Source organism: Rhodoferax lacus (assembly GCF_003415675.1).
Taxonomy (GTDB): domain Bacteria; phylum Pseudomonadota; class Gammaproteobacteria; order Burkholderiales; family Burkholderiaceae_C; genus Allorhodoferax; species Allorhodoferax lacus.
In genome coordinates this window covers 1-57,671 of sequence record NZ_QFZK01000007.1, presented here as the reverse complement: position 1 = coordinate 57,671, position 57,671 = coordinate 1, and the positions used below count along the sequence as shown (strand labels likewise).

Annotated in this window: 47 protein-coding genes (1 of these 47 running past the window's edge); 19 read left to right on the top strand and 28 right to left on the bottom strand. The window is 62.4% G+C overall.

Annotated elements, in window-relative coordinates:
• On the top strand, positions 1-723 hold the 3' end of the coding sequence (locus DIC66_RS12575) for an ATP-binding protein (RefSeq protein ID WP_158558906.1). Its footprint begins 756 nt before the window's first position; 723 of the gene's 1,479 nt are visible here — the last part of the coding sequence; its start codon lies off the left edge, out of view; its stop codon occupies positions 721-723.
• 31 nt (positions 724-754) lie between these two features.
• Here the strand turns inward: DIC66_RS12575 and DIC66_RS12570 are convergent, their stop codons facing one another.
• Positions 755-7,147: an ATP-binding hybrid sensor histidine kinase/response regulator gene (locus DIC66_RS12570; protein WP_117177691.1), complete on the bottom strand. Its 6,393-nt coding sequence runs from the start codon at positions 7,145-7,147 to the stop codon at positions 755-757.
• 158 nt (positions 7,148-7,305) lie between these two features.
• Here DIC66_RS12570 and DIC66_RS12565 point away from each other — a divergent pair, with 158 nt between their 5' ends.
• Both DIC66_RS12565 and DIC66_RS12560 read left to right on the top strand, forming a co-directional pair.
• A complete protein-coding gene (locus tag DIC66_RS12565; protein WP_275405229.1) occupies positions 7,306-8,076 on the top strand; it encodes a nucleotidyltransferase family protein in 771 nt (256 codons plus the stop codon).
• 59 nt (positions 8,077-8,135) lie between these two features.
• On the top strand, positions 8,136-9,518 hold the full coding sequence (locus tag DIC66_RS12560; RefSeq protein WP_117177689.1) for an aminopeptidase P N-terminal domain-containing protein: 1,383 nt from the start codon (positions 8,136-8,138) through the stop codon (positions 9,516-9,518).
• A gap of 8 nt (positions 9,519-9,526) precedes the next feature.
• On the opposite strand, the gene DIC66_RS12555 is transcribed toward DIC66_RS12560, so the two are convergent.
• The 3 genes from DIC66_RS12555 to DIC66_RS12545 are packed head-to-tail and all read right to left on the bottom strand — an operon-like array spanning position 9,527 to position 12,350.
• Positions 9,527-10,639, bottom strand: coding sequence for a zinc-binding dehydrogenase (locus DIC66_RS12555; RefSeq protein WP_233505900.1), 1,113 nt, complete (start codon positions 10,637-10,639; stop codon positions 9,527-9,529).
• 10 nt (positions 10,640-10,649) lie between these two features.
• The gene (gorA, locus tag DIC66_RS12550) at positions 10,650-12,014 is read right to left on the bottom strand and encodes a glutathione-disulfide reductase (protein ID WP_117177687.1); all 1,365 of its coding nucleotides are present in this window, start codon (positions 12,012-12,014) and stop codon (positions 10,650-10,652) included.
• Between the two features lie 42 nt (positions 12,015-12,056).
• A complete protein-coding gene (locus tag DIC66_RS12545) occupies positions 12,057-12,350 on the bottom strand; it encodes a hypothetical protein (protein ID WP_117177685.1) in 294 nt (97 codons plus the stop codon).
• A 56-nt stretch (positions 12,351-12,406) separates the two neighbouring features.
• Between DIC66_RS12545 and DIC66_RS12540 the strand changes: the two genes are divergently transcribed.
• Entirely contained in the window at positions 12,407-13,756 is a 1,350-nt protein-coding gene (locus DIC66_RS12540; protein ID WP_199534738.1) for a glutamine synthetase family protein, read from the top strand.
• A gap of 50 nt (positions 13,757-13,806) precedes the next feature.
• On the opposite strand, the gene pip is transcribed toward DIC66_RS12540, so the two are convergent.
• Positions 13,807-14,769, bottom strand: coding sequence for a prolyl aminopeptidase (pip, locus tag DIC66_RS12535; RefSeq protein WP_117177683.1), 963 nt, complete (start codon positions 14,767-14,769; stop codon positions 13,807-13,809).
• Positions 14,770-14,991: 222 nt separating this feature from the next.
• Here pip and DIC66_RS12530 point away from each other — a divergent pair, with 222 nt between their 5' ends.
• The 3 genes from DIC66_RS12530 to DIC66_RS12520 all read left to right on the top strand — a co-directional run bounded on the left by DIC66_RS12530 (position 14,992) and on the right by DIC66_RS12520 (position 18,331).
• Positions 14,992-17,352, top strand: coding sequence for an NADP-dependent malic enzyme (locus DIC66_RS12530; RefSeq protein WP_117177681.1), 2,361 nt, complete (start codon positions 14,992-14,994; stop codon positions 17,350-17,352).
• A 192-nt stretch (positions 17,353-17,544) separates the two neighbouring features.
• Positions 17,545-17,895: a guanyl-specific ribonuclease gene (locus DIC66_RS12525; RefSeq protein ID WP_117177937.1), complete on the top strand. Its 351-nt coding sequence runs from the start codon at positions 17,545-17,547 to the stop codon at positions 17,893-17,895.
• Between the two features lie 34 nt (positions 17,896-17,929).
• Positions 17,930-18,331 (top strand): barstar family protein, encoded by a 402-nt coding sequence (locus DIC66_RS12520; RefSeq protein ID WP_117177679.1) that lies wholly within the window; start codon positions 17,930-17,932, stop codon positions 18,329-18,331.
• 252 nt (positions 18,332-18,583) lie between these two features.
• Here DIC66_RS12520 and DIC66_RS12515 read toward each other — a convergent pair whose 3' ends face one another.
• From DIC66_RS12515 to DIC66_RS12495, 5 genes are all read right to left on the bottom strand, one after another.
• Complete coding sequence (locus DIC66_RS12515) at positions 18,584-21,697, bottom strand: PAS domain S-box protein (protein WP_117177677.1); 3,114 nt, start codon at positions 21,695-21,697, stop codon at positions 18,584-18,586.
• Positions 21,698-21,711: 14 nt separating this feature from the next.
• Entirely contained in the window at positions 21,712-22,566 is an 855-nt protein-coding gene (locus DIC66_RS12510) for a phosphate/phosphite/phosphonate ABC transporter substrate-binding protein (RefSeq protein WP_117177675.1), read from the bottom strand.
• Between the two features lie 73 nt (positions 22,567-22,639).
• Positions 22,640-23,407, bottom strand: coding sequence for a 16S rRNA (adenine(1518)-N(6)/adenine(1519)-N(6))-dimethyltransferase RsmA (gene rsmA / locus DIC66_RS12505; RefSeq protein ID WP_117177673.1), 768 nt, complete (start codon positions 23,405-23,407; stop codon positions 22,640-22,642).
• Between the two features lie 3 nt (positions 23,408-23,410).
• On the bottom strand, positions 23,411-24,718 hold the full coding sequence (locus DIC66_RS12500; protein WP_117177935.1) for a peptidylprolyl isomerase: 1,308 nt from the start codon (positions 24,716-24,718) through the stop codon (positions 23,411-23,413).
• 6 nt (positions 24,719-24,724) lie between these two features.
• The gene (locus DIC66_RS12495; RefSeq protein WP_117177671.1) at positions 24,725-27,109 is read right to left on the bottom strand and encodes an LPS-assembly protein LptD; all 2,385 of its coding nucleotides are present in this window, start codon (positions 27,107-27,109) and stop codon (positions 24,725-24,727) included.
• 86 nt (positions 27,110-27,195) lie between these two features.
• Here DIC66_RS12495 and DIC66_RS12490 point away from each other — a divergent pair, with 86 nt between their 5' ends.
• Positions 27,196-28,290 carry an aminoglycoside phosphotransferase family protein gene (locus DIC66_RS12490; protein ID WP_117177669.1) on the top strand — a complete coding sequence of 365 codons (1,095 nt, stop codon included), beginning with the start codon at positions 27,196-27,198 and terminating at the stop codon, positions 28,288-28,290.
• A gap of 2 nt (positions 28,291-28,292) precedes the next feature.
• Positions 28,293-29,036 carry a 16S rRNA (uracil(1498)-N(3))-methyltransferase gene (locus DIC66_RS12485; protein ID WP_117177667.1) on the top strand — a complete coding sequence of 248 codons (744 nt, stop codon included), beginning with the start codon at positions 28,293-28,295 and terminating at the stop codon, positions 29,034-29,036.
• A gap of 84 nt (positions 29,037-29,120) precedes the next feature.
• Here DIC66_RS12485 and DIC66_RS12480 read toward each other — a convergent pair whose 3' ends face one another.
• The 3 genes from DIC66_RS12480 to metX form a co-directional block, all read right to left on the bottom strand.
• Positions 29,121-30,581, bottom strand: a complete 1,461-nt coding sequence (locus DIC66_RS12480) for a M20/M25/M40 family metallo-hydrolase (RefSeq protein WP_117177665.1) — start codon at positions 30,579-30,581, stop codon at positions 29,121-29,123.
• Between the two features lie 62 nt (positions 30,582-30,643).
• Positions 30,644-31,225 carry a methionine biosynthesis protein MetW gene (gene metW, locus DIC66_RS12475; RefSeq protein ID WP_117177663.1) on the bottom strand — a complete coding sequence of 194 codons (582 nt, stop codon included), beginning with the start codon at positions 31,223-31,225 and terminating at the stop codon, positions 30,644-30,646.
• Positions 31,222-32,403 (bottom strand): homoserine O-succinyltransferase MetX, encoded by a 1,182-nt coding sequence (gene metX / locus DIC66_RS12470; protein ID WP_420820493.1) that lies wholly within the window; start codon positions 32,401-32,403, stop codon positions 31,222-31,224. Before metX ends, metW begins: the two co-directional genes overlap by 4 nt.
• Positions 32,404-32,682: 279 nt before the next feature.
• Between metX and DIC66_RS12465 the strand changes: the two genes are divergently transcribed.
• Together DIC66_RS12465 and DIC66_RS12460 are read left to right on the top strand one after the other, a co-directional pair.
• Positions 32,683-33,885, top strand: a complete 1,203-nt coding sequence (locus DIC66_RS12465) for an ammonium transporter (protein ID WP_117177662.1) — start codon at positions 32,683-32,685, stop codon at positions 33,883-33,885.
• Positions 33,886-33,969: 84 nt separating this feature from the next.
• Positions 33,970-34,539, top strand: a complete 570-nt coding sequence (locus DIC66_RS12460; protein WP_117177660.1) for a glutathione peroxidase — start codon at positions 33,970-33,972, stop codon at positions 34,537-34,539.
• Positions 34,540-34,569: 30 nt separating this feature from the next.
• Here DIC66_RS12460 and DIC66_RS12455 read toward each other — a convergent pair whose 3' ends face one another.
• Genes DIC66_RS12455 through DIC66_RS12440 form a run of 4 tightly spaced genes read right to left on the bottom strand, consistent with a single transcriptional unit; the run spans position 34,570 to position 36,859 of the window.
• Complete coding sequence (locus tag DIC66_RS12455; RefSeq protein ID WP_233505899.1) at positions 34,570-34,794, bottom strand: DoxX family membrane protein; 225 nt, start codon at positions 34,792-34,794, stop codon at positions 34,570-34,572.
• Positions 34,745-35,644, bottom strand: a complete 900-nt coding sequence (locus DIC66_RS12450) for an HvfC/BufC N-terminal domain-containing protein (RefSeq protein WP_158558905.1) — start codon at positions 35,642-35,644, stop codon at positions 34,745-34,747. The genes DIC66_RS12455 and DIC66_RS12450 overlap by 50 nt, the downstream gene beginning before the upstream one ends.
• Positions 35,641-36,555: an MNIO family bufferin maturase gene (gene bufB, locus DIC66_RS12445; RefSeq protein WP_117177656.1), complete on the bottom strand. Its 915-nt coding sequence runs from the start codon at positions 36,553-36,555 to the stop codon at positions 35,641-35,643. The genes DIC66_RS12450 and bufB overlap by 4 nt, the downstream gene beginning before the upstream one ends.
• A 34-nt stretch (positions 36,556-36,589) precedes the next feature.
• Entirely contained in the window at positions 36,590-36,859 is a 270-nt protein-coding gene (locus DIC66_RS12440) for a BufA1 family periplasmic bufferin-type metallophore (protein WP_117177654.1), read from the bottom strand.
• 199 nt (positions 36,860-37,058) lie between these two features.
• On the opposite strand from DIC66_RS12440, the gene DIC66_RS12435 reads away from it, so the two are divergent.
• The 3 genes from DIC66_RS12435 (at position 37,059) to DIC66_RS23260 (ending at position 38,473) form a co-directional block, all read left to right on the top strand.
• Positions 37,059-37,649, top strand: a complete 591-nt coding sequence (locus DIC66_RS12435; protein ID WP_117177652.1) for a sigma-70 family RNA polymerase sigma factor — start codon at positions 37,059-37,061, stop codon at positions 37,647-37,649.
• Positions 37,649-37,843, top strand: coding sequence for a zf-HC2 domain-containing protein (locus DIC66_RS12430; RefSeq protein WP_117177650.1), 195 nt, complete (start codon positions 37,649-37,651; stop codon positions 37,841-37,843). The genes DIC66_RS12435 and DIC66_RS12430 overlap by 1 nt, the downstream gene beginning before the upstream one ends.
• A 201-nt stretch (positions 37,844-38,044) precedes the next feature.
• The gene (locus tag DIC66_RS23260; RefSeq protein WP_199534736.1) at positions 38,045-38,473 is read left to right on the top strand and encodes an RNA recognition motif domain-containing protein; all 429 of its coding nucleotides are present in this window, start codon (positions 38,045-38,047) and stop codon (positions 38,471-38,473) included.
• 65 nt (positions 38,474-38,538) lie between these two features.
• Here the strand turns inward: DIC66_RS23260 and DIC66_RS12420 are convergent, their stop codons facing one another.
• Genes DIC66_RS12420 through DIC66_RS12405 form a run of 4 tightly spaced genes read right to left on the bottom strand, consistent with a single transcriptional unit; the run spans position 38,539 to position 41,522 of the window.
• Positions 38,539-39,315 (bottom strand): SDR family oxidoreductase, encoded by a 777-nt coding sequence (locus tag DIC66_RS12420; RefSeq protein WP_199534735.1) that lies wholly within the window; start codon positions 39,313-39,315, stop codon positions 38,539-38,541.
• A 34-nt stretch (positions 39,316-39,349) separates the two neighbouring features.
• Entirely contained in the window at positions 39,350-39,976 is a 627-nt protein-coding gene (gene lptC / locus DIC66_RS12415; protein ID WP_117177646.1) for an LPS export ABC transporter periplasmic protein LptC, read from the bottom strand.
• Positions 39,976-40,521, bottom strand: coding sequence for a KdsC family phosphatase (locus tag DIC66_RS12410; protein WP_117177644.1), 546 nt, complete (start codon positions 40,519-40,521; stop codon positions 39,976-39,978). The genes lptC and DIC66_RS12410 overlap by 1 nt, the downstream gene beginning before the upstream one ends.
• Positions 40,521-41,522 (bottom strand): KpsF/GutQ family sugar-phosphate isomerase, encoded by a 1,002-nt coding sequence (locus DIC66_RS12405; RefSeq protein ID WP_117177642.1) that lies wholly within the window; start codon positions 41,520-41,522, stop codon positions 40,521-40,523. Before DIC66_RS12405 ends, DIC66_RS12410 begins: the two co-directional genes overlap by 1 nt.
• Positions 41,523-41,576: 54 nt before the next feature.
• Between DIC66_RS12405 and DIC66_RS12400 the strand changes: the two genes are divergently transcribed.
• The gene (locus tag DIC66_RS12400; RefSeq protein ID WP_117177640.1) at positions 41,577-43,562 is read left to right on the top strand and encodes a cation:proton antiporter domain-containing protein; all 1,986 of its coding nucleotides are present in this window, start codon (positions 41,577-41,579) and stop codon (positions 43,560-43,562) included.
• A gap of 58 nt (positions 43,563-43,620) precedes the next feature.
• Positions 43,621-44,175 (top strand): adenine phosphoribosyltransferase, encoded by a 555-nt coding sequence (locus tag DIC66_RS12395; RefSeq protein WP_117177638.1) that lies wholly within the window; start codon positions 43,621-43,623, stop codon positions 44,173-44,175.
• Between the two features lie 29 nt (positions 44,176-44,204).
• On the opposite strand, the gene DIC66_RS12390 is transcribed toward DIC66_RS12395, so the two are convergent.
• The 6 genes from DIC66_RS12390 to rpmH all read right to left on the bottom strand — a co-directional run bounded on the left by DIC66_RS12390 (position 44,205) and on the right by rpmH (position 49,036).
• On the bottom strand, positions 44,205-44,921 hold the full coding sequence (locus tag DIC66_RS12390) for a hypothetical protein (protein ID WP_117177636.1): 717 nt from the start codon (positions 44,919-44,921) through the stop codon (positions 44,205-44,207).
• A 44-nt stretch (positions 44,922-44,965) separates the two neighbouring features.
• Positions 44,966-46,372, bottom strand: a complete 1,407-nt coding sequence (mnmE, locus tag DIC66_RS12385) for a tRNA uridine-5-carboxymethylaminomethyl(34) synthesis GTPase MnmE (RefSeq protein WP_117177634.1) — start codon at positions 46,370-46,372, stop codon at positions 44,966-44,968.
• Positions 46,373-46,427: 55 nt separating this feature from the next.
• On the bottom strand, positions 46,428-48,134 hold the full coding sequence (gene yidC, locus DIC66_RS12380; RefSeq protein WP_117177632.1) for a membrane protein insertase YidC: 1,707 nt from the start codon (positions 48,132-48,134) through the stop codon (positions 46,428-46,430).
• On the bottom strand, positions 48,131-48,400 hold the full coding sequence (gene yidD, locus DIC66_RS12375) for a membrane protein insertion efficiency factor YidD (protein WP_117177630.1): 270 nt from the start codon (positions 48,398-48,400) through the stop codon (positions 48,131-48,133). Before yidD ends, yidC begins: the two co-directional genes overlap by 4 nt.
• Complete coding sequence (locus DIC66_RS12370) at positions 48,397-48,819, bottom strand: ribonuclease P protein component (protein ID WP_117177929.1); 423 nt, start codon at positions 48,817-48,819, stop codon at positions 48,397-48,399. Before DIC66_RS12370 ends, yidD begins: the two co-directional genes overlap by 4 nt.
• Positions 48,820-48,901: 82 nt before the next feature.
• Positions 48,902-49,036, bottom strand: a complete 135-nt coding sequence (rpmH, locus tag DIC66_RS12365; RefSeq protein WP_006299042.1) for a 50S ribosomal protein L34 — start codon at positions 49,034-49,036, stop codon at positions 48,902-48,904.
• A gap of 216 nt (positions 49,037-49,252) precedes the next feature.
• Between rpmH and dnaA the strand changes: the two genes are divergently transcribed.
• The 3 genes from dnaA to gyrB all read left to right on the top strand — a co-directional run bounded on the left by dnaA (position 49,253) and on the right by gyrB (position 54,597).
• Positions 49,253-50,665, top strand: a complete 1,413-nt coding sequence (gene dnaA / locus DIC66_RS12360; RefSeq protein WP_117177628.1) for a chromosomal replication initiator protein DnaA — start codon at positions 49,253-49,255, stop codon at positions 50,663-50,665.
• A 122-nt stretch (positions 50,666-50,787) separates the two neighbouring features.
• A complete protein-coding gene (gene dnaN, locus DIC66_RS12355; protein WP_117177626.1) occupies positions 50,788-51,894 on the top strand; it encodes a DNA polymerase III subunit beta in 1,107 nt (368 codons plus the stop codon).
• Positions 51,895-51,987: 93 nt separating this feature from the next.
• On the top strand, positions 51,988-54,597 hold the full coding sequence (gene gyrB / locus DIC66_RS12350; RefSeq protein WP_199534734.1) for a DNA topoisomerase (ATP-hydrolyzing) subunit B: 2,610 nt from the start codon (positions 51,988-51,990) through the stop codon (positions 54,595-54,597).
• A gap of 376 nt (positions 54,598-54,973) precedes the next feature.
• Here gyrB and DIC66_RS22910 read toward each other — a convergent pair whose 3' ends face one another.
• On the bottom strand, positions 54,974-57,265 hold the full coding sequence (locus DIC66_RS22910; protein WP_147321302.1) for a hypothetical protein: 2,292 nt from the start codon (positions 57,263-57,265) through the stop codon (positions 54,974-54,976).
• Positions 57,266-57,671: the final 406 nt, after the last annotated feature.

Genomic DNA, 57,671 nt, shown 5'->3' with positions numbered 1-57,671 from the left:
GTGCAACAGCGCGACATCCCCAGCCTGGCTTTGGTGGAGGCCTTCAAGACGCTGCTGCGCCAGGTGCTCGCCGGCGCACAGGAGGACAGGGTACGCTGGCGCAACCGGCTGCTCAAGGCGCTGGGCCCCAAACTGTCGGCGGTTCAGGAGCTGCTGCCCGAAATGGAATGGATCACCGGGCGCATGCCACCGGCTCCGCTGCTGACCGGTCTGGCAGCACAGCAGCGGCGCAACGAAGCGTTCACGGACATGCTGGCCGTATTTGCCGGCCCGGAGCACCCCTTGCTGCTGTTTCTGGATGATGTGCAGTGGATAGACGCGGCTTCGTTAACCTTTGTGCTGTCCCTGGTGCGCGAGCGCAGCATCGGCCACTTGCACCTGGTTCTGGCCTGTCAGGACAGCGCGGCGGATGCATCGAACAATCTGGCACGGCTGCGCCAGGAGTGGCAGCAAGGGCCACCCCGCTTCCATGAAATCCGGCTGGCACCCCTGTCTGGGGAAGAGGTGGCTGCGCTGATTGACGACACCTGCTTTCACGTCAATGCCTTGCCTGCCTTGAGCGCTCGGGTAATGCAGCAGACCCGGGGCAACCCGCGCGAAGCCCGGCAATTTCTGCAGGACCAGGTGCTGCAGGGCAACCTGCGCTACGAGCACACGGCCAAGTGCTGGCGCTGGACACCCTGCGATGCACCGGAGAAGCCCTCATTGCTGTGGTGGACCTGATGGCCCGGCCCGCACCATTCCGGCAAGGCCATCAGCTGTGGCCCATGGGTGCGCCAAAGGCGCCGCTGCTGTGCAGGTGCTCCAGCACTTCCTCCAGCTCAAAGGCTTCCAGTGCCGCTTCGGCACGGCGGAAACTGTCCTGGCCCATGACACGGCGCAAGGTGGCCTGCAGGCGGTTGAAGGCATCCACAGCCTGGGCATCGTCTTTCTCCAGATAGCTGCGCAGGGCCTGCAAGGCCAGTGCGGTATCGGCCGCGTCCATTTCCACAGCGCTGTCGGGCTCCAGGCTCAGGGACCTGCGCAGGTTCTGGCGCAAACGGTCCAGGCAGACGGCCACGGCCTGCGCGCGGTCCTGCAATTCGGGCAGGGGGCTGGCATGGCGCAGGGCAGTCTCCAACTGCTGCGCCAGCTCCTGCAACCCGGCTGCCCCCAGGTTACCAGCGACGCCGCGCACCGTGTGGGCGATGCGCTCGGCGGTCTGCACGTCGCCCATGTTCACCAGCCTTTGCAGGTCCGCACCTGTGTGTTCCTGGCTTTTGACAAAGCGCTTGAGCAACTGGATGTACAGATCCGCATTGCCCGAGGCGCGGCTCAGGCCCACGCGCGCATCCAGCCCGTCGATATCGGTCACGGCCAGCATGACGCTGCCATCGGCTGCGGGCCTGCGCTCGCCGTGTCTTTGCTCCTGGCCCAGGCCCTCGCGCGGCGCGATCCACTTGACCAGGGCGGTCCACAGATTGAGCGGCTCAATCGGCTTGGTGACAAAGTCATTCATGCCAGCGGCCAGACAGAGCTGGCGGTCAGCCTCCATGGCATTGGCCGTCATGGCCACCACGGACAGCTGGGCGTTGGCCGGGTCGGTGCGAATCAGGCGCGAGGCGCTCACACCATCCATCACCGGCATCTGCATGTCCATCAGCACCAGGTCATAGGGCCGCCCCGCCTGCAGGGACTTGCCCACCATGTCCACCGCCTGCATGCCGTCGGCGGCCAGATCCACCAGGAAATTTTCGGACTCCAGCATCTCGGTGGCCACCTGCTGGTTGATCTCGTTGTCTTCCACCAGCAGGATGCGCGCACCGCGCAGGGGGTCGAGCATGCTGGTCGAAGCGGCCACACCGGACGCCGGATGGAAGGCATCCGGGTGCGACTCCACACCAAACAGTGTCATCAGGGCATCGAAGAGCATGGAGTTGCTCACCGGCTTGAGCAGGATTTGCACGATGCCGGATTCGGCCGCGCGCTTGCCCACCGCCTCCTTGCCATAGGCCGTGACCAGCACCTTCAGGGGCTGGGGCATGATGCCGGAGGCGTGGATGCGCTCCACCAGTTCAATGCCATCCATCTCCGGCATTTGCCAGTCGGTCATGAGCACGTCGTAGGGCTCGCCCGCGATGGCCGCTCGGCGCAGCTCGTTGAGGGCGGAATTGCCCGACACCAGGCCGTGGGCCATGCAGCCCAGGCACAGCAGCTGCTCGCACAGCACGGCGGCGGCGTTGGCGTTGTCGTCCACCACCAGCACGCGTTTGCTGCGCAAGTCGGCCGACAGCAGGCGCCGCGGCCTTTGCGTGCCCAGCCCCAGGGTGGCGGTGAACCAGAAGGTCGAACCCTGCCCGGGCACGCTGCGCACGCCCACCTGCCCGCCCATCAACGCGGCCAGGCGCTTGCTGATGGCCAGCCCCAAGCCGGTGCCGCCGTACTTGCGGGTGGTAGAGCTGTCGGCCTGCGAGAAGCTGCTAAAGAGCCGCGTGATCTGCTCTTCGGTCAGGCCAATGCCGGTGTCGTGCACCTCAAAACGCAGCTTCGCGGTGTCACTGTCCATGGCATCTACGGTGACGGTGATGCCTACCTCGCCCCGGTCGGTGAACTTGAAGGCGTTGGTGGTGTAGTTGATGAGGATCTGCCCCAGGCGCAGCGGGTCGCCAATCAGGTTGGGTGGCACGTCGGGTGCTACATGCCAGATCAGCTCCAGGCCTTTGGCGTTGGCCTTCTCGGCAGAGATGCCGGCAATCGTCTCGAACACGGTGTCGAGCTCGAAGGGCACGATTTCAATATCCAGGCGGCCCGCCTCGACCTTGGAGAAGTCCAGGATGTCATTCAGGATACCGAGCAGGTGCTGGCCGCTTTGGCGGATTTTGTTGAGGTAGTCGCGCTGGCGCACATCGGCCTCGTTTTTGAGCGCCAGGTGCGACAGGCCGATGATGGCGTTCATGGGCGTGCGGATCTCGTGGCTCATATTGGCCAGGAATTCGGACTTGCTGCGCGTGGCCTCTTCGGCACGCTCCTTGGCCTGCTTGAGTTCGATCTGCTGCTGTTGCAGCAGCTTGGTGCGCTCGGCCACCTGCTGCTCCAGGTTGCCGTAGAGCTCGGCGTTTTCAATCGAGATGGCGGCCTGCGCGGTGAGCCAGTGCAGCACCTTGCGGCGTGCGTCGGAAAACACATCGCCCAGCAGGCGGTGCTCCAGGTACAGCACGCGCTGCAGGGGTGTGCGCATGCCAATGGGCAGGCACAGCACGGCGGCTGGCTGGCACTGCGCAAAGTAGGGGTCTGCGGCAAAGGCATGGTGGCTGCCTGCACCCAGGGCCACGGCCTCGGCGGTGTTGAGCACATAGCGCAGGACGCTCTCGGGCATGGCCGCATGGCCCGGCTCCATGCCCAGCACCACTTCGGCATGCAGCTCATCCTCGCGGACGAGGAACAGGCCCGCGCGCTGCGCACCGGACGCGTCGGCAATGATTTTGAGCAGGCGCGACACCAGCGTGGCCTTGTCCACATGGCTGCTGATGGTTTGCACCGCCCGCAGGATGGCCAGCGTGTCCATGGCGTCCAGCCCATCCAGGTCGGAGGCTTCTGCTTGGGCCCGCAGCCCGGCGTTGGCTGCCGCGCCCAGGCGCAGGATGCGCGCCTGTACCCGGCGCTGCAGCACCACCGCCTGCACCGTGTGGTAGCACTGCGCAGCCTCTTGCAGGCTGGCCTGGGCATGGCCGGCGTCCCCCTGGATCTCCAGCAGCCACAGGCCCAGGCTTTCCAGGCAAAAGCCTTGCTCCAGCACAAAGCCGCGCTGCTCGGCCACCCGTGCTGCCTGGAGCATGCCGGCGGCAACGTCCTGTGGTTGCCCCAGGGCCCGCGCCAGCTCGGCGCGCAGCAAGAGGAGCTTGTGCTCCACGTTGTCGGGAGCCCCTTTGTCGGCCACCTCGCTCAGGAAGGCGTCGCATTGGCGGTACAGCTCCAGCAGTTCGCCGCGGCGCGGCTCCAGGGACTGGGCGGCCAGGCGCGCAGCCGCCACACCGCGCCAGAAGGTCACGGCCACATGCATGCGAAACGGTGGCGAGAGTTCCAGGTTGGGGTCGGCTGCCAGCTCCAGGGTTTTTTCATGGTCACCGGCCAGGCCATAGAGCGGGATCTGCGCGCCGCGCAGCATGCCCATCACCATGGGCACGCTACTGAAGGCCTGCACATAGGCGGCCTCGTCCATGTGTTCGCCGCTCAGGGTGGTCAGGCTCTGGGTCTCGCCGCGCAGGGCTGCCGCTGCGGCCGCATAGGGCTGGGTAAAGGCCACCACCACTTCCATGGGGTAGGGCTTGCAGTGTTCCAGCAGGCGGCGGTGGGCGTCCAGCACATCCTGCAGCTTGCGCCCCAGGCTGTAATGCATCACGGAGGTGGTGGCCAGCATATAGGCGCCAAAGATCGGGTCATGCCCGCGCTGGGTCACGCCGTAGGCTTCTTCAAGCTCCAGTGCATCGCACTCATAGTGGCGCGACCAGTGCAGGCAAAACCAGAACTGGTGCACCCGCGCGCGGCCGAAGGACCACAGGTCCATCAGCTTTTCGTCCGACAGGCGTATGGCCACCTGGGCCAGGCGCTTGGCGCTGCCATAGTCGCGCAGCTTGGACACCAGGGCCTGGCCCAGCAAGGTGTAGACCAGCGGCGAGAGCACGGTGTTGCCATAGGCCAGCGAGCGGTTGGCGCCCAGCACTGCCATCATGGCCAGCATGGGGGCGCTGTTGATGGTGGCGGCATCACTCATGGAGCCGATCAGGCGAAGCAGGTTTTCGGTCTGGCTGTCGGTGGCCAGGGGCAGCTCGTACAGCACCTCGGCCAGGGGACGCTCGCCCACGGTCTTCCAAAAACGGTCCAGCTCGCGGGTGAAGGCGGCATTCATGGCTTCGGTGTCGTCCAGCGGCGGTATGTCCAGGCCGGCCTCGGCCAGGCCCAGCCGGCCTACGCCCAGGCCCTCGATCATGTGGCTGGACTGGCACAGGTGGATGGTCTGGCGCACCCGTATCAGGGTGCGTTGTTCGGGCCGCTGCACCTCGGCCAGCAGGAGGGCCACATGGCGCTCGAAGGGGGCGTCCTGGTTCAGCACCGATTCGCATTCGACCAGCTGGATGTACAGCCTCCAGCTCAGGTCGTAGTGCGTGCGCCAAGCCTGTGCGGGCAGCAGTCGGATGGCAATGTTGAAGTAGTTGGCCGCGGCCTGGTAGGCCATGGAGGCCTTGGCGCGCAGGCCCGCGCGCAGGTTCAGGTCGGCAATGGCCAGCCGTTCCTCGGGGTCGGTGAGCAGGTCCAGGGCTTGGTTGAGCTGGTCCACGATACCAAACACGTGTTTGCCGATGTCCTTGTTGTTGGCCTGGCGCCACAGCGTGCGGCCTATGCGCAGATGCAGCTCGGCCAGGCTGGCGGTATCCGGCAGGGCGTAGGCAGCCTGCTGCACACGGTCATGCACAAACTGGAATTCGCGCGCACCGGCTTCGGACACCGTGCTGGCTACCGGCAACAGCATTTCGTCATGCAGGGCGCCGGCCAGCCAGCCCAGCGCCTGCACATCGCTGCAGGCACAGACCTGCGCCAGCAGCGTCAGGTCAAAGCGCTTGCCGATGCAGGCCGCCACCTTGAGTGCGTGCTGGCTGTGGGGGGCAAAACCCTTGAGGCGCTGGGTCATCAGGTCCACCACGTTGTCGGCCGCCTGGCTCAGGTGCGCGTCCCCCAGCGACCAGCGCCAGCCGTTGCTCTGGCGGTCGTAGTGCAGGCGGCCTTCGGCCACCAGGGTCTTGAGAAACTGGCGCGTGTAGAAGGGGTTGCCCTGGGTCTTCTTCATCACCAGCTGGGCCAGTTCCTGGGCATCGCTGATGTTGAAGCAGGTGTCGGCAATCAGCTCGGCCACATGCTCGTCCGACAGGGGGCCCAGCAAAAACTCGGCAATGAAGGCCTGGTCTTTGCGCAGCTCCACCAGCATGTGCATCATGGGGTGGGCGGCATCCACCTCGTTGTCGCGGTAGGCACCCACCATCAGCAGGTGGGCACCGCGCCCGGCACGCACAAAGGTCTGGATCAGGGCCAGCGAGGCAAAGTCGGCCCACTGCAAGTCATCCAGAAACAGCACCAGCGGGTGTTCGGCGCTGGCAAAGAGCTTGAGCAGATCCGAGAACACGGCATTGAAGCGCTGCTGGGCGGCCGCGCCTATCAACAGAGGCGCCGGGGGCTGCGGGCCGGTGAGCAGCTCCAGCTCGGGCAGCACGTCCATCACTACGCTCAGGTTTTCCCCCAGGGCCTCCAGCAGGCGCGCGCGCCAGCGGATGCGCTCTGGCTGGCGCCCGGCCAGCACCTGGCGCAGCAGGCCCTTGAAGGCTTCGATCAGGGCGGAGTAAGGCGTCTCGCGGTGGTACTGGTCGAACTTGCCTTCGACCAGGCTGCCGCCAGACGCCGCAATGTTGTGGCGCAGCGCCCGCACCAGGGCCGACTTGCCTATGCCTGAATAGCCGCCCACCATGCACAGCACCACCTCGCCCGCCACCGAGCGGTGGAAGATGCGGGTGAGTTCGGCAATTTCGCCGTCGCGGCCATAGAGCCGGTCGGGGATCAGGAACTGCGAGCCCAGGTCAGTGGAGCACAGCGCAAAGGGCTCGATGCGGCCGGTATCCGCCAGTTGCTGCAGGCACAGCTTCAGGTCATCGGCCAGGCCGCGGGCCGTGGCATAGCGTGCGTCGGGCGATTTGGCCAGCAGGCGCATCACCAGTTCGGAGACCTGCAACGGCACCTCGGGGTTCACCGCATGGGGCGGCACCGGTGCCACCGCCATATGCCGGTAGGCCAGGTCCAGCGGGTCGCTGGAGTCGAAGGCCGGTTGGCCCAGCAGGCGCTCGTAGAGGATCAGGCCCAGGCTGTAGAGGTCGCTGCGCGAGTCCACCACGGGCAGGCGCCCGGCCTGCTCGGGCGAGGCATAGCGCAGACGCGCCAGCGACAGGGCATCGTCCCCCGGTTGCAGGCTGCTGGGCCGCAGGCTGCCGTCGGCCAGGAATTCGAGGGTCTCGGGGTGCAGGCCGCCGTGGATACGCTGGCTGGCGTGCAGTGGCTCCAAGGCTTGGGCGATACGCAGTGCGCGCGCCAAAACAGCCTGCAAATCCTTCGGTTGCGATTTCTTCATGCTGGACTCCCCCTGATTACCGAATAGTGGCGGCAGGGCCTTGGGGCACTTCCGCCTGGTTGGAAGGGTCGCAGTCTAGGCTTGAACGAATGAGTGTGCAATACGGGGTGCTGCAAGGCTTACGATGGCCCACCCCAACCACCTATTGCAAACCCTCCATGCTGACCGATTCCCCTGGCCCCGTGGCCACCATGCTGCTGGCCGCGGGGCGCGGCGAGCGCATGCGCCCGCTGACTGACAGCACCCCCAAACCGCTGCTGCAGGTGCGCGGCAAGCCCCTGCTGCAGTGGCGCATGGAGGCGCTGCTGCAAGGCGGCTTTGGGCGCGCGGTCATCAACACGGCCTGGCTGGGCGAACAGATCGAGGCGCACTTTGGCCCGGCCTTCGAAGCACCCGCGCTGGCAGCGCACACCCTGCAGCTGGACTATTCGCGCGAAGGCCAGGACTTTGGCCAGGCGCTGGAGACTGCAGGCGGCATCAGCCGCGCCCTGCCGCTGCTGGGCGAGGCCTTCTGGGCCATGGCCGGTGATGTGTTTGCGCCGGACTTTGCCTTCCACCAAAACGATGTGCAGGCCTTTCTGGCCAGTGGCATGCTGGCCCACATCTGGCTGGTGCCCAACCCGGAGCACAACCCGGCGGGTGACTTCGGGCTGGACGCGCACACCGGCCTGGCCCTCAACCTGGGCCGGGACAGCGCCACGCCGCGCCTGACCTTCTCCACCATCGGCCTGTACCGCCGGGAGCTGTTCCTGCCGCCCTGGTGCGCGCTGCCGCCCGGCAACCCGCAGGGCGAGCGCGCCGCACTGGCGCCCCTGCTGCGCGCAGCCATGGACCAGCAAAGGGTAAGTGCTGCGCCGTACACTGGGGATTGGACCGATGTGGGCACGCCCGAGCGCCTGGCGCGGCTCAATGCGGGCATAAGCCGCTGAGCGCAGCGCAGCGCTGTAACGGCCCCCACAGGCCTTCCGTTTTTTTGCAGGAACCTTCCATGAACACCGCTCTCTACCAGGCCCGCCGCACCGAGCTGGCCCGCCGCATCGGCCCCCAGGGCATTGCCATCCTGCCCACCGCGCCCGAGCAGCAACGCAACCGCGATGCCGACTTTCTGTACCGCCACGACAGCTACTTCTATTACCTGTGCGGCTTCACCGAACCCAAAGCCTGGCTGGTGGTGCAGGGCAACGGCCGCACCACCCTGTTTTGCAATCCCAAGGATCTGGAGCGCGAGATCTGGGACGGCCATCGCCTGGGGCCCGAGGCCGCACCGGCAGCCCTGGGTGTGGACGCGGCCTTTGCCGTGGACGCGCTGGACGCGCAAATGCCGGGCCTGCTGGATGGGCGCGATGCGGTCTGGTTCCCCTTTGCCACGCACACCGGTCTGGAGTCGCGTGTGGGCGGCTGGCTCAGCAGCCTGCGCGCAAGGGTGCGCTTTGGCGCCCTCACTCCCGAGCAGCAGCGCGACCTGTGCGGCCCGCTGGACGAGATGCGCCTGGTCAAAGACGCCAGCGAGCAGGACACCATGCGCCGCGCCGCGCAGATCAGCGCGGGTGCCCATATCCGCGCCATGCAGCTCAGTGCCCGCATGCTGCGCGCGGGGCAGGAGGTGTGCGAGTACCACCTGGATGCCGAGCTGCTGCACGAGTTCCGCCGCCATGGCTCACAGTACCCGGCCTATGGCTCGATTGTGGCCGCCGGTGCCAATGCCTGCGTGCTGCACTACCGGGCCGATGCGGGCCTTGTGCGCGACGGCGAGCTGGTGCTGATCGATGCCGGGTGCGAGCTCGACGGCTATGCCAGCGACATCACCCGCACCTTCCCCGCCAACGGCACATTCACAGGCCCGCAACGCGCGCTCTATGAGCTGGTGCTGGCCTCACAAAACGCGGCCGTGGCTGTCACCCGGGCCGGGGCCCGCTTTACCGACCCGCACGAGGCCACGGTGAAGGTGCTGGCGCAGGGCATGCTGGACCTGGGCCTGCTGGACGCCAACCAGGTGGGCACGCTGGAGGATGTGATCGAGAAGCGCGCCTACTTCCAGTTTTACATGCACCGCACCGGCCACTGGCTGGGCATGGATGTGCATGACTGCGGCGCCTATACCGAGCCCTCGGAGATCGGCCAGAAGACCGAACGCCGTGATGCGCTGAGCGGCGACACCATCGTCAACCGCCCGGCACGCATTCTGCGAAGCGGCATGGTGCTGACGATTGAGCCTGGCATCTATGTACGCCCGGCCGCTGGTGTGCCGGAACAGTTCCACAACATCGGCATCCGCATCGAGGACGATGCCATCGTCACAGACGATGGCTGCGAGCTGATCAGCCGCGGCGTACCGGTGGAGCCGGACGCCATTGAGGCGCTCATGCGGTAGCTGGATTTCTACGGCACCAGCACGATGTTGCCTGTGTGCTGCTTTTCCAGAAACACCTCCTGGGCGCGCGCCATGTCCTGCAGTGCAAAACTGGCGGCCACCACAGGGCGGATTTCGTTGCGTTCCACGTAGCCGATCAGGTTGGGAAACACCACTTCGTCCCAAGCGGTGCAGCCCAGCAGGGTGAGGTCCTTGAGGTACAGGTCGCGCATGTCCAGGGCCACGTCGGCCCCGGCAATCGCACCCGACGACACATAGCGCCCGCCGCGCCGCAGCAGCTTGAGCCAGGTGCCAAAGCCGGTACCGGCCACGTTGTCCACCACCACATCGGCAGGCGGCAGCTGGGACCAGGCGGCAGTACCGTCCTCGCGGCACAGCACCCGGTCGGCACCGAGTGCGGCCACGGCATCACGCTTGTCGCGGCTGGTGAGCGCCGTGACCTGGGCGCCGCGCCGCCGGGCCAGTTGCACGGCCGCCGAACCCACGCCGCCCGAGGCACCGCTCACCCAGACCTGCTCTCCCGCTGCAACACCTGCGCGCTGCAGCATGTTTTCGGCCGTGCCCCAGGCGCAGGGCAATGAGGCCAGTTCCACATCGCTCCAGTCGCTCTGCACGGCAAACACCTCGCTGGCGGGCACGCGCAGGTACTGGGCAAAGGCGCCGTCAAAGTCGGTGCCCAGCCAGCGCGTATCGGGTGCATCAAAACCAGATACACGCATGCAGCTGCGCACCAGCACGCGCTGGCCCAGCAATTGGCCGTACGCGTGGACCTGTTCTTGTCCCTGCACATTGGGCGCCACGGCCACCACGCGGCCGCAGCAGTCCGCCCCCTGAATCAGGGGAAAAGGTGTGGCGCCATTCCAGCCCAGAGGCGCGTCGCCGGAAGTTGGCTCCGCCCCGCCACCGGCCACGCCGGGCGTCGCGCCATACCAGCCCACCCGGGTGTTGATGTCGGTGTTGTTCATGCCCGCGGCCAGCACCTGCAGCAAAACCTCACCGGGGCGCAGCAAGGGCAGGGGCAGGGTGCGGTATTCCAGCTTGTCGTAGCCGCCCTGGCCTGTGGTGACCATGGCCTGCATGGTGACGGGCAGGGTGGCTGTGCGGGCAGAGGAAGAGGACATGGCGGGCAGGCTACAGGTTGTGGCGCAGGGCCGGTGCGCGCAGGGTGACCAGTTCTTCTGCCGCCGTGGGGTGCACGGCCAGGGTGGCGTCAAAGGCCGCCTTGGTGGCTCCCAGCTGCAGGGTCACACCCACCAGCTGGGTGATCTCGCCGCTGTCCGGGCCCACCATGTGGAAGCCCAGCACGCGGTCGGTGTCGCGGTCCACCAGCAGCTTCATGAAGATGCGCCCGTTGTGCCCGGAAAGTGCTGCCTTCATGGGCTTAAACGTGGTGCGGTACACGTCCAGATGCGGATGCTGCTGCAGCGCCTGTGCCTCGGTCAGACCCACCACACCGGCCTCGGGGGTGGTGAACACGGCCGAGGGAATCAGCCGGTAGTCGATCAGGCGCGGCTGCTGGCCAAACACCGTGTCGGCAAAGGCATGGCCCTCGCGTATGGCCATGGGCGTGAGGTTGACGCGGTTGGTGACATCGCCTACGGCGTAGATGTGGTCCACACTGCTGCGCGACTGCGCATCCACCTGCACCGCGCCCCGGGCGTCCAGCAGCACACCGGCGGCCTCCAGCCCCAGCTCCGCGCTGTTGGGCGCCCGCCCCACGGCGCGCAGCACGCAGTCAGCGTCCAAGGTCTGCCCGTCGTCCAAGGTGACCTGCAAGCCCCGGGCATGGCGGGCGATCGCGCTGACCTGGCGGCCATACAGAAACTGCAGACCGGTGGCCGCCAGTTCGGTGGCCAGGTGGGTGCGCAGCTCGTCATCAAAGCCACGCAGAATTTGTGTGCCGCGCAGCACCACAGACACTTCGGCCCCCAGCAGGCGCAACACGCAGGCCAGCTCCAGCGCGATGTAACCGGCGCCCTGCACCACCACGCGCCGGGGCAGTTGTTCGAGTTCAAAGAAGCCGTTGGAATCAATAGCCAGCTCAGCCCCCGGAATGTCCGGGCCGGCTTCGGGCCTGGCGCCGGTGGCAACCAGAATGGTTTCACCGCGCAGCAGGCGAGCGTCCGCCAGACGCACCGTGTGGGGGGCGTGCACGGTGGCGCGGCCCTCCAGCAGGGTCACGCCTGCGGCTTGCAGGTTGCTGCGGTAGACGGCCTCCAGGCGTGCGACTTCGCGGTCGCGATTGGCCTTGAGCGAGGGCCAGTCAAAGCGGGCTTCCCCCAGGGTCCAGCCAAAGCCACGAGCCTCTTCGAATTCCTGCGCACAGCGCGAGGCATAGACCATCAGCTTCTTGGGCACACAGCCGCGGATCACGCAGGTGCCGCCCATGCGGTATTCCTCCACCAGAGCCACGCGGGCCCCGTGGCCTGCGGCAATGCGCGCGGCGCGCACGCCACCGGAGCCGCCACCGATAACGACCAGATCAAATGTTTCCATGGAGCGATCCGCCTTGGGCTGTAGTGATGCGCGCAGTGTGCATCAGCGGTTGAGTTTTTTCTCGCGCAGGTAATTGGCCAGGCCGCAATAGCCCTGGTTGGCCAGCAGCTCGGCTTCGATTTTGGCCGGCAGGAGCTTTTCCCGCAGGGCCGAGGCCGCTGCGTTGCCCTGGTGCTGGCGGATGAAGCCTATGGTTTCTTCGAACTTGGCCACTTCGGACTTGCAGGCATTGGGCAGCGGGGTAAATTCGCCATTGGACACAGGGGACGGTGTGGCCGCGCAAACGCCAAACGACAGGAGCAGTGCGAACAGGCAAAAGTGGATCCGGAGGTGCATGTGTATTCCGCGAGAATGGGGACGGGGCGTCTGCCCTTTTCAACCAGCCAGCCATCATGACACAGCCCACCCGCGCCGCGCTTCAAGCCTTCTTTGACCTTCATGGCATTCGGGATGTGGAGTGCATTTTTCCGGATGTGTCGGGCTATCCGCGCGGCAAGCTCATGCCCGCGGCCAGCTTTGCCGCCGGCAGCGAACTGCGCATTGCCCAGGCCATTCCCATGCAGTGCGTAACGGGCGACTATTCCTACGACCCGGTCTTTCCGGATGCCGACCCGGATGTGCGTCTGGTGCCCGACTACGCCACGCTCAAGCGCTCCCCCTGGTCCAGCGTGCCACGCGCCTTTGCCATCCACGACTGTGTGGAGCTCAGCGGCGAGCCCTGCGCGTTTTCCGCGCGCTCGCTGCTGGAGACGGTGGTGGCGCGCTACACCGCCCAGGGCCTCACACCGGTGGTGGCGCCCGAGATCGAGTTCTACCTGACCGCCCCCTGCACCAACCCGGACCAGCCCTTGACCGCTCCGCTGACGCGCAACGGTCGGGCCGAGGCCGGGCAGTCGGCCTTCAGCATGAACATGCTCAATGAGCACGCGGCCTTCTGGGACGCTTTTCGCAGTGCGCTGGAGTCTTTGGGCGTGCAGTCCGACACCTGGATCCATGAGGTGGGAACCAGCCAGTTCGAGATCAACCTGATGCACGGCGACCCGCTGGCCGTGGCCGACCAGGCGTTTTTGTTCAAGTACGCGGCCAAGGAGATTGCCATCCAGCACGGCCTGAACGCGGTGTTCATGGCCAAGCCGATTGCCGGTGCGCCGGGCAGCTCCATGCACCTGCACCAGAGCGTGGTGGACAGCGCCGGGCGCAACATCTTCAGCACGGACGATGGGCAGGAGAGCGCGGCCTTTGGCCACTTCATAGCCGGGCTGCAAACCTATGGCCCGGACCTGATGCTGGTGTTCGCGCCCTTCGTCAATTCGTACCGCCGCTTTGTGGTGGGCAGCCAGGCCCCCATCAACCTGGCCTGGGGCCATGACAACCGCACCGCCGGCTTGCGCATCCCCCAAAGCGGCCCGGCCGCGCGGCGCGTGGAAAACCGCATCGCCGGGGCCGATGCCAACCCCTACCTGGCCATCGCCGCCTCCCTGGCCGCCGGGCTGGCTGGCATGAATGAGAGGCTGCAGCCCTCCGAGCCGCTGGATGCAGGCGCCAACGCCTACCTGCAGGCCCACGCGCTGGAGCGCAGCTTTTTGCCCGCGCACGAGCGCATGGCCCACAGCCCGTCCGCACGCAGGCTCCTGGGTGAGGCCTTTGTCACCGGCTATTGCGCGGTCAAGGCGCTGGAGTACCAGAGCTACCTGCACGAGATCAGCGCGTGGGAGCGGCGTTTTCTTTTGCCGCAGGTCTAGAGATCATGCCCCCACGCTTCTCGCTTCGCGCAATACGCTGCCCCGTCTGATTACAGGCTGCCGTCGCGCTTGAACTGCTCGGTGGCGCGCACCAGGGCGCTGGCGATGCCGGGCTCGAAGGCGCCGTGGCCGGCGTCGGGGATGATGTGGAAGCTGGCCTCGGGCCAGGCCTGGTGCAGGCGCCAGGCCGAGAGCATGGGGCAGATCACGTCGTAGCGGCCCTGCACGATCACAGCGGGCAGGTGGCGGATGCGGTCCACGTTGCGGATCAACTGGTCCTCGGTGAAGAAGGCCTGGTGGCTGAAATAGTGTGCCTCCAGGCGCCCCACACCCAGGGCCACGGCCTCGCTGCCAAAGGACTCTTCCACAGCCGGGTCTGGCAACAGGTGGATGGTGCGGCCCTCGTAGCGGCCCCAGGCACGCGCGGCGGCCACGCCCTGCGCCACATCCTCGCCAAACAGCTTCTTGCAAAAGGCCGGCAACAGGTCGCCGCGGTCAGCCTCGGCAATCGGCGCCACAAACTGCGCATGCGCGTCCGGAAAGAACCAGCGGATGCCATTGAGGAACCAGTCAATCTCGGCCGGGGTGCACAGAAAAATCCCGCGCAGTACCAGCCCGCTGCAGCGCTCGGGATGCGCCTGCGCATAGGCCAGTGCCAGGGTGGAGCCCCAGGAGCCGCCAAACAGCAGCCACTGTTCAATCTCCAGCAAGCTGCGCAGGCGCTCGATGTCGGCCAGCAGCAGCTGCGTCGTATTGTTGCGGGTTTCGCCCAAGGGGGTGGACTGGCCGGCACCGCGCTGGTCGAACAGCACGATGCGGTAGTGCGCCGGATCAAAGAACTGCCGGTGTTTGGGTGACAGACCCGCGCCCGGCCCGCCATGCAGGAACAACACCGGCACGCCCTGCGGATTACCGCACTCCTCCCAGTACAGGGTGTGAATGTCGTCCACCGCCAGCCTACCAGTGCGGTAGGGATTCAGAGGCGGAAACAAGAGATTGGCGCTGGTGCTCATGGGTAGTCTTTATGAAACAAGGCGAGGGCTTGAGGCCATTGTGCCGTTGCTGGCGCGACCCGGGGCTGAGGCACCAATCTACTCTTAGCACCGATAGTGCAGCTTGCCAAGGCCGGATATCCGCAGCAGCGACGCAGGGTCAGCGCGAGGGGCCGGGTCTACAATGGATTCCCGCCTCGGGAGCCTGCGCCTTCGCGCCCGCCCTGATGCACAAGGACGCCAATGACACAGGATTCATCCACCGGGTCGCTTACCCCCAGCTCCTCCAACACCCCCGAGAAACGTGCCGAACTGCGCCGCGCCGCACTGGAGTACCACGAGTTCCCCACGCCCGGAAAAATCGCCATTGCGGCGACCAAGCAACTGGTCAACCAGCACGACCTGGCCCTGGCCTACTCGCCCGGCGTGGCCGCGCCCTGCGAGGAAATCGTCAAGGACCCCAACAACGCCTTCAAGTACACCAGCCGCGGCAATCTGGTGGCCGTCATCACCAACGGCACGGCCGTGCTGGGCCTGGGTGACATTGGCCCGCTGGCGGCCAAGCCGGTGATGGAGGGCAAGGGCGTGCTGTTCAAGAAGTTCGCCGGCATTGACGTGTTTGACATCGAGATCAACGAGAAGCACGACCTGGACAAGCTGGTGGACATCATCGCCTCGCTGGAGCCCACCTTTGGCGGTATCAACCTCGAAGACATCAAGGCGCCCGACTGCTTTTATGTGGAGCGCAAGCTGCGCGAGCGCATGAAGATTCCGGTGTTCCATGACGACCAGCACGGCACCGCTATCGTGGTGGGTGCAGGCATCCTCAATGGCCTCAAGGTGGTGGGCAAGGATCCCAAAAAGATCAAACTGGTGACCTCTGGCGCAGGTGCCGCAGCCCTGGCTTGCCTGGGCCTGCTGGTCAAGCTGGGCATCCCGCGCGAAAACATCTATGTCACCGATCTGGCTGGCGTGGTTTACGCGGGCCGCACCGAGCTGATGGACGAGGACAAGGCGGTGTTTGCCCAAGAAACAGACGCACGCACCCTGCGTGAAATCATTGTCGGGGCCGATGTGTTCCTGGGTCTGTCGGCCGGCGGCGTGCTCAAGCCCGATATGGTGGCCACCATGGCTGCCAACCCCATCATTTTTGCCTTGGCCAACCCCACGCCCGAAATTCTGCCCGAGGAAGTGAAGGCGGTACGCAGCGACGCCATCATGGCCACCGGCCGCACCGACTACCCCAACCAGGTCAACAACGTCCTGTGCTTCCCCTACATCTTCCGTGGCGCCCTGGATGCGGGTGCCTCGACCATCACGCTGGAGATGGAAATCGCAGCCGTGCATGCCATTGCCGACCTGGCCCAGGCCGAGCAGAGCGATGTGGTGGCTGCAGCCTATTCCGGTGAGCAACTGGCCTTCGGCCCCGAGTACCTGATCCCCAAGCCCTTCGATCCGCGCCTGATGATGAAGATCGCTCCGGCCGTGGCCAAGGCGGCAGCCGACAGCGGCGTAGCCTTGCGCCCGATCGCCGACATGGATGCCTACCGCGAGCGCCTGCAGAGCTTTGTCTACGCCTCCGGCACCACCATGAAGCCCATCTTCACGGCTGCCCGCAAGGCGCTGAAAAAGCGCGTGGCCTATTCCGAAGGCGAAGAAGAGCGCGTCCTGCGCGCCGCCCAGATCGTGGTTGACGAGCGCCTGGCCCTGCCCACGTTGATTGGCCGCCCGGCCGTGATTGCCGAGCGCATCGAGAAATTCGGCCTGCGCCTGCGAGAGGGCGTGGACTACCAGGTGGTGAATGTGGAGCAGGACCACCGCTACCGCGACTTCTGGCAGACCTACCACCGCATGACCGAGCGCAAGGGCGTAACAGTCCAGGTAGCCAAGATCGAAATGCGCCGCCGCCTGAGCCTGATTGGCGCCATGTTGCTGCACAAGGGCGATGTGGACGGCTTGATCTGCGGCACCTGGGGCAAGACCGCCCTGCATCTGGAATACATTGACCAGGTGATTGGCAAGCGTATGGACACCAAGGCGGGCCCGGGTTCGGACTGCGCCATCTATGCCTGCATGAATGGCCTGATGCTGCCCGGACGCCAGGTGTTCCTGGTGGACACCCATGTGAACTACGACCCGACCGCCCAGGAACTGGCCCGCATCACGGTTATGGCCGCCGAGGAAATGATGCGCTTTGGCTTCAAGCCGAAGGCCGCACTGCTCAGCCACTCCAGCTTTGGCAGCAGCAACGAGCCCAGCGCCATCAAGATGCGCGACACCCTGGCACTGCTGCAACAGCAGGCACCCTGGCTGGAAGTGGACGGCGAAATGCATGGCGATGTGGCGCTGGACGGCGATGCCCGCAAGGCACTGATGCCCCACAGCACCCTGCAGGGCGACGCCAATTTGCTGGTGCTGCCCAACATCGATGCAGCCAATATTGCGTACAACCTGCTCAAGACCGCAGCTGGCGGCAACATCGCCATTGGCCCGGTTTTGCTGGGTGCAGCCAAACCGGTGCATATTTTGACGGCCAGCACCACGGTGCGCCGCATCGTAAATATGACGGCACTCACGGTGGCAGATGCGAACGCCAGCCGCTAGGCGTTGCGCCTTCAGTTAGTACATACTTCTTTACTTTTTAGGCACACAGGCCTTGCCCTTCAAAGGGGCAAGGCCTTGCTTTTTTAGGCCGGATGCGTGACACTAGCGACCTCGGGACATGGGGTTTACCCGAATTTGTAACGGGGAATTTTGGTGCGCAGCAACCGGTTTAAGTTAGTACTCACCGGCTTTATGTTGGCAGTGGCTCTGGGCGCTGGTAACGCAGGTGCAAGAACTGCGTACAACCAATCCGAACCCGGCCTTATTGCGCTAGGCGCATTGCCGGTAGAGGGCCAGGAGACACACAGGCTGATACACCAAGGTGGCCCTTTTCCGTTCGACAAAGATGGCGTGGTGTTCGGAAACCGGGAGCGTTTTCTGCCCATGCACAAGCGTGGCTACTACCGTGAATATACCGTGCGGACCCCGGGTTCCCGGAACCGTGGCGCCAGAAGAATTGTGTGCGGTGGCCCAGCCACCCTGCCAGATGACTGTTTTTACACGGCCGATCACTATGCGAGCTTTCGCAAGATCGTGCCATGAACTTTGTTTTGTACTTTGAGAAAGAGAATCGGGGATGGATACGCCACTTCGAACCGTTAGAACCAATATCGTTCAATCGATACGCGCCTTCAGGGTGCAGGATTTGCAGGAAGCGGCCCAAGCATTGGGTCACCACTTCCTGTACGCCAATCTGGCCAACGCACAGTCCAAGCAGGATGTGTTGGACTTGATCAGCCAGCAATTCATATTGTCCACCCAGGTCAGCAAGAACTTTGATGCCCTGTACGACAGCATGACAGACCCGGTACACAAATCGGGGCCACAGCCCGGCTTTATAGCCGTGTTGGAACACATTCCTGCCAACGTCAAGTTTGACAAGGAAGCACGCGAGCAATTACTCGACATCTTCCGCGACACTGCCGACTACTGGGGAGACCGGAAGATACCGTTCAGGTGCTTCTATTCTTTTCTGTAGCCCGTTCTGCACACACCAGCCAAGCAGAACGGGCTAACGAGGCAAGCAGCGGTACCGCCACACCCGTGGTCAGCGGTATCGAATTGACGACCGAGAGCGGCGAGAAAATGCCAACAGACAAGCTGTTGGATGTGTCACCTCTGGCGCTGCGCATGAGCAGCCCCTTCAACGCGGGTTACTGGCTGGCAGCGGCGTAAAGCTTCTCCACCCTTCCCAAAGAGCCCGTCCCTGTGACGGGCTTTTTTTTGGGCACTACGCCACTGTGGCCGTAAAACGCTGCAACACGGCCTGCAGGCCGCTGGCAGTAAAGGGCTTGGCCAGGTGATCGTCCATGCCAGCCTCCAGGCAGGCCTGGCGGTCTGCCTCCATGGCGTTGGCCGTCATGGCCACAATCGGTGTGTGCTGCCACGGGGACTCGGCGGCACGAATCTGCCGAGTGGCCTCCAGACCTCCCATCACAGGCATCTGCATGTCCATCAGCACAATGTCCCACACCTGGGTGGCAAACAGGTCCACTGCTTCCTGCCCGTTTTTGGCCAGCAACACGGTGTGGCCCCACTTCTTGAGCAAGGTGGTTGCCAGCATCTGGTTGATGGGATGGTCTTCAACCAGCAGCACCTGCAAAGCCTTGGCTTGTGCAACTGCAGCAACCATCAAAGGCGCCGGAGCACTTGCCGGTGCCAAGGGCGTTTGCACCTGCACCGTGAAATGGAAGGTGCTTCCCTGTCCCTCCACACTGTCTACCCAGATCCGTCCGCCCATGAGTTCCACCAAGCGGGCACATATGGTGAGACCCAGGCCGGTTCCGCCAAAACGGCGCGTGGTGGAGGTGTCTGCCTGGCTGAAGGCCTCAAAGACGCCATGCTGCTTGTCTGCCGCAATACCAATGCCTGTGTCGCGCACCTCGAAATGCAAGACACATCCTGCTGCTGCCGGCTCGGAACGCACCGTGACCGTGATGCCCCCTTGCGCCGTGAATTTGATGGCGTTGTCACACAAATTGGTCAGCACCTGACCCATGCGCACCGGGTCACCAAGCACCGCATATGGAAGGTCTGGTTGCAGACTGCTGTTGAGCACCAGGCCCTTTTGGCCGGCCCGGCTGCGCAGGGTCTTGAGGGTCTCTTCAATGGTCTCCTGCAAGGGGAATCGCACGGATTCAATCGTGAGCTTGCCAGCCTCGATTTTGGAAAAGTCCAGCACGTCGTTGAGGATCACCATCAGCGACTGCGCCGAGCTTTTGACAATGCGCAGGTACTCGCGCTGGGTCGGGTTCTGTTCCAGGTCCAGTGCCAGATCGGTCATGCCGATCACGCCATTCATGGGGGTGCGGATTTCGTGGCTCATATTCGCCAAAAAGTCACTCTTGGCCTGGCTGGCTGCCTCGGCATTGCGCTTGGCCTCGCGCAGTTCCTGCTCGATGCGGTTCTTGTCCGTGATGTCGAGAATCGTGCCCACCAGGCCGGTGACCTCACCCTGTGCGTCTGTCAGCGGCGCCTTCCAGTACAGGCCCTCACGCACTTCGCCCGTCAGGTGGTTGCGAAACACCGCTTCGTAGCTCTGGATGTCGCGCCTGGCAAAGAGGTACTGGTCTTTGGCATCCATCATCGCCGCCTCGTTGGGCACCAGGTCAAACACCGTCTTGCCGATCCAGTTTGCGCGCTCAATGCCGAACAGCTTTTCAAAGGCCTTGTTGAACCGCAAATAGCGACCCTGCCTGTCCTTGAGGTAGATCGCCGTGGGCATGGCCTCCAGCAGCACTTCGACAAAACGCAGTTGTTCGGCCAGCGTGGCCTCCATGGTTTTGCGCACCGTGATGTCGGTGCGAATGGCGATGTACTGTTCGGGCAGCCCCTCGCCCCCCAGGAGCGGAACAATAGTGGCATCCACCCAGTACAGGACGCCAGACTTGCTGCGGTTGCAGATCTCGCCATGCCACACGCGGCCCGCAGCAATCGTGCTCCACAGGGCGTCAAAGAACGCAGGAGGATGCTGGCCAGACTGGACGATACGGTGGTTGCGGTTCAGCAGCTCCTCCTGTGAGTAGCCACTGATTTCGCTGAACTTGCCGTTGGCATAGGTGATGTTGCCCTGCAAATCGGTCATGCTGACAATGGCGTGCTGGTCCAATGCGAATTTTTGGTTGTTGAGGGCGCGGCGTCCGACCTCGCGCTCCTGCATCAGACTCACCACGCGATTGACCAGCGCGTCCAGATCATCACCGTCCAGCGGCAAGGCTGCGCTCTCGGGTTGCAGCTCCAGGGTGCTCAGGACGCGGCGCAAGGACTCCAGCACGCGCTGGCGTGCCTGCAGTTCACTGCGCAACTGCAGGTCCAGGGCATGCTGGCGCGATACGTCGCGCAGCGTCAGCACATGTCCACTAACCACATTGCCAGCAGAGTAAATAGTGGCCAGGGTGGTGTCCAGAACCACCGGATGACCGGCTGCATCGGTCATTTCCAGTCGGCGTACCTTCCAGTCCAGTGTTTTGGTGTCTTCACTGAACACGCGCGGCAGGAGCGCGTGGGCATCCTGGCCCAGCATGGCCTGCGCCGACAGGCCGAGCAACTGCTCGGCCGCCGGGTTGCTGTACACCAGCCGGTAAGCGGCATCGGTGCGCAACACGCCATCGGTAATGGTGCTCAGCGTAACGGCCGCCTCTTCGCGCTGCACAGAAAGCCTCCCGGCGGCCCGGTTGATGATGTCAAAGGTGTGGCGGATTTCAACCGGCGCATCGGCATCCAGCAGCGCATTGATGTCGATAGTGCCTGACAGAATATCGGCCTCGCGCAGGCGCACACGGTCAAAATTGCCCAACCAATGCCTGAGCGGCCTGCGGATCAGGAGCACACCAGCGCCCAGTGCGCCAAAGGCCAGCAGCAAGGCGTAAGTCGCTACACGCCACAGTTCTGCGGCAATATTTTCGGCAGCAAAACTCAGCCGCAGCACGCCGTAGTCCTTGCCGCCCACCTGGATGTTCTGGTTGATATCAAACAGCCGCGCCTCCACCAGCTTGAGCAACCAGTGCGGCGGTGTGCCATTGAATGGCGGCGCGTTGGTCGCAGTCAGCACGCCGCCATTGGTGTCGATGAACTGGGCGCGGGCGAAATTCGATTGGGCGATTGAGCGTTCCAGGGTCTTGCTGATGGTGTCATAGTCGCCGATCACGGCGCTGTCGCCCACTGTCTGTGATGCCACGTTGACCATCATTTCGCCCGCGAGCAACTGCTCTTCAATCTGCTGCGTGAACTGGTAGCGGTAAAACAGGGAGAGTCCTGCACCCACAAACAGCAGCAGGGTCACCACATACAGCGAGAACACCCGCCCCACCAATGACTGGGGAAGCAGGCGCTGCAGCGGTGTCATGGGTAGGCGGGCCCTCAGTGCAGGGCCACGGGTGCGCTCTGGTAAAAGCGCTTGTAGGAAGCGTAGTCAGCGGCACTGGCGGCCACAAAATAGGCGTCGTTTGGCAGCCCCACCTCCTTGGAGGCCTGGTGCAGGATGTCGCGCCCCTTGGGGTCGCTGTACATCTCCACAAAGGCCGCCGCCACCCGGCGCGCATCGCCTTCAGGCACTTTGCTGGCGACCATCAGGGCCAGGTCCTGGTAGGACTCGGAGCTCCACAGCACCCGGAACTTTTTGCCCTCGCGCCGGGTATAGCCATCCACCAGCTGTGAATTGCCGCCAGAGGCCACCACCTTTCCGGCGAACAGTTGGGCAAAGGCCGCATTCTGGTTGCCCGCAAACACCACTTTCACATCGATATTTTTGGACAGCAGATTGGCATAGGGCACTTTGTAAACAATAAAGGCCTCGGGTCCGGCAAAGGAGACTTCCTGGCCCTTGAGCTGGGCCAGCTCGGTGATGGGGGAGTCGGCCGGCACCACGATTTGCCCCTGCAACGGCGGTGTGTTGCGACGGCCAAAAACTTTCCAACCCAGCTTTTCCCGGTCCGGGCTGAAGAGGTGGTTACTGAAGACAAACTCGACCTCCTTGGCCAGCACATAGCTGGTGGTGTCGGCCGAGGTGCGGCCGATTTTCAGATTGAGTTTGACGCCACTTTTTTCAGACACATAGGCAATGATGGGGTTCCAGTACGCCGCCGTAAGATTGATGTCGTACTGGTTGACCGGGGAGAAGTTGTAAGTCGCCTGCTGCGCCAGCACCGGAGAAATTTGCGCGCTGCATGCCAACAGCAACACACCCGTCAAACGGGTAAGAAATGTCCTCTTCATCGGTGTGCCCTTCCAATATGCATGTTTGATGTTCTGAGCCCCCTGCTCCATCATAAAACAGCCAGAAGGGAAATCAGCCGATTTGCAGGGCAAGCTCCAAGTATTGCGCCACCGGCACCTCTTCGGCACGGCGCTGCACGTCAAAGGTGCCCGCAAAATTCTTTTCTGTCAGCCAGCGCCCCAGCGTATGGCGCAGCAGTTTGCGGCGCTGGCTGAACGCCACTTGCACCAGCTCACTGAGCAAGCGCACATCAACGGCCGCCGGTTCACCGCGCGGCACCATGCGCACCACGGCGCTGTCCACGCGGGGCGGCGGATCAAAGCTTTCGGGCGGTACAAACAGCACGTCCTCCATGGCGTAGCGCCACTGCAGCATCACACTCAGGCGGCCATAGGCGGAGGTGCTGGGGGAAGCCACCATGCGGTCAATCACTTCCTTTTGCAGCATGAAGTGCTGGTCTTCAATGCAGTCCACATAGCCCAGCAGATGGAACAGGATCGGCGTGGAGATGTTGTAGGGCAGGTTGCCCACCACGCGCCATTTGCCAGGCGCCTGCGCAGGCACGGCTGGCAGGCTGCTGAAGTCGACCTTGAGCACATCTGACTCAACCACGGTGAGTTGCCCGTGGCTGCGCAGGCGCTGCGCCAGATCACGGTCCAGCTCAATCACGGTCAAGTGGCCCAGACGCTCCACCAGGGGTTGCGTCAAGGCCGCCAGGCCGGGGCCGATTTCCACCATGCGTTGCCCGGCCTGCGGCGCAATGGCCTGCACGATGGAATCAATGATGCCGCCGTCAGACAAAAAGTGCTGACCGAAGCGCTTGCGCGCAATATGTTTCATGGTTTATTGGGGCGGCTCGCGCAGCTCGACATAGGCCCGCTCGCGCACGTCACGCGCCCAGCTTGCAAAGGCTTCATCGAGCCGGGCTTCGCGCAACTGGTTGCGCACCTGTTCGCGCACTTCGCGCACACTCAGTTCCACCTTGCGGCGGTCGGTCAGCTGGATCAGGTGCACGCCAAAGCGCGTGACCGTGGGCTGGCTGATTTCGCCTTCCTTGAGCTGGTTCATGACCTCCTCAAACTCGGGCACGAACATGCCCGGATTGGCCCAGCCCAGGTCGCCCCCCTGTGCGGCACTGCCATCCTGCGAGTTGTCCCGCGCGGCAGCAGCAAAGTCGGTCTTGCCCGACACAATGCTCTGGCGCAGGGCTGCCAGTTTGGCACTGGCCGCAAAGGCGGAAAGCTCGGGGCTGGTGCGCAACAGAATATGGCGCGCACGGGTTTGCTGCACGCTCTTGGCCAGGGCGGAGGGCGCACGCCGCTCCAGCACCTTCAGAATGTGAAAGCCCGCGCCCGAGCGCACCAGCTCGGACACAGCGCCCACGGCCACTTTCTGTGTGGCCTGCACAAACGAAGGCGGGTAACGGTCGGCACGGCGCAAACCAAATTCGCCGGCCTTGCTGCGGTCCGCATCCGAGTATTGTTTGACCAAGGCGGCGAAGTCTTCTCCGGAACGCAGCCGCACCAGCAGCGCCTGGGCCTGGGCCTGCAGCTGGGATGTCAGATTCGCATCGGCCTTTTCAGGCACGGCCACCAGCAATTGCGCCAGATTGATTTCCTGCGCAAACGGATCGGTGTTGGCGGCCTGCTGTTCGGCCAGTGCACGGTCCACGTCCTGGTCACTGATGCGCACGCGCGCATCGACTTCGCGCTCACGCAAGCGGGTCAGGGTGAGTTGGTCACGCAGTTGCTTGCGCAACTCGTCCGGTTGGATGCCATCCTTGCGCATGCGCTTGCGCAGGCCGTCCACATCCATCTGGTTTTGACGGGCCAGGTTTTGCTCCGCCATATCCACTGCGGCATCGTCAATGCGAACACCGGTTTCAGTCGCCAGTTGCAACTGGGCACGGTCACTGATCAAGCGCTCCAGCACGCCCTGGCGGATTTCGTCGACTGCAGGCAGTGGCTGCCCACTGGCCTTGATTTGCGCCGTGACGCGTTGAATGGCAGCGCGCACCTCACTGTTGGTAATCGGCTCGGAGTTCACCAGCGCCACGACAAAGTCTGCCGACTCGGCCTTCTGGGCCTGGACTGGCTGGACGAGCAAAAGGGCGGCGGCGGCCAGTGCCAGGGCTGCAAGGCGGAATGTCATGGTCATTTATTCGAAGTTGCTGAAGCGGCTTTTGCTGGCACCGCCAGCGTCACGCAAATTTTGATAACGCGAGATATTTTGGGTCAAGGTGGCACGTGGATCTGCCGTGCCCAATCGGGTGAAGCCCACAAATTCCAGCTGGAAAATCCAGCGTTCAACTGCAGTGGAGGTACTGGTCTGGGTGCGCGAAAACACTACACGGCCCAGCCAGCAGCCCGCATCGTACTCGACACCCAGCAGGGTGTCGATCAGCTTGCCCTGGTCCATGCTGTAGTTCGTGCGACCCAGTGCGTAATAGCGGCCTTCGCCCTGGCCACGGCCCGCACCCATGTCGCGACCGCGGTCGCCCCACAGGTCATTGATGGGCCATTGCCAGCTCAGGTCGATTTGCTCACTGAAGGCGCGCTGATAACGGTACGCCGCATTGAAAACGCGGTAGCTGCCCGGGTTGTAGCGCGCACCCACGGTAGCCCGCACGGACTGGTCGGTCAGGGGGTTGTACTGGGTGGTGGAGTCCAGCGTCCAGCGGTCATTCAGATTGACCTCGGCACCCAGCAGTACATCGCTCAAGCCCGATTGGGCGGGGCTGGCGGCGCTGTTGATGGTGACTTGCTGCGGATCGAACCGCAGGCGCTGGGCAATGCCGAAGCGCGCGTATTGGCTGCCGCTGTCGGGGTCCAGAAAGCGCGTGGTCAGCCCCAGGGTCAACAGGTTGTTGTCGGAAATCTTGTCGTGGCCCACGAAGGCGTTTTCGCTGTAAATGCTGGCGAAGTTGAAGTCCGCCACGCCGGTGTCGTAATTGGGCAGGTTGCTCTGGTTGCGGAAAGGCGTGTACACATAGAAGGCGCGCGGCTCCAGGGTTTGCACATAGTTGCGCCCCAGAAAAGTGCTCTCGCGCTCGAACACCAGGCCACTGTCCAGGCTGAAGGTGGGCACCACACTGGTGGCCGACTGGCTGCCATCGGCCAGCAGCCCGTCAAACTGGTAGGCCGCAGCATGCAGCTGCAGCTTCGGCGTGATGAAGCCCTGCGGCGCCAGCCAGGGCCGGCTGATTTGCGCCAGTGCAAAGGTGCGCTGCGCGTTGGGCTGGCCTGTCAGGACCCGGTCCGCCTCGAACTGGGTGAAGTCGCCATCCAGCGCCCAGTCAAAGCCCTGCACATTGCTCTGTCCGGTATGGGCCGTGAGCTGCGGCAAGCGGTCATAGGGCGGAACGATGGGGGAAGCCGGGTCCTGAAGGATTTGCCACTTCAGCACATGCACCGTGCCACTGACCGGGCCGCTGGACCAACTGGCCAGCGCATCTGCAGGCAGCAGGCGCTGCGTCAGAAAAGCCTCGGAGCTGGTGAAGTCACGCCAGTAGTTGTCATCGCTCACGCGGTTGATGTTCAAGGCCAGGCCCACCGGGCTGATGTTGGGCAGGCCGGAGTTGATGGTGGCGTTGTGCGTCCAGGCCAGTCCCCAGCGGTCCAGGCCGCGCAGCTTGTCGCCCGGCATGCTGTCAGCCACCACGCGGCCGTTGTAGCTTGGCTCCAGGTAACGCAGGGTGACGCCCAGATCCACGCCGCGCGACGTCATCAGCGTGGGCGTGAGGGTGGCATCCAGGTTGGGCGCAATGTTCCAGTAGTAGGGCATGGCCAGCGTGGTGCCGCTGATGTTGTCAATGCCGAAGGTCGGCGGCAACAGCCCGGATTTGCGCTTCTCCGTCAACGGGAAACTGATGGCCGGCACGGGCAGGATGGGCACGCCCTTGAAATACAGGTAGGCGCCATTGGCCACGCCCACTTCTTCATCGTTGTCCAACGAAATGCTGGCCGCCCGCAAGACCCAGTCCGGCATCCAGCTTGGCCCCGGCAGGCGCCTGCAGGTGGTGTAGGTGGCGTCAAACACCACGGTGTGGTTCTCATCCTGGAATTCGGCGCGCGCGGCCTCGCCATGGGCGTCACCATTGGCGAAGTGGTAGACCGGCTGCTGGAAGAACCCCTCAAAGCGTTCCACCTTGAGCTCCAGCAAGGGGCCTTCGTACAGATTGCCCGCGCGGTTGATGCGCACATGGCCGATGGCGCGCGCCTGGTCGGTGGGCTGGTCGTATTCCAGCCGGTCGGCGTGGATCACGGTATCGGCCTTGCGCATCACGGCGTCACCCTGCACCACGGTTTCCAGGTCGCTGCGACCGCTGATCTGGTCGCCCTGCAGGAAGACCGGGGCCTCGCGCCGCTGCTGCGGGCTGAGTGCCTCGCTCAAAACAGGTGAGGGTTGCAGTGCCAACGGGTCTGAAGGCTCTTGCGCCAACGCCATGGAGGCCCACAGACTGCCGCACAAGGCCAGGCACTGCAGCACCGCGTAACGGACGCAGGGCGAGGCGGGCTGGAACAGACGGGGGGTTAAACGCATGAAGGCAGGAAACGCGGTAATAAGGGGATGATGCCGGTAGGCGTTGGATTGGGGCGGGTGCGAAGCCTTTGTAGAATGGATTATCCATGAGCCAACACATCCACGCCCCATCGGTCAAGCTGTCACCCGCAACACAGGCCACTGACGGTGTGCTGTGGTCTGACGCTGGACGCCAGTCCCGGTTTTTCCAATGGCTGTCGGGCCTGCCCGCCGAACTGGCGCTGCAGCCGGACACACTGAGCCCGGCCTCGGCCGACGCCAGCTTCCGGCGCTACCTGCGCATTGACAGCAGCCGGGGCAGCCTGGTGGTCATGGACGCGCCGCCCGACAAGGAAGACTGCAAGCCTTTTGTGCAGGTGGACCGCCTGATGCAGGAAGCCGGCTTGCGCGTGCCCGAGGTGCTGGCCTGGGAAGAAGAGCAGGGGTTTTTGCTGCTCAGCGACCTGGGCGCCAACACCCTGCTGCAAAGCATGGACCTGTCAGCCGAGCCGCCGCTCGATCAGTACATGGAAGCGGTGGACCTGCTGCTGCAGTGGCAACTGGCTTCCAGGCCCGAGGTGCTGCCGGTCTACGACCAGGCCCTGCTGCGCCGCGAGCTGGAATTGTTCCCGCAGTGGTACATCGCCCAGCACCGCCAGGTGGTGCTGGATGAGAAGCAGCGCAAGACGCTGGACGAGGCCTTCGAGCGCATCCTGCAAAACAATCTCAGCTGGCCCAGCGTCTATGTGCACCGCGACTTCATGCCGCGCAACCTGATGGTGTCGCCACAGGGCATGGGCGTGCTGGACTTTCAGGACGCGGTCTATGGCCCCATCACCTACGACATTGCCAGCCTGATGCGCGATGCCTTCCTGAGCTGGGACGAAGCGTTCTGTCTGGATGTGACCATCCGCTACTGGCAAAAAGCGCGCCGGGCCGGGCTGCCGGTGGGCGATGACTTTGGCGCGTTTTACCAGGGCGTGGAGTGGATGGGCCTGCAGCGCCACCTCAAGGTGGCCGGCATCTTTGCCCGCCTGACATTGCGCGACGGCAAGCCGCAATACCTGGCCGACACGCCGCGCTTTATCCACTACATACGCTCCACCTGCGCACGGTACATGGCGCTCAAGCCGCTGCTGCGCCTGGTAGAGACCATAGAAGGCATTGAGGTGCCCACTGCCTTTGCGTTTGGCAGGTTCTAGGCATGCCGCGTTTTTTCTGCCCGGCACCCCTGCACACCGGTGACCTGCTGGACCTGCCCTCCGGTGCGGCCCGCCATGTGCAGGTGCTGCGCCTGCAACCGGGCGACAGCATCACCCTGTTCAACCACGGCCCCGGTTGGGACGGCGCCAGCCCCGGCGGCGAGTTCGAAGCCCGGGTGACACTGATGGGGCGCAGCCAGGTCCAAGTGGAAATCGGCAGCCATCAAGCCGTGGAGCGTGAGGCACGCCGCGCCGTGCACCTGGCCGTGGGCATGCCCGCCAATGAGCGCATGGACTGGCTGGTGGAAAAAGCCGCCGAGTTGGGCGTGGCCAGCATCCAGCCCCTGATGACCGAGCGCAGCGTGCTGCGCCTGGCCGCCGAGCGCGCCACCAAGAAGGTGGAGCACTGGCAAAGCGTGGCGATTGCCGCCTGCGAACAATGCGGCGGCAACCGCGTGCCATTGGTCCATGGGGTGAAGACGCTGGCGCAATGGCTGGCGGCGCACAATGCCACAGACACGGACGCACCGCGTGCCTTGCTGCTGTCCCTGCGCGAAGGCACGCAGCTCCTGCAAGGCATGGACCTGGGAACGTCCAGCGCCCTTTTCCTGTCCGGGCCGGAAGGCGGCCTCAGCGTGGCGGAAGAAAGTGCTGCCGTGGCAGCCGGGTTTGCGCCCGTCACCTTGGGCGCACGCGTATTGCGCTCCGAAACAGCGGCCATCACGGCACTGGCCTTGCTGGCGTAAAGAAGCCGCTTGCCGTCCTTGGCCTGGCTGGCTTAGTGCACTGGCCGCCACCTCCGGCCTGGCAGGCGACTGCGAGTCAGCCTGTCAGGGGCACTGGGCAATCACCTGCGCCACCGCCGCAGTGAGCTTCTTGGCATAAGGCACATGCAAAAACTCGTTGGGTCCATGGGCGTTGCTCTTGGGGCCGAGCACGCCGCAAACCATCATCTGCGCTTTGGGGAAGCCCTTGGACAGCATGTTCATCAGCGGGATGGTGCCGCCCTGGCCGACATAGCCGCAAGGCGCGCCGAAGAAGGTCTGGGACGCATCGTCCAGCGCTTTCTCAAACCACGCCGCGGTGTCGGGCGCATTCCAGCCCGTGGCCTGGCCGCCGGGCGCAAAGGTGACCTGGGCCTGGTAGGGCGCGTTGTCTTCCAGCAGGGCTTTGAGTTGCTGCACGGCAGCTTGTGCGTCCACCAGCGGCGGCAGGCGCAACGAGAGCTTGAAGGCGGTGAAGGGCCGCAGCACATTGCCCGCATCCTTCATGTCCGGAAAGCCCTCTACGCCCACCACGCTGAGCGTGGGCGCCCAGGTGCGGTTGAGCAGGCCCTGCAGCGGGTCGGTGGTGGTGGGTAAGGAAAAAGTCTTGGCGCCATCGCAATCGTAGTGCGCCCACGGAAAATTCTGGTGCACGGCCTCGCCCAGAATCGCCGCCGTGGCCCGGGCCTGCGCCAGACGCTCGGGCGGCACCTCGCAATGGAAGGCGGCGGGCAGCAGGCGCCCGGTGGCACTATCCTCCAGACGATCCAGCACCTGGCGCATGATGCGAAAGCTCGAAGGCACCAGGCCACTGGCGTCGCCCGAGTGCACGCCCTCGGTAAGGATTTGCACCTTGAGCACACCACCGGCCACGCCGCGCAGGCTGTTGGTCAGCCAGAGCTGGTCGTAATTGCCCGCACCCGAGTCCAGGCAGATTACCAGGCCCACGTCGCCCAGGCGGCTTCCCAAGGCGTCTATGTACTGCAGCAGATTGGGCGAGCCGCTTTCCTCGCAGGTTTCTATCAGGCCCACGATACGCGGGTGCTCCTGCTTCTGGCTCTTGAGCGCCTGGATCGCGGCGATGGCGGCATAGGCGGCGTAGCCGTCATCGGCGCCACCACGGCCATAGAGCTTGCCGTCCAGGTACTTGGGCGTCCACGGCCCCAGGTCCGAGCGCCAGCCGGAAAATTCGGGCTGCTTGTCCAGGTGGCCGTACATCAGGACGGTCTGCTGTGCGTTGCTGCGGGTGGCTGCCACCTCGAAAAACAGCACTGGCGTCTGGCCGGGCAGGCGCACCACTTCCAGCGTCAGGCCCGGCACCTTTTGCGCCTCTATCCAGCTGGCCGTGTTGCGCACCACGGTATCGAGGTAGCCGTTGGCGGCCCAGTCGGCATCGAACATGGGCGACTTGGCGGGGATGGCGATGTAGTCGCTCAGCTCCGGGACGATGCTGCGGTCCCAGGCGCTGCTGACTTCGCTCAAGACTTGCGGCGCGCTCAGGCTCTGGGTCGGGATGCGGGCGTTCATAGGGTGTCCTGTGTCGGGTGGGGCGGGTCCAACCGGCATCATGCCACGCAGCAAGTGAAAGGCTAACGCGCCAGCTTGTAAACCGAGGTTCCCGCCCGCCAATTCGGCGCAAAGCGCACGGTGCGCCCGTCCTGCAGGCCAAAGCTGTCGAGCACGCGCAGGCCGCTGCGCCCGGCCAGGTCGGCCAGGTCGGCATGCGTGCCCACGCGGATGTTGGGTGTGTCGTACCACTGGTAGGGCAGGCGCTTGGTCACCGGCATGCGCCCGCGCAACACGCTCAGGCGGTTGGGCCAGTGGGCAAAGTTGGGGAAGGCTACGATGCCCACCTGGCCCACGCGCGCGGTCTCGCGCAGCATGACTTCGGCATTGCGCAGGTGTTGCAGGGTGTCGATCTGCAGCACCACATCAAACGACGCGTCCTCAAAAATCGCCAGGCCTTCGTCCAGATTGAGCTGGATGACATTCACTCCGCGCGCGATGCAAGCCAGCACATTGGCGTCGGCAATCTCGATGCCGTAGCCGGTGCAGCCGCGTTCGCGCTGCAGGTAGTCCAGCATGGCTCCGTCGCCACAACCCAGGTCGAGCACGCGCGCGCCGCGCGGCACCAGTTCGGCAATGGCGTGTTGGATGGTGGTGTCACTCATTGAGAAACCTCCTTGGCCACGCCATCGAAGTAGCTGCGCACCACGTTCTTGTAGCGCGGGTCATTGAGCAAGAAGGCGTCGTGGCCGTGTGGCGCGTCGATCTCGGCGTAGCTCACCTGGCGCCGGTTGTCCAGCAAGGCCTTGACGATTTCGCGGCTGCGCTTGGGCGCAAAGCGCCAGTCGGTGGTGAAGCTGACGATGAGGAACTTGCAGGTGGCAGCCGCCAGGGCCTGGCTCAGGTCACCGCCAAAATTGCGCGCCGGGTCAAAGTAGTCCAGAGCGCGGGTGATCAGCAAATAGGTGTTGGCATCGAAGTACTCGGCAAACTTGTCGCCCTGGTAGCGCAGATAGCTCTCGATCTGGAACTCGGCATCCTGGGTGCTGTACAGGTACCCGGTCAGTTCCTCTGGCTTGCCGTTCTTGGCGGCCAGTGCTGCGGCCCGCAATTGGCGGCCGAACTTCTCGTTCATCACGTCGTCACTGAGGTAGGTGATGTGGCCGATCATGCGGGCAATGCGCAGGCCGCGCTTGGGGATCACGCCATGGTCGTAAAAGTGGCCTCCATGGAAATCCGGGTCGGTGACGATGGCGCGGCGGGCCACCTCGTTGAAGGCAATGTTCTCGGCGTTCAGGTTGGGGGCGCTGGCAATCACCAGCGCGTGGCCCACGCGTTGGGGGTATCGCAGGGTCCAGCTCAGGGCCTGCATGCCGCCCAGCGAGCCGCCCATGACGGCGGCCAGCTTGTGAATACCCAGCACGTCGAGCAGCCGCGCCTGCGCGTCCACCCAGTCTTCCACCGTCACCACCGGGAAGTCGGTGCCATAGGCCCGACCGGTCGCCGGGTTGGTGTGCATGGGGCCGGTGGAGCCAAAGCAGGAGCCCAGGTTGTTGACGCCAATGACAAAGAACTGCGTGGTGTCCAGCGCCTTGCCCGGGCCAATCATGTTGTCCCACCAGCCCTCGGAGTTGGCCTGTCCATCGTAAGTACCTGCCACATGGTGGGAGGCATTGAGCGCATGGCACACCAGCACGGCATTGGACTTGTCGGCGTTGAGCGTGCCGTAGGTCTCGTAGGAAAGCTGGTAACCGCTCAGGGAGGCGCCGCTTTGCAGCGGCAGCGGAGCATCGAAATGCATGGATTGCGCAACGGCAATCAGTGGCTCATCCAATGTTGACAAGTTCGTTCCCATTCAAACCCCACAAACAAAAAACCCGGCATCGCATTCAACGAGGCCGGGAGTTTGGGTCGGTCCGTCTTTAGCTGCATTTGTAAAGCGCCCGCAAGCTGGAGCAAATTGGCGCTGGCGGGATTGTAGCAAGCGGCCTCCTGTGCACCAAAAAATCAACCTGCATCCATGCCCGTCTTTTTTGGCCCATTTTTTGCTTACTTTTGGTGCTTTTGCGGTAGTTGCCACCTAAATGCACCGCAAAACGGCATTTTCTCAAAGGGGATTTACATGAATGCACTGCAACAGGGCGCCGATGCCCTGTTTATATTGTTGGGCGCGGTCATGGTGCTTGCCATGCATGCTGGCTTTGCCTTTCTGGAATTGGGCACTGTACGGCGCAAGAACCAGGTGAACGCGCTAGTGAAGATTCTGGTGGACTTCTCAGTGTCGACCGTCGTGTATTTTGTGGTGGGTTATGCCGTGGCCTATGGCACGGGCTTCTTTGTCGGGGCCGAAGAGCTGGCCGCCAAGAATGGCTACACGCTGGTGAAGTTCTTCTTCCTGCTGACCTTTGCCGCAGCCATTCCCGCCATCATCTCTGGCGGCATTGCCGAGCGCGCCAAGTTCTGGCCGCAATTGATCGCCACAGCGGTCATCGTCGGCCTGATCTATCCGTTCTTCGAGGGCATCGCCTGGAACCAGCACTTTGGCGTGCAGGCCTGGATCAAGGCGACCACAGGCGCCGAGTTCCATGACTTTGCCGGCAGCGTGGTGGTGCATGCCGTGGGTGGCTGGATTGCGCTGGGTGCTGTCATCCTGCTGGGTGCGCGCAGCAACCGCTACCGCAAGGACGGCGCCATCTCCGCCCACCCGCCGAGCAGCATCCCCTTTCTGGCCCTGGGCGCTTGGATTCTGACGGTGGGCTGGTTTGGCTTCAACGTGATGAGTGCGCAGACCCTGGACAAGATATCCGGCCTGGTCGCCGTGAATTCCCTGATGGCCATGGTGGGCGGCACCCTGGTGGCCCTGCTGCTGGGCAAGAACGACCCCGGCTTTTTGCACAACGGACCGCTGGCCGGTCTGGTGGCCGTGTGCGCCGGCTCCGACCTGATGCACCCACTGGGCGCGCTGGTGGTGGGCGGAGTGGCGGGGGCCATCTTTGTGGTCATGTTCACCCTGACGCAGAACAAATGGAAGATTGACGATGTGCTGGGCGTGTGGCCGCTGCACGGCCTGTGCGGCACCTGGGGCGGCATTGCCGCAGGCATTTTCGGCAGCAAGGCACTGGGTGGCCTGGGCGGTGTGAGTCTGGGGGGGCAGTTGATAGGCACGGGCCTGGGCGTGCTCTGGGCACTGGTCAGTGGCTTTGCAGTCTATGGTTTGCTCAAAGCCACAGTGGGCTTGCGCATGAGCCAGGAAGAAGAATATGACGGTGCCGACCTGTCCATCCACAAGATCAGCGCCACGCCGGAGCGTGAAGCCAACTGGTAGCGCACGGCTGAGAGCAGGCTTGCAGTGGGCTTGGTCAATAAGTCTTCATCAGCAAAGACTTTGCGTTGCCCCTACCATGCCGCAATGAACAATCAAATTTGGACCCTGCTTCGTGTGGCGTTTACCGTGGGCTTCCTGGCCATGGTAACTGCCGCCCATGCGGCACCTCCTGCCGCCTGCCCGGCCTTGCTGCAATTCAAGTTCCCGCGCCTGCAGGACGATGCACCCCAAGACCTCTGCCAGTACGCCGGCAAAGTGGTGCTGGTGGTCAACACCGCAAGCTACTGCGGCTTTACCAGCCAGTACCAGGGCCTGGAAACGCTGTATGCGCAATACGAAAAGCAGGGTCTGGTGGTGTTGGGCTTTCCGTCCAACGACTTCGGCAGCCAAGAGCCAGGGTCCTCCAAGGAAATTGCCGACTTCTGCTTCAACACCTATGGTGTGAAGTTCCCCATGCTGTCCAAATCCGTGGTGTCGGGCGCTGCCAGGAATCCCATGTACGGTGCACTGCAAAAAGCCACTGGCAAGAGCCCGCAATGGAACTTTCACAAGTACCTGATAGACCGTAACGGCAAGGCCGTTGCCAGTTTTGCAAGCGATGTGGAACCCACTAGTCCCGCTCTGCTGGGCGCGGTGGAGAAGGCCCTGCGCTAACGGGGGCCCGGGTTGCGCTCCAGGACGCGGTCAAGCGACCACGTTGACCACCGAGAGCCCCAGTGCGGCAAGCCGACCGCCCAAGCCCAGGACTAACAAGGCCGGCGATCCAATATCGCCCCAAGTGCCCAGCAAAGCCGCCCATGCGGGTGGCAGAACCGGCACGTGGTACGCGTCTTGAAACAGGGCCAACCTGGTGTCCCAGTTACGCAATTTGGTCACCCCGGAGAGAAAGAATGCCTGGGCTACATACATCCGAACCAAGAGGCTGAGCAGGGGATGCAGCACATCCAGTGTTACCGCCATCCAGCGCCACGGAAGGGGCAACGTGGGGGCAAACACCCAGGACCAGTCCGGTCCGTACTGCAAGTGGAAGCCACTGGGCAATATCCAGTTCGGTGCTGGCCTGAAGCGCCGAAGCCAAATCCCGGCCAGTTTGCAAAGCGCACAACACCGGCAACTCGCCTGCCAGAGGCAAACGCAATCTGGGTTGAAAGCCATGACGCCAAATCACCACAGCTTGCGCAATCCGGCTACTGAGTTGCGCGCCCACTTCCGCAAACGAAGGGCTGCCCTCGGTGTGGGCCAACAGCAGACTGGCCAGGGGCCACAGGCTTGACAACGTAGCCAGGCCGGGCGCCAACACCAGGGTCAGGGTTTGCGGGTCGTCCGTCGTCAGCAGTGCAAGGCTTGCGAGATCGGCATCCTGGTCTTGCGCAAATGCACACCGGTGCAATGCCCACTCCGCCCGGGCCACGTCAACCAAATAGGGTTCGCCTTGCAGTTGCTCGCTGACCTGAACGAAATCGGCCGTGGCCTCGCCCCACCGCGCGATGTCACCACACTGCGGGGGGTGGGCATGCCACAGGGCACGCGCCAGATCACCAAAGCTCTCGTCGCCCAGCATTTGTGCGAGCACCGGGTAGGCCGCACGCAGGGCACGCTCTGCCAGCATATGGCCGTTACTCTGATACGCCTTGAGGCCGCGCTCAGCCCGCGACCCCACACCGCGGGCCTGCACCAGGAGAGCCCGGGACGCGTCCGATGAAGGCCATACAAACAGGGCATCCAGCAAAGCACGCTGTTGGTCGGCCAGCGCACTCACGCAAAGACCTCGAGTGTCTGCTGCGCCAGTGCACGGGCGCGGGCCGCTTCGTCCAGCAACACGTGCAGTGCAGGGATATCGGTGTCCCACTCAATGAGCGTGGGCACCGCGCCAAAACAGGCCACGGCATGTTGATACAGTTGCAACACTTCGGGGCAAGCCCGGCTGCCATGGTCATCGATCACGATGTCGCCATGCGCATCTCGCACATGGCAGTGGCCGGCCAGATGCAGTTCGCCCACGGCCTCAGGAGCAATTTTCTGCAGCCAGTCTTTGCAGGAGGCCAACGGGTCGGCACACAGGCCAGCCGCCTTGGCATTCAAGGCGTTGACGTAAACATTGTTCACATCGATCAGCAAGGCGCAGCCGGTGCGGCGCGCCAGGGCGTTGAGGAATGCGGGTTCGTCCAGCGTATGCTCAGCGGCTGTGACCCACTGTAGATAGGCGGACAAATTTTCAACCAAGAAGCGCCGCTGCAAGACTTCTTGCACCTGCTGCACATTCCCGCACAGTACATCCAGGGCCTCTTGCGTGAACGGCAGGGGCAGCAGGTCCGACGCATGCACAACCCCGCCCGCCAACTGTCCACGGGAAAAGCAGGCGTGGTCACTCACACGTACCGGGTCCACGCGTTCAACCAGCCTTGCAAGTTGGTCCAGGTGCCACGGGTCTACTCCGTGGGCGGAACCCAGAGACAATCCCACACCGTGCAGGCTGACGGGATAGTGGCTGCGACCCTGTTCCAAAACGGCCAGTGCAGCGCCACCCAAGGCGAAAAAGTTCTCAGAGTGGACTTCCAGAAAGTCCAAAGCGGGCCGCTCTTCCAGCAGCTGCTGGTAATGCGGGTGCCGCCAGCCAATGCCCACCTCCATAGCGAGCACCTCAGTACCCGGAGACGTCAAAACTGGCATGGCGGCGGTGGTTCAATCAGGTGCTGCGCAGGGCTTACATCTTGGCTTTGCCGGCCTCTTCGGCCGTGAGGCCCTTCATGTCCTTGCAAGTGCCTTTGGCGACATATTTCCACTCAGTCTTGTCCATATCGACCTTGGACTGACCAGCGCACGAATGGGCTCCGGATGCATTGGCGCAATCGTTTTGCCCGGCCTTGGCAATACCAAAGCATTTTTCCTTTTCTGCAGCAACCGCAGGGGCGGATGCAAGAGCAAGCGTCATCAGGGTGGCGGCAGTGGCGGCGATCAGGGTGGTTTGTTTCATGGTGGGTCCTGTAGTTTGGATAAGAAGGGTGATTGAAGGGCAACCAGATCTGGCAATCTACGACTGCACACAGGCTGGTTAACTTTTGGTCTTTTGCACAGAGAAATTCTTACACCGTGGTCACAGATTGTGTCCGACACCCGCACCATTTGCACGGTATACACTGCTTCGCACTGTCACAACGAAGGCAAGTGTCCGCATGTCCAGACTCCCCCACGATTTGCCCGCTTTTGAAGAACAGGTGGCGGACCTGCGCGGCTACCTGATGAAGTTCGCACGCCTGCAATTGCGCAACGAGACCTGGGCAGAAGACGCCGTCTCCGAAGTCATGCTGGCAGCGCTGGCCAAGCCCCAGGCTTTCGGTAACCGCTCACAGCTCAAGACCTGGCTGGTCGGAATCCTCAAGCACAAGATCATTGATGCCATCCGCCAACGGGCGCGCGAAGTGTGCCAGGAGCAGGACCGCAGCGAAAGCGATGAAGACCCCTTGGACTATTTGGGCTTCAAGGCTGACGGGCACTATGTCGAGCCACCCGCTGAATGGGGCAATCCTGAGCAGCAAGCCAGCAGTCGGCAGTTTTTCGAAGTGCTGGAAGCCTGTGTCAGCCATCTGCCGGTAGTGCAAGGTAGATTGTTTTTGATGCGGGAGTGGCTGGAACTCAGCAGCGAAGAGGTTTGTAAGGAGCTTGGGCTGACGTCGACGAATCTCTACGTGCAATTGCACCGCGCGCGTTTGCGGCTTCGCGAATGCTTGGAATTGAACTGGTACGGAAAGGCGGTGCAACCGTGATGCCACTGAAAAGAACCTGCAAGGAAGCCACAGCCCTGATGGTGGCGCGCGAAGACCGCTCGTTGGCTTGGCGTGACCACCTTGCCTTGCGCCTGCATTTGCTGGTGTGTAAGGCATGCCCGCGCTTTGAGCGGCAAATGCTGGGCATGCGCCAGCAACTTAAACAGTGGCGCAATTACACGATGCCCGATTGAGGCCTCCCTGAGGCTCCAGCGATTTCAACAAATAAATTAGGAATGTTCTGAAATTTGGCGCATAATGAAATTGCCTTGTCAGAATTCTGGCAGGGAAGTTTGCGGTGTCTAGTCAGTTTCGCGTCTGCTCTAAGTCTTTATTGGTTTGTTGATTGCGGTTTTGGACTCCATCGCGTTTTGAGTTATTTTGAGGAGTCCTTTATGGGCAACAAACTTTACGTTGGCAATCTGCCATATTCTTTCCGTGACGAAGACCTGCAGCAAGCTTTTGCTCCCCACGGTACCGTTACCAGCGCCAAAGTCATGATGGAACGTGACACTGGCCGTTCCAAGGGCTTCGGCTTTGTGGAAATGGGCAGCGATGCTGAAGCACAAGCTGCTATCAGCGGCGTGAACGGCCAACAATACGGCGGCCGCGGTCTGGTTGTGAACGAAGCCCGTCCCATGGAACCCCGTCCTCCCCGCTCCGGTGGCGGCGGCTTCGGTGGTGGTGCTGGCGGTGGCGGCGGCTACGGTGGCGGCGGACGCTCCGGTGGCGGCGGCGGTGGTGGATACGGCGGCGGCGGTGGCGGTGGACGCTCCGGCGGTGGCGGTGGTGGTTACGGCGGTGGCCGTGGCTCCAGCTACTAAGCTGCTCCAAGCATAAAAAAAGGACCTTCGGGTCCTTTTTGCATTTGGGGCTTGCCTGTCATGCCTCAGTCTTCACCCTCGCGATGTTTGCGCGGTCGACCGGCCAGCAGTTTATCAAACAGGGCGTTCGGCAGCACTCGCAGCAGTTTGGCCACCCAGCCCATCTGCCAGGGAATCACCCGGTAGCTCGCGCCTGAGCGGATGGCCTCAAACGCACGGTCAGCAAATTTGTGCGCTGGCATCAGGAACGGCATGGCATAGCGGTTTTGCCGCGTCAGCGGTGTGTCTATGTAGCCGGGGCACAGCGTCACCACCTGGATGCCACTGGCGCGCAACTCACCCCGCAGACTTTCGCAATAGGCAATGGCGGCTGCCTTGCTGGCGCAGTACGCACCGTGCCCAGGCAAACCGCGTATACCCGCCACGCTGCCTATCCCCACCAGCTTTCCGGTACCCCGCTTGCACATGCCGTCAACAAACGGATGGAACGTGGCAGCCAAGCCGAGGTTGTTAGTGGCAAAGGTGCGCGCCATGACTTCCAGGTCGGCACGTACACCTGTGTCCATGCCCACGCTGATGCCCGCGTTGGCGATGACAACATCGGGCACACCCTGGTCTCTGATACACATCTGGCCAGCGGCCACGATGCTGCTGGTGTCGGCCACATCGGCACCGTACACACGCACGCGCGTGGCGTCCAGGCCCTGCGTCTGAACCCATTCCTGCATGGTGTCGATGCGCCTGGCGACCAGGGCCAACCGGTAGCCCGCCTGGTAAAAGCGCCAGGCCAGTGCCTGTCCAATGCCGCTGGAAGCGCCGGTAATGAAAACCAGAGGAGTCATGGCCAGTCCCTATGCAATCTGTCTCGTCCGCCAACTAGCGCTGCGGCTTTGGCACCAGGGTACCGCGTACCCTGCCCTGAAGCTGCAGCACCTGCTCTACGTTGTCAAAATCCAGAGAGTCTGCGGTGAACCGGTCGCTGCCGCGCTGCAGTTCCACGGGCTTGTGGGATTTGAGCCTTTCGGTGTTCATGAAGGCATGCAAAAACTCACTGCGGTACTGCAGGCTGGGGCTGGGTGCTTCGCCATTTTGCGCGCCGGACTCCCGTACCACCAGCGCATGGCCCATGAGTTGCACTTCCGAGCCGTCTTCGTTGGTCAGCCCGCGGTCAGCCGAAGCGGTGGTGAGATTCCCCTTGGCATCAAAGGAGCGGATGTAAATGCCGTCGATTTCCAGCCATTGGGTGTCGGGGTAGTGGCGCACCTTGTCGCCCGTGACCTCGCTGCGCATGTGACCATTGGCATCAAAGGTTTTGACCGAAAACCCGTCCATGAAGTAGTCCGGGTCATGGCGTTGCACGCGCGCTGGCTCCACGGACTGCACCGACGGTGTACTGCGCACCACCCAGTAGCTGCCCAAGGCCAGCACCGCCATGCAGGCCAGAGGCAGGTACAGCAAAAAGCGGTCCCAGGCCTCACTGACAAAGGTCTGCCCCCGGCCCATCAGCGGCTGTACTCCGCAAGCAAATCCACATAGCGTCCACTGGCGACCAGCAGCAGGTCGCAGAGCTCGCGTACCGCACCGGAGCCGCCCGCAGCCCTTGTAACGTAGTGCGCCGAAGCCAGCACTTCAACGTGCGCATTGGCAGGTGCACAGGCGAAAGCGGCACGGCTTAGCAAGGGCAGGTCCGGCCAGTCATCTCCCATGGCAGCCGCCTGGCTCCAGTCCAGGCCCAATGCCGCCAGAGTCTTCCCTGCGGCAGGTGCCTTGTCTTCGGTACCGAAATGCGTGTTCACTACGCCCAGCGCTTCGAGCCGTTTGCGCAGCGGCTTGGAATCGCGCCCGGATATCACTGCGGGGGTAATGCCGGCCTTTTGCAGCAGCTTCAACCCGTGGCCGTCAAGGGTGTTGAAGCGTTTGAGGGTCTCGCCGCTTTCGGAATACAGCAGACCGCCATCGGTGAGCACACCGTCCACATCAAAGAAGACCACCTTGATGCCTTGGGCCTTGAGAAGCAAGGCCGGATCAAACCGGAGAGCGGGCGCCATCAGATGACCTTGGCCCGCATCAGATCATTGCTGCTGACAGCGCCGCACAAGCGCCCATCGGCATCGAGCACCAGCACACTGTTGATGCGGTTGCGCTCCATCAGGTCGGCGGCCTCCACCGCCAGCGCCAGCACGCCTATCGTCTTGGGACCGGTGTGCATGACATCGGCCGCCACGCTGTCACGCAAGTCACGTCCCTGCTCGACCAGGCGGCGCAAATCTCCATCGGTAAATATGCCCAGCACCTGGTTTGAAGCGTCGACGATGGCCGCTGCGCCCAGGCCTTTTGCGCTCATCTCGCGCATCAAATCGCTGAAGCGGGCGTCGGGCGTAACCTTGGGCACAGCATCGCCACTGCGCATGACATCACTGACATGGGTCAGCAGTTTGCGGCCCAGCGCGCCACCGGGATGGGAGCGGGCAAAGTCCTCGGCCCGGAACCCCCGTGCGTCCAGCAGGGCGACGGCCAGCGCGTCACCCAGCGCCATTTGGACTGTGGTGCTGGCAGTGGGCGCCAGATTCAGCGGGCAAGCCTCTTTGGATACCGCGCTGTCGAGCCACAAGTCGGCATGCTGGGCCATGGTGCTTTGGGCGTTGCCGGTCATGGCAATCAAGGGTGCACCCAAACGCTTGAGCACTGGCAACAAGACTGCCATTTCCTGGGACTCGCCGCTGTTGGAAATGGCCAGTACCAGGTCTTGCGCGGTGATCATGCCCAAGTCGCCGTGGCTGGCCTCGGCAGGGTGCACAAACATGGCAGGCGTGCCCGTGGAGGCCAGTGTGGCAGCCATCTTGCGGCCAATGTGGCCGCTCTTGCCCATGCCCATCACCACCACGCGACCCCGGATGGCCAGCACCATTTCCACAGCCTGGGCAAAGGAGACGCCGACGCGGCCCTTGAGTTCCATCACTGCGTTGGCCTCGATGGCCAGCGTCTCCTGGGCCAGGGCAATGGCGCGTTCTGCGCGGCGGTTGGAGGACGGGGGTGCGGTGACAGTCATGCAGCCATTTTATAGAGCCCCTCACTGCCCTGGTGCACTTGCTAGTATCGAAGCATGAGCGGACTGGAAATTGCCCTTTTGTATTTGCTTGCTGCCGTGCTGGGCGTGGTTGCCTGCCGCCTGCTCAAGTTGCCGCCCATGCTGGGCTATCTGGGCGTTGGAGTCATCATCGGTCCCAACACGCGGGCCCTGTCCCAGAGTGTGGAAGCCGTGCAGCACCTGGGCGAGTTTGGTGTGGTGTTTCTGATGTTTGTGATCGGACTGGAGTTCAACCTGCCCAAGCTGCGCGCCATGCGCCAGCATGTGCTGGGCCTGGGCCTGCTGCAGGTGGTGCTGACCATGCTGGTGGGCACCGTTGTCATGGTGACCTTGGCCCGTTTGCTGCCTGGCCTGTGGGGCATGGACTGGAAAGCAGCCCTGACCCTGTCTGCCGCGCTGGCCATGAGCAGCACGGCAATCGTGGTCAAGCTGATGGTAGAGCGCCTGGAACTGGAATCGGAACACGGCAAACGCGTCATGGGCGTCTTGTTGTTCCAGGACCTGGCCCTGGTCCCTTTGCTGGTGCTGGTACCAGCACTGGGCGCCTCGGCGGAAAACCTGCTCGCGGCCTTGGCGCTGGCGGCACTCAAGGCGACGGTGTTGGTTACGCTGCTTCTGGTGGGTGGCCAACATGTGATACGGCGCTGGCTGACGGTGGTGGCACGGCGCAAGAGCGATGAGCTGTTTGTGCTCAACCTGCTGTTCATAACACTAGGCCTGGCCTGGCTGACGGAGCAGGCGGGCTTGAGCCTGGCACTGGGGGCCTTTATCGCCGGCATGCTGATTTCAGAAACCGAATACAAGCACCAGGTGGAGACCGACATCCGCCCGTTCCATGATGTGCTGCTGGGTCTGTTTTTCATTGGCATCGGCATGCTGCTGGACTGGCGCCTGGTGCTGCAAAACTGGGGCCTGGTGCTCTTGCTGGTGCTGATTCCGCCGCTGCTGAAAGTGGCGCTGATCACAAGCCTCTCGCGCGGCCTGGGAGCGTCTACCGGCGTGGCCCTGCGCACCGGCCTGTACCTGGGGCAGGCGGGGGAATTCGGCTTTGTACTGCTGACCCTGGCAGAAGAGAATGCACTGGTGCCACCAGCCCTGCTGAACCCGATTCTGGCCGCCATGGTGCTGTCCATGGTGCTGACGCCGTTCATCGTCATGTACAGCAACCAGATCGTTATGCGGCTGGTGTCTACCGAATGGCTGCAACAGTCGCTGCAAATGACCACGATTGCGCGCAAGTCCATCAACGTGAGCGGCCACGTCATCATTTGCGGCTTTGGCCGCTGTGGCCAAAACCTGGCACGCATGCTGGAAGCCGAAGGCATTCCCTACCTGGCACTGGACCTGGACCCGGACCGGGTGCGGCAGACTGCAGCGGCCGGTCAGTCGGTGGTATTTGGTGACGCAGGCCGCTTGCAGGCGCTGATGGCGGCCGGTCTGGCCCGCGCCAAGGCGGTGGTCGTGACCTATCTGGACGAGGCGGCAGCCTTTAAAGTGCTGGCCAGCACCCAGTCGCACGCGCCGGAGGTGCCGGTAATCGTGCGTACCCAGGACGACCATAGTCTCGATAAGCTGCTGGCCGCGGGGGCTACCGAGGTGGTGCCTGAAGCCATTGAGGGGTCACTGATGCTGGCCAGCCACGCGCTGGCTCTGGTGGGTGTGCCCATGCGCCGCGTCATCCGTATCGTGCAGGACCAGCGCGATGCGCGCTACAACCTGCTGCGCGGCTTCTTTCACGGGGCCGACGACAATTCGGTGGATGAACTGCAGCATGAGCGTCTGGCCACCGTGACGCTGCCGCCCCTGTCGGGATTGCAGAACCGTCCCCTGTCTACCTATGCTTTGGGCGAGTTGGGCGTGCGGGTACTGAGCTTGCGCCGCGGCCATGGCCCGCCCCTTACAGCGCATGCCGCCACGCAACTCGAAGGCGGCGATACCCTGGTCTTGTCTGGCATGGCCGACGCACTCGCGCTGGCCGAACAACGCTTGCTCAAAGTGTGAGGAAGTTCCTGCACAAGGCACAATCCCTCCAACCCACCACTGCCCTTGGGGCCATCCTATGCAATACCAAAGCGTGAACCAGTACCTGCGAGACCACATCCGTACCGTGCCGGACTGGCCGGCCCCGGGCGTGCAGTTTCGCGACATCACGCCGCTGTTGCAGGACGCCAAGGTGTTCCGTGTGCTGATAGATGCCTTTGTGCACCGCTACATGGACCCGGCACTGCGCCCGGATGTGGTGGCTGGTCTGGATGCCCGCGGTTTCATCATCGGCGCGGTGGTGGCCTATGAGCTCAATGTGGGCTTTGTTCCTATCCGCAAAAAGGGCAAACTGCCCTTTACCACGGTGGAGGAAACCTATGAGCTGGAATACGGCAGCGCCACCGTGGAGCTGCATACTGACGCTGTCAAACCGGGGCAACGTGTGCTCTTGATTGATGACCTCATTGCCACCGGTGGCACCATGATGGCCGGGCGCCGCCTGTTGGAGCGGCAGGGGGCCCATGTGATGGAAGGGGCAGCCATTGTGGATTTGCCCGAGCTCGGTGGCTCGGCCAAGCTGCGGGAATCGGGCCTGCCGCTCTACACCCTGGTGGACTTTGCCGGCCACTAAGGGCGTGGTCGCTGGGTTGCGGAATTACCTTAGGTCAGTCCGCCAAACTGCGAGGGGCCCAATGGGGCAGGCGCCTCGAAAGGTTCGGTGTTGCTGAAGTCTGGCACGTGTTCGGAATTGCGACGCCCGGATTTGCGCGTTTCACTTCTCGGCAAGCCCCCGCTGGCCGCTGCGGCCACCGCCCGCTTGAAAGCCAGCACCTCTTCGGCTTGCAATTCCGCGTAGGGTGAGGCCGCTTGGGACACCGCCGGGGCCGGGCTTGGACTGGTTTGTTCGGCCGGGTGCGGCTGTGGCGCAGCATGCCCTGCGCCTGCGGCGCTGACCACCTCGTTGACCCGCCAATAAACCGCGGTTACCAGGATGTCGTAGCGTTCCTTTGCACTGCGGGCTATGGCACCCTCTGTCTCGGCAAATTGCGAGAGGCCGGACATGAATTCACGCGGAATGTCCACCATGATCAGGTACTTGCGGCCGCTGGAATCCAGCGAAAGCACCTTGAATTTGTAGGTGGACGACAGGATGCCCGTTGCCGTCATGCATTCGCGCACCACACCATACAGAAGCTCACGCCGCTCCAGACGTTCATTTCTGCGGCTGCCAACATCGGCACTCTTGTCAGGGGGCAACTGCAAATGCATCAGGCGGTTGATGGGCAGGGTGATGTCTACCTGGCCCAGGTCCGAGCTTTGCTCCGGTACCGACTCCGGGCTTGCTTCCTTTTTGCCAAACCAGCGTAAAAAAGACATGTATGTTTGAGGGAGTGACCAAGCAAAGCCCAGTGTAGGCCAGATTACTTGCCAATACAAAATTGGGAAAAAATCACACCCAGCAAGTCGTCCGAACTGAACTCACCGGTGATGTCACTCAGGGCACCCTGAGCCAGACGCAGTTCCTCGGCCAACAGGTCCAGGGCCTGCGCCTGGGAGGCCAGATGGGCCGCGGCCTCACGGCAATGCGCGTCCACGCTCCGCAGGGCCTGGATATGGCGCTCGCGGGCGATGAAGCTTCCGCCTGCTGGTGCCTGCCAACCCGCTGCCTGCAGCAGGGCCTGCCGCAAGGCGTCCAGTCCATGCCCGGTTTTGGCCGACAGCGTGATGCCTTCTGGCTGCAGCGCAGTGGATACAGCGTCAGCCTTGTTCCAGATGTCGATCACCGGCACGCCGGAAGGCAGCTTTTGCTGCAGGGCGGAACGGATTTCAACGTCACCCGCCTGGTAGCTCGGCTCTGCGGCGCGGGTCAGGTCATGCAGAAACAGCACGACATCGGCAGCCGTGATGGCCTCCCAGGCGCGTTCTATGCCGATGAGCTCCACCGTGTCCACGCTGGCGCGCAGTCCGGCTGTGTCAATCACATGGATGGGCACACCCTCAATCTGTATGGTCTCCTGCACGCGGTCACGGGTGGTGCCCGCAATGGGGGTGACGATGGCCAGCTCGGCCCCGGCCAAAGCATTGAGCAAGGAGGATTTACCAGCATTGGGCTGGCCGGCAATGACCACCTGTATGCCTTCCCGCAGCAGGGCGCCCTGCGATGCCCTGGCAAACACGGCCTGCAACGCAGCTTGAATCCGCTCCAACTGGCCGCTGGCATCTGCCTTTTGCAGGAAGTCGATTTCCTCTTCCGGGAAATCCAGGGTGGCCTCCACCAACATGCGCAAGCGGGTCAGGGCATCGCGCAGAGCGTGCACTTCCTTGGAAAAGGCGCCCGACAGGGATTGCGCGGCGCTGCGGGCCGCCGCCTCGGTGCTGGCATCGATCAGGTCGGCAATGGCTTCGGCCTGGGTCAGGTCGATTTTGTCGTTCAGAAAGGCCCGCTCGGAAAACTCGCCGGCTGCGGCCAGGCGCAGATGGGGCAAGACCAATTGGCCAGCTTGCGGGTCCCGTTGGGATGCGGCCTCCATGCAGCGCGCCAGCAGCAGTTGCAGCACCACCGGTCCACCGTGGGCCTGCAGCTCCAGCACATCCTCACCGGTAAAGGAATGCGGTGCCGCAAAGTAGAGCGCCAGGCCGCGGTCTATGGGTATGCCTGCCGCATCACAGAATGGAAGGTACACGGCCTCACGCGGCGGCAGCATGCGGCCAAACAGGGCCAGCGCCAAGGGCTTTAAATCCTTGCCGCTGACCCGCACCATACCCACCGCGCCCCGGCCGGGCGCCGTGGCAATGGCCAAAATGGGATCGTGGTGGCGGGGCAGCATAGAGGGGAAGTATCGCCCCCCTGGCGAGGCGCTGGTGGCGCCCCTGGGGGCTGGCTTAAAACTTGGGCAGGCTGAACTTGGGCGGCACGCCCATGCGGGTGTTGATGATCCACTGCTGGGCAATGGACAGCACGTTGTTGGTGATCCAGTACATCACCAGGCCCGAGGGGAAGAAGAAGAACATCACGCTGAAAGCCAGCGGCATGATCCACATCATCTTGGCCTGCATGGGGTCCGGTGGGGCCGGGTTCAGCGAAGTCTGCAGCAGCGTGGTCAGCGTCATGAACAGCGGCAGGATGTAGTACGGGTCGGGTGCCGACAGGTCATGGATCCACAGCGCCCAGGGGGCATTGCGCATTTCCACCGTCGCCAGCAGCACGGAGTACAGGGCAATGAATACGGGGATCTGGATCAGGATGGGGAAGCATCCACCCATGGGATTGACCTTTTCCTCGCGGTAGATACGCATCATCTCCTGCTGCATCTGCTGCGGCTTGTCTTTCAGGCGCTCACGCATTTCCATGATCTTGGGGTTGATGGCCTTCATCTTGGCCATGCTGCTGTAGGCCTTGGCGTTGAGCCAGTAGAAGGCAATCTTCAGCAACAGCACCAGGGCCACAATCGACCAGCCCCAGTTTTGAATAAAGCTGTGCAGCTTGTCGAGCAGCCAGTACAGGGGCTTGGCCAGAATCGTCAGGTGGCCATAGTCCTTGAGGAGCTCCAGGCCGGGCGAGAGGGACTCCAGCATTTTCTCTTCCTGCGGGCCCACAAACAGCTTGGCTTCCACCACCTTGGATGCACCTGCAGCCAGCGGCTCCAGCGGAGCCACCATGGTGGCGCGGTAGCAGCAGTCACCCAGCGTGGCACCAATGTCCACTGCGTCCATGGACAGGTTGCGCTGCACACCGTCGGGCAGTATCCAGGCGCTGGCAAAGTAGTGCTGCACCATGGCCACATAGCCGTTGGTGCTGGACTTCTCAAAATCGGCCTTCTTCTTCTTGATGTCCGCAAAGTCCACCTTCTGGAACTTCTTGGCCTCGGTGTACACGGCCGGGCCGGTGTAGGTCGAGTAGAAGGAAGAGCCGCCCGGAGGGCTGTTGCCATCACGCACCAATTGCAAGTAAAGCTGGGCCGACTGGGCTGCAGAAGAAGTGTTGATCAGCTCGTGCTTGACGGCGATGTCATAGGCACCGCGGCGCAGGGTGTAGGTCTTGACCAGCTTGATGCCACCCACGTCCGGAGAGGTAAAGGTGAGCACCAGCTCGTTCTGGCCATCGGCCAGGGAGTGGGAACCTGCAGCCGTCATCACGGTCTTGTGGGTGGGAAAGGCGCCACCGGTGTTGCCCGCCACCACGCCGGACTGAGCCATGTAAATGCGGTCCTTGCTGTCGTCGAGCAGCACCACGTTCTTGGTCTTGTCTTCGGCATCCGGGTACTTCAGCAACTCGGCGCGCACCAGGGAGCCGCCTTCGGTGTCCAGGGTGAGCTTGAGCACGTCGGTGCTGACTTCAAAGCGTTCCTTGGGCGTTGCGGGCGCTGCCGCAGCCACGGAAGTCGTACCCGGCAGCACTGCCGCACCGACCACGGCGGCGGGAATGGAGGCGTCAACCGCCGGTTTGGACACCGCTGGCGCACTGGCCTGGCTGACCGGGCCGGGGAAGAAAGTGGCCTTCTTGCCGTTGGAAACCTGCCACTGGTCCCACAACAGCACCATGGAAAAGCCAAAGATCACCCACAAAATGGTGCGGCGTATATCGTTCATGAGGGTTTCTTTTCAGACGGGGAAAGCAGACGGCCAAACAGCCGCGGGGATGCAGTGGGCACCGGATCAAGTCCTCCGGCACACCAGGGGTGGCAACGCGCAATGCGTGCCAGTGTGAGATACGAGCCCATGGCCGCGCCGTGCTTCTCCAGTGCCTGCAGCGCGTACAGCGAGCAGGTCGGCTCAAAACGGCAGGACGACCCCAGGCTGGGGCTCAGGAACAGGCGGTAGGCACGCACCAGGGCACTCAAGAGGCGTCGCATCATGCGGACGCTCCAGCATCCGGCACGGCAGTCGGGCAGGCGCGCGCAAACAGGCTCAGCAGCTCTGCCCGAACGGCGGCCTTCAAAAGCTCCGAGCTGGCACTGACAAACTGCTTGCGATCGAAACCTGCGCGCAAACGCACCACATGGGCGGCAACGCCCAGATGCGGTTCGAACTGCGCACTCACGGTATAGATCTGGCGCTTGATGGCGTTGCGGGTCACGGCCCGCTTGGCCCAACGCTTGGGCACCATGGCACCCAACCAGACGCACGCATGCGAAAAGAGAGGGGCTTGGGGGCCCATTCCAGCGGGCGTCTCCAGAACCAGATCCGCACAATGCAGTGCAAAGTGGGTGGTTCGGGCGAGCGTTTTGCCGGACAAAACTGCCTGGAACTGGGGCCGGGTTTTCAATCGCTGCACGTTGGAGCACACCGGAACTGAAACGCCTGGAGACAAAACAAGTGCCCCAAGCAATGGCCGATCAGAATAAAGACGAGTCGGCTTAGACAGCCAGGCGCTTGCGGCCCTTGGCACGGCGCGCATTGATCACAGCGCGGCCGCCGCGGGTCTTCATGCGGACCAGAAAGCCGTGGGTACGGGCGCGGCGAATTTTGGAAGGTTGGTAAGTACGTTTCATTTTGAATCTCTGATTTGAATCTGCGCTCAGGACCCCGACAACAATCAGGGAAACCCAAGATTATGGCAAATTTTCTCAATCGCGGCAAGGCCTTGGGCGTGACTCCGATTCTAAAGCGCTAACAACGGGCCCGATTTAAAAATGTGGATAAGCCTTTGATAATTTACAATCGAGGGCACAGCAAACCAAAACTATCCACAGAAGCTGAGAAGAAGAATGACCTCGGGACAACCCACCAGCAGCCAGCAAACGGCTGCACGCGACATAGGCCAAAGCCTGTGGCAAAGCTGCATAGACCAGCTGGCCCAGGAACTGCCAGAACAGCAATTCAACACCTGGATCAAGCCCCTGCAGGCCGAGGTCCAGGACGACTTTTCCAGGGTCACGATCTTTGTTGCCAACCGCTTCAAGCTCGACTGGGTACGTGCCCAATACAGCAGCCGCATTGCCGCCATGCTGGAGAAGCTGTATGGCCAGCCGGTACTGATTGAGTTAGCCATTACTCCGCGGGAAACCGTTGCCAGGCCTCAGTATGTGGCTGCCAGCTCCGAATCAGTGGTGATTGAAGAAGCCGCAGAGATCGGTGAAGACCGGGCCCTGGTTCCCCCCAAAAACCGACTCAACAGCATGCTCACTTTCGAGACGCTGGTGGAAGGCACCGCCAACCGCATGGCGCGCGCTGCGGCCATGCATGTGGCCACCATGCCGGGGCACCTGTACAACCCGCTGTTCATCTATGGTGGCGTGGGTTTGGGCAAGACCCACTTGATGCATGCGGTGGGCAACCGCCTGCTGGAAGACAAGCCCGGCAGCAAAGTTCTATACATTCATGCAGAACAGTTTGTGTCTGATGTGGTTAAGGCCTACCAGCGCAAGACTTTTGACGAATTCAAGGAGCGTTACCACTCGCTCGATTTGCTGTTGATTGACGATGTGCAGTTCTTTGCCAACAAGGACCGCACGCAGGAAGAGTTCTTCAATGCCTTCGAGGCGCTGCTGACCAAGAAGTCCCACATCGTCATGACCAGCGACACCTACCCCAAGGGCCTGGCTGACATCCATGAGCGCCTGGTCTCGCGTTTCGACTCGGGCCTGACGGTGGCCATTGAGCCGCCTGAGCTTGAAATGCGGGTGGCCATTCTGATCAACAAGGCGCGCGTGGAGGGCTCGGAAATGCCCGAAGAGGTGGCGTTTTTTGTGGCCAAGAACGTGCGCTCCAACGTACGCGAGTTGGAAGGCGCACTGCGCAAAATCCTGGCCTATTCGCGCTTCAACCAGAAGGAAATCTCGATTGCCCTGGCGCGCGAAGCGCTGCGCGACCTGCTGTCCATCCAGAACCGGCAGATCTCGGTGGAAAACATCCAGAAGACGGTGGCCGACTATTACAAGATCAAGGTCGCCGACATGTATTCCAAGAAGCGCCCGGCCAGCATCGCCCGCCCGCGCCAGATCGCCATGTACCTGGCCAAGGAACTGACACAAAAGAGCCTGCCGGAAATCGGCGAGCTGTTTGGTGGGCGCGACCACACCACGGTGCTGCACGCAGTGCGCAAGATTGGCGGCGAGCGCCAGCAAATGACCGAACTGAACCAGCAATTGCACGTTCTGGAGCAGACGCTCAAGGGTTGATTGCTAAAAACAGCAATGACAAGACGGTAAATGCTGCATAAAACAGCGAAAATGGCGGATTAACAAAGGTGCAGCTTCATTCGGACAGCGGCACCCATACAGCGACTCTGAAAGAGACTGAAATGATCGTATTGAAGGCAACGCAAGACAAAGTGCTCTCGGTTCTGCAATCCGTTGCAGGTATCGTAGAGCGGCGTCACACCTTACCGATTTTGGCCAACGTGCTTTTACGCAAGGTCGGCACCTCGATCCAGTTCACCACCAGCGACCTGGAAATCCAGATCCGTACCACCGCCGAGTTGGGCGGCGACACCGGCAACTTCACCACCACCGTTGGCGCGCGCAAGCTCATCGACATTCTGCGCACCATGCCAGCCGACCAGACCGTGTCGCTGGAGTCCAGCCAGAGCAAGATCATCCTCAAGGGTGGCAAGAGCAAATTCACCCTGCAAACCATGCAGGCCGAAGACTTCCCGCTGGTGCAGGAATCGGCCAACTTCGGCCCTGTGTTCAGCGTGCCGCAAAAGACCCTGAAGGACCTGCTGGGCCAGGTGGCCTTCGCCATGGCCGTGCACGACATCCGCTACTACCTCAACGGCATTCTGTTTGTTGCCGAAGGCAAGCAGCTCAGCCTGGTAGCCACCGACGGCCACCGCCTGGCCTTTGCGTCGGCCACGCTGGATGTGGAAGTGCCCAAGCAGGAAGTGATCCTGCCACGCAAGACCGTGATCGAGCTGCAGCGCCTCTTGAGCGACGCCGATGGTGCCATCGAGATGCAGTTCGCCAACAACCAGGCCAAGTTCAGCTTTGAGGGCATGGAGTTTGTGACCAAGCTGGTCGAAGGCAAGTTCCCCGACTACAACCGCGTCATCCCCAAGAACCACAAAAACATGATCACCCTGGGCCGCGCTGCCCTGCTGTCCACCCTGCAGCGCACCGCCATCCTGACCAGTGACAAGTTCAAGGGCGTGCGCCTGAACATCGACCCCGGATCCTTGCGCGTGGCCTCCAACAATGCCGAGCAGGAAGAAGCCGTGGACGAGCTCGACATCGACTACGGTGGCGACAGCATTGAGATCGGCTTCAACGTCACCTACCTGATCGACGCCCTGGCCAATATGAGCCAGGACATGGTGTCCATCGAGCTCTCAGACGGCAACAGCTCGGCGCTGTTCACCATCCCCGACAACGCCACCTTCAAGTACGTGGTGATGCCGATGCGGATCTGAGGTAGCACACCGCCCGGCACGCACCGAGACAAACCCCCGCCCTGCGGGGGTTTGGTCATTCCAGAGATTGAGATTTTGTGAGAGATGAGAGCCATGACTGAGAACAACAAGCCCCAAACTACCCCCGAAAACAACGCTTCCACCGAGGCCGTGCACACCGGGGAAGGCGGCAGCGACAGCTCCAACTTCCAGCCCACCATCGACGCACACCAGGTCGGCGCCTCTGAGGCCTATGGCGAAGGCTCCATCCAGATCCTCGAAGGCCTGGAAGCGGTGCGCAAGCGCCCCGGCATGTACATCGGCGACACGTCGGATGGCACCGGCCTGCACCACCTGGTGTTCGAGGTGGTGGACAACTCCATTGACGAGTCGCTGGCCGGCCACTGCGATGACATCCTGGTCACCATCCACTCCGACAACTCCATCAGCGTGGTGGACAACGGCCGCGGCATCCCCACCGGCGTGAAGATGGATGACAAGCACGAGCCCAAGCGCTCGGCTGCCGAGATTGCCCTCACCGAGCTGCATGCAGGCGGCAAGTTCAACCAGAACAGCTACAAGGTCTCTGGTGGTCTGCACGGTGTGGGCGTGAGCTGCGTGAATGCGCTCTCCAAAATGCTGCGCCTGACCATCCGCCGCGACGGCAAGGTGCATGTGATGGAGTTCAGCAAGGGCTTTGTGCAGAACCGCCTGGTGGAAACCGTGAACGGCGTGGAAGTCTCGCCCATGAAGGTGATTGGCGAGACCGAAAAGCGTGGCACCGAAGTGCACTTTTTGCCCGACACCGAGATCTTCAAAGAGAACAACGATTTCCATTACGAAATCCTCTCCAAGCGCCTGCGCGAACTCAGCTTCCTGAACAACGGTGTGCGCATCCGCCTGAAAGACGAGCGCAGCGGAAAGGAAGACGACTTTGCCGGCGCCGGTGGCGTGCAGGGCTTTGTGAACTTCATCAACAAGGGCAAGACGGTTCTGCACCCCAATGTGTTCCACGCCATGGGCGACCGCCAGAGCGACCAGGGCACCAACATCGGCGTGGAAGTGGCCATGCAGTGGAACAGCGGCTACAACGAGCAGGTGCTGTGTTTCACCAACAACATCCCCCAGCGCGACGGCGGCACCCACCTCACAGGCCTGCGCGCGGCCATGACGCGCGTGATCAACAAATACATTGACGACAGCGAGCTGGCCAAAAAAGCCAAGGTCGAAGTGTCGGGCGACGACATGCGCGAAGGCCTGTGCTGCGTGCTCAGCGTGAAGGTGCCCGAGCCCAAGTTCAGCAGCCAGACCAAGGACAAGCTTGTCAGCAGCGAAGTGCGCGGCCCGGTGGAAGACATTGTGAGCAAACTGCTGTTTGATTACCTGCAGGAGCGCCCCAACGACGCCAAGATCATTGTCGGCAAGATCATCGAAGCCGCCCGCGCCCGCGAAGCCGCCCGCAAGGCCCGCGACATGACGCGCCGCAAGGGTGTGCTCGACGGCATGGGCCTGCCCGGCAAGCTGGCCGACTGCCAGGAAAAAGACCCGGCGGGCTGCGAAATCTACATCGTCGAGGGTGACTCCGCCGGCGGCTCTGCCAAGCAGGGCCGCGACCGCAAATTCCAGGCCATCCTGCCCCTGCGCGGCAAGATCCTGAACGTGGAAAAAGCCCGCTACGAAAAGCTGCTGACCAGCAACGAAATCCTGACGCTCATCACGGCCCTGGGCACCGGCATTGGCAAGGCCGGCGGCACCACCGGCAACGACGACTTCAATGTGGCCAAGCTGCGCTACCACCGCATCATCATCATGACCGACGCCGACGTGGACGGCGCCCACATCCGCACCCTGCTGCTGACCTTCTTCTACCGCCAGATGCCCGAGCTGGTGGAGCGCGGCCACATCTACATTGCGCAGCCCCCTCTGTACAAGGTCAAGGCCGGCAAGGAAGAGCTGTATTTGCAAGGTGCGGGCGACCTGGACAACTTCCTGCTGCGCATCGCGCTGGTCAACGCCTCGGTCTACACCGGTGGCCCCAACGGCAGCACGCTCAACGGCGAGACGCTCTCCGAGCTGGCACGCAAGCACCAGGTGGCCCAGGCCGTGATTGCGCGCCTGAAAAACTTCATGGATGCCGAAGCCCTGCGCAGCGTGGCCGATGGCGTGGCGCTGAACCTGGACACCGTGGCCGACGCCGAAGTATCCGCCGCCGCCCTGCAGGCCAAGTTGCCCGATGCCGAAGTGGCTGGTGAGTTTGACGTGCGCACCGACAAACCCATTCTGCGCATCAGCCGCCGCCACCACGGCAATGTGAAGAGCAGCGTGCTCACGCAGGACTTTGTGCACGGCGCCGACTACAAGGCCCTGGCCGATGCGGCCGACACCTTCAAGGGCCTGCTGTCCGAAGGCGCGCGCGTCATGCGCGGCGAGGGCGAGCGCCAGAAGGAAGAAAAGGTCAACGACTTCCGCGAAGCCATGGCCTGGCTGCTGACCCAGGCCGAGGGAGCCACCAGCCGCCAGCGCTACAAGGGTTTGGGCGAGATGAACCCCGCGCAACTCTGGGAAACCACCATGGACCCCACCGTGCGCCGCCTGCTGCGCGTGCAGATCGACGACGCCATCGAAGCCGATCGCGTGTTCACCATGCTGATGGGCGATGAGGTGGAGCCGCGCCGCGAGTTCATTGAGACCAATGCACTGCGGGCAGGGAATATTGATATTTGAGTTTGTAGGGTCTCAGAAAGATTGCAAAAATTCTCACTTGATGCAAAAACAGCCGCCTTCGCGGCTGTTTTTTATTGGGCACTCGTCGGAACCTGTTTTCAATAGATCGCTGATGTGATCTGACCGTATATGTTTTGGACCAATTGCGGACATTCGCCAATGACCGCTTCGGAGTTGTGAATTTGGAGTAATTGCGAAATCGGTTAGTCGCCACATGACTTTCGCTACAGGTTAACTGCTGTCGTTCGAGTTTGGCGGCTGAGAGACTGAAACACCAAAGCCAGCCCAAGGTGCGGACAACTGATGGTCGCGAAAGCAGACCTTCATCGAAGTACAGCCACGAGGTCGGCAGAACCCAGAAAGAAACAAGTATTCGCTACCTGCGCGCCAACGCTGCCAATCGCCTGAAACTACTAAGGTCGTTTAGTTCTAGCGACAGCTTTTGAATATGGGCCAGGGCAACGCCTAGCTGATGTGGCACGACAACTCGATCGCCAGAGGCAATTGTCTTATCGAGAAGTTTTAGAAACGCCCGTGCCTTAACAGCGTCATCGACAATCAATAACTTTTGTCTGCCTTCGCTATCGCCGTAAAGGCCGTAGTCAATCATTGACCATGCATCAAAAGGAACGAGAAAGCGACTTACAGCATCAACTGCAGTTGCGAATGCCTCTTTCGACGCGGCAGGGAGCGCGGCAAAGGCCTTGCTAACGCCGGGCGTGGAAAGCGATGACTCCTGCGGCCAAATGACCTTCAAAAATGGAAAGACTGCACGCTCAAAAACTTCGCTAGCAGAATGCGCGGCTTTCTTGGCATTAGCAACGTCGTTGACGAACCGAGTTAGTACGCCAGCAACATTGGCCCGAACCTCATCTTCAACCGATCGAAGCATCTGCTGAACGGCGCCAACATCGATAGCAGGTTTGCGAGATTCCAGATTTGATTGCAAACACTCTATGACAAGGTCCATTGCGAATATCTGACGACTCTCCCGGGAAATCCCCAGATCAGTTGAGCGCCGCAACATCTCCTTCCCCAACGCCTTGATCACATCGACAAACTGAAAGCGGCGAGCGACTGCTCTCCATAAAACTCTGGACTCGTCATCTGGACGAAGCAGAGGAGGAACAAGCGTCCGTTTTGTCCACTGTCTATCTGCGTTGAGAAAGTACGCGAACGTCTCGATCAGCCGATACAAAGCGATCAGCTTGGATCTTCCGTTTGATTCAATGATCAAGTCCCGCATCAAGCGTAACGGTGTGCCAGCGGCAAAAGGCCGGCTGCCCTCCACTAGTCGAGGGCAGCCGGCCAGAAATACGCCAATCAACTTGCCTGCTGGCGTGTTGAGTGTGTCCAAATCCATGGGTGCGGCGTCGCCAACTTGTGACCCTGATGTACTTAAATCTGACTGACCCTCCGCACTACGTCGTGCGTTTGTTGCCTTCACCGCATATGGCCAAATGCGATTCCATGTCACGCGCCCACGCTTAGAAACAACAACTTGACGCTCCCAGCTAGACAGCCACTGCGCTAAGCCTTCAATCGCTCGTTCAATTATGTCGTCGGGTACGGCCTCCAACAAAATAAGGACACGTTCAGCCTCAACTGCAAGATCGCGATCACCACCAACACTTTGAGGGGAATGTGCCCAACCAAGGCGCTCCCAAAGTGGAGCTGAACCACGTCGAGGATCCTTCGAAGACTCCAAGTCACGAAGGATCTGCTCCACACTTTGCGGCTGTCTTAACCAATTGGCAGCTCGTTCAGCTGGGTCCGAATCCCAGCTGATTCGCGGTGATGTGAGTGCTATCGCCAAGGCATCCAGTCGGCCTTCTCCGTCGAGCAAGTCAAATTGAGGGTCTGGATCGCTTTGCAGCCGATGAACTCCGGTCGCAGCAGGAAATCCCGACTCAAGCCCTGCATCCGTGTCAGAAGCCTGCACTTTCGATCTCTTATCGTCTAGCCAGTTCTTGGTACCTTCATCCAATCTTCCTTCTGCTGCCAAGATCCGCATCAGCTCTTGGACTGCCGCTAGTTGTTGTTCGCGCTTGAAGGCTTCGCCTGGGGGCATATGTGGCCACACCCTTCTTGGTGGCATATTCTTGATGCGGTCTGAAATTGCAATCTGCTCAAACTCAGAGAGGTCTCGAAATCGGCGAGCCCTAAGCTCGGCGATCTCAGGAAAGTACTGAATTCCCCAGAACAGATCGTCCATCGAATTCAGCTGAAAGTCGGCGACATCCTCGGGTGAAGCGAACCGAAGGTCCCGGGCAAGTGCAGCCCAAAGACGAACAAACACTGGCGATGATGAATTGCGCCAGCTATAAGCAATCTCACGAGCTGCAAAGGCATCCAATTCAAGAAGCCGATCCAACGCTGCATAGAGCAGCTTCACCGAGGGAGCAATACCTTCGTGAAATTCGTCCAGCTCGGTATTCGGGCCGTCTTCGGCAGTACCTGAGGCCGTATAAACCCGATTGAGTTGGCCAAGACGCCAAGTCTCATATCCCCCATCCCAACCAGTCCGTTTAGCAATATCCAGTCCCCTTTCAACTGCTGCCAACAGGGCAATGCAGAGTGAATATATGAATGGTTGGCTCGCAATCTCGGACAACTTGATAACGTTTAGATCAACGGCCTTTCCGCTTGCTAAGCGGATCGAAAACAAGTCGTTCGCCTGCTTCGGCTTCCGCCTTCTGATAGACCGGCCAGAGAAAGAGCGAGAGTGAATCTCCAAGTGCAGGCGCGGAGCAACCAGCTCAACTATGTCCTGAATTGCGGATCCTGACAGCTCGCCATCTGAAAGTCTCGAACTAATTTCGTACTCACTTACATCGAGCCGCGAGTCAGTGGCTGGATCACGCCAAAACTCTTCAATAAGTCTCCACGCAGATTTCCACGGTTCGGGAAGCTTTCGCCCGTCATCAGAATTTAGCGAATGAACTACTGAATCGCCCCGGGTTTTGAGGAGGCTCCAACATTTGAGAAGATGGAGCCATGAGAAAGTCAACGAAGTTTTCCCCCGAAGTCCGCGAACGTGCAGTGCGCATGGTGCAGGAGCACCGTGGCGAATA

Coding starts and splice junctions, on each gene's coding strand:
- DIC66_RS12570 (WP_117177691.1), bottom strand. CDS start 7,147: ATGAAGAAATCGCAACCGAAGGATTTGCAGGCTGTTTTGGCGCGCGCA.
- DIC66_RS12565 (WP_275405229.1), top strand. CDS start 7,306: ATGCTGACCGATTCCCCTGGCCCCGTGGCCACCATGCTGCTGGCCGCG.
- DIC66_RS12560 (WP_117177689.1), top strand. CDS start 8,136: ATGAACACCGCTCTCTACCAGGCCCGCCGCACCGAGCTGGCCCGCCGC.
- DIC66_RS12555 (WP_233505900.1), bottom strand. CDS start 10,639: ATGTCCTCTTCCTCTGCCCGCACAGCCACCCTGCCCGTCACCATGCAG.
- gorA (WP_117177687.1), bottom strand. CDS start 12,014: ATGGAAACATTTGATCTGGTCGTTATCGGTGGCGGCTCCGGTGGCGTG.
- DIC66_RS12545 (WP_117177685.1), bottom strand. CDS start 12,350: ATGCACCTCCGGATCCACTTTTGCCTGTTCGCACTGCTCCTGTCGTTT.
- DIC66_RS12540 (WP_199534738.1), top strand. CDS start 12,407: ATGACACAGCCCACCCGCGCCGCGCTTCAAGCCTTCTTTGACCTTCAT.
- pip (WP_117177683.1), bottom strand. CDS start 14,769: ATGAGCACCAGCGCCAATCTCTTGTTTCCGCCTCTGAATCCCTACCGC.
- DIC66_RS12530 (WP_117177681.1), top strand. CDS start 14,992: ATGACACAGGATTCATCCACCGGGTCGCTTACCCCCAGCTCCTCCAAC.
- DIC66_RS12525 (WP_117177937.1), top strand. CDS start 17,545: ATGTTGGCAGTGGCTCTGGGCGCTGGTAACGCAGGTGCAAGAACTGCG.
- DIC66_RS12520 (WP_117177679.1), top strand. CDS start 17,930: ATGGATACGCCACTTCGAACCGTTAGAACCAATATCGTTCAATCGATA.
- DIC66_RS12515 (WP_117177677.1), bottom strand. CDS start 21,697: ATGACACCGCTGCAGCGCCTGCTTCCCCAGTCATTGGTGGGGCGGGTG.
- DIC66_RS12510 (WP_117177675.1), bottom strand. CDS start 22,566: ATGAAGAGGACATTTCTTACCCGTTTGACGGGTGTGTTGCTGTTGGCA.
- rsmA (WP_117177673.1), bottom strand. CDS start 23,407: ATGAAACATATTGCGCGCAAGCGCTTCGGTCAGCACTTTTTGTCTGAC.
- DIC66_RS12500 (WP_117177935.1), bottom strand. CDS start 24,718: ATGACATTCCGCCTTGCAGCCCTGGCACTGGCCGCCGCCGCCCTTTTG.
- DIC66_RS12495 (WP_117177671.1), bottom strand. CDS start 27,109: ATGCGTTTAACCCCCCGTCTGTTCCAGCCCGCCTCGCCCTGCGTCCGT.
- DIC66_RS12490 (WP_117177669.1), top strand. CDS start 27,196: ATGAGCCAACACATCCACGCCCCATCGGTCAAGCTGTCACCCGCAACA.
- DIC66_RS12485 (WP_117177667.1), top strand. CDS start 28,293: ATGCCGCGTTTTTTCTGCCCGGCACCCCTGCACACCGGTGACCTGCTG.
- DIC66_RS12480 (WP_117177665.1), bottom strand. CDS start 30,581: ATGAACGCCCGCATCCCGACCCAGAGCCTGAGCGCGCCGCAAGTCTTG.
- metW (WP_117177663.1), bottom strand. CDS start 31,225: ATGAGTGACACCACCATCCAACACGCCATTGCCGAACTGGTGCCGCGC.
- DIC66_RS12465 (WP_117177662.1), top strand. CDS start 32,683: ATGAATGCACTGCAACAGGGCGCCGATGCCCTGTTTATATTGTTGGGC.
- DIC66_RS12460 (WP_117177660.1), top strand. CDS start 33,970: ATGAACAATCAAATTTGGACCCTGCTTCGTGTGGCGTTTACCGTGGGC.
- DIC66_RS12455 (WP_233505899.1), bottom strand. CDS start 34,794: ATGTATGTAGCCCAGGCATTCTTTCTCTCCGGGGTGACCAAATTGCGT.
- bufB (WP_117177656.1), bottom strand. CDS start 36,555: ATGCCAGTTTTGACGTCTCCGGGTACTGAGGTGCTCGCTATGGAGGTG.
- DIC66_RS12440 (WP_117177654.1), bottom strand. CDS start 36,859: ATGAAACAAACCACCCTGATCGCCGCCACTGCCGCCACCCTGATGACG.
- DIC66_RS12435 (WP_117177652.1), top strand. CDS start 37,059: ATGTCCAGACTCCCCCACGATTTGCCCGCTTTTGAAGAACAGGTGGCG.
- DIC66_RS12430 (WP_117177650.1), top strand. CDS start 37,649: ATGCCACTGAAAAGAACCTGCAAGGAAGCCACAGCCCTGATGGTGGCG.
- DIC66_RS23260 (WP_199534736.1), top strand. CDS start 38,045: ATGGGCAACAAACTTTACGTTGGCAATCTGCCATATTCTTTCCGTGAC.
- DIC66_RS12420 (WP_199534735.1), bottom strand. CDS start 39,315: ATGACTCCTCTGGTTTTCATTACCGGCGCTTCCAGCGGCATTGGACAG.
- lptC (WP_117177646.1), bottom strand. CDS start 39,976: ATGGGCCGGGGGCAGACCTTTGTCAGTGAGGCCTGGGACCGCTTTTTG.
- DIC66_RS12410 (WP_117177644.1), bottom strand. CDS start 40,521: ATGGCGCCCGCTCTCCGGTTTGATCCGGCCTTGCTTCTCAAGGCCCAA.
- DIC66_RS12405 (WP_117177642.1), bottom strand. CDS start 41,522: ATGACTGTCACCGCACCCCCGTCCTCCAACCGCCGCGCAGAACGCGCC.
- DIC66_RS12400 (WP_117177640.1), top strand. CDS start 41,577: ATGAGCGGACTGGAAATTGCCCTTTTGTATTTGCTTGCTGCCGTGCTG.
- DIC66_RS12395 (WP_117177638.1), top strand. CDS start 43,621: ATGCAATACCAAAGCGTGAACCAGTACCTGCGAGACCACATCCGTACC.
- DIC66_RS12390 (WP_117177636.1), bottom strand. CDS start 44,921: ATGTCTTTTTTACGCTGGTTTGGCAAAAAGGAAGCAAGCCCGGAGTCG.
- mnmE (WP_117177634.1), bottom strand. CDS start 46,372: ATGCTGCCCCGCCACCACGATCCCATTTTGGCCATTGCCACGGCGCCC.
- yidC (WP_117177632.1), bottom strand. CDS start 48,134: ATGAACGATATACGCCGCACCATTTTGTGGGTGATCTTTGGCTTTTCC.
- yidD (WP_117177630.1), bottom strand. CDS start 48,400: ATGATGCGACGCCTCTTGAGTGCCCTGGTGCGTGCCTACCGCCTGTTC.
- rpmH (WP_006299042.1), bottom strand. CDS start 49,036: ATGAAACGTACTTACCAACCTTCCAAAATTCGCCGCGCCCGTACCCAC.
- dnaA (WP_117177628.1), top strand. CDS start 49,253: ATGACCTCGGGACAACCCACCAGCAGCCAGCAAACGGCTGCACGCGAC.
- dnaN (WP_117177626.1), top strand. CDS start 50,788: ATGATCGTATTGAAGGCAACGCAAGACAAAGTGCTCTCGGTTCTGCAA.
- gyrB (WP_199534734.1), top strand. CDS start 51,988: ATGACTGAGAACAACAAGCCCCAAACTACCCCCGAAAACAACGCTTCC.